The 57040-nt window shown below is 64.7% G+C and carries 51 protein-coding genes and 1 pseudogene (1 of these 52 cut by a window edge); 24 read left to right on the top strand and 28 right to left on the bottom strand.

Annotated features, from left to right (window positions below; translation table 11 throughout):
- Positions 1–487: the 5' portion of a Bug family tripartite tricarboxylate transporter substrate binding protein gene (locus Q3C01_RS30740; RefSeq protein ID WP_458149041.1), read on the bottom strand. Its footprint begins 479 nt before the window's first position; only the first 487 of its 966 coding nucleotides appear in the window; its start codon is at positions 485–487; its stop codon lies off the left edge, out of view.
- Between the two features lie 198 nt (positions 488–685).
- Between Q3C01_RS30740 and proB the strand changes: the two genes are divergently transcribed.
- From proB to Q3C01_RS30690, 10 genes are all read left to right on the top strand, one after another.
- Complete coding sequence (proB, locus tag Q3C01_RS30735) at positions 686–1807, top strand: glutamate 5-kinase (RefSeq protein WP_458149040.1); 1122 nt, start codon at positions 686–688, stop codon at positions 1805–1807.
- A gap of 223 nt (positions 1808–2030) precedes the next feature.
- The gene (locus Q3C01_RS30730; protein WP_458149039.1) at positions 2031–3326 is read left to right on the top strand and encodes a glutamate-5-semialdehyde dehydrogenase; all 1296 of its coding nucleotides are present in this window, start codon (positions 2031–2033) and stop codon (positions 3324–3326) included.
- A gap of 16 nt (positions 3327–3342) precedes the next feature.
- Positions 3343–3993 (top strand): nicotinate-nucleotide adenylyltransferase, encoded by a 651-nt coding sequence (locus Q3C01_RS30725; protein WP_458149038.1) that lies wholly within the window; start codon positions 3343–3345, stop codon positions 3991–3993.
- A gap of 194 nt (positions 3994–4187) precedes the next feature.
- A complete protein-coding gene (gene rsfS / locus Q3C01_RS30720) occupies positions 4188–4544 on the top strand; it encodes a ribosome silencing factor (RefSeq protein ID WP_458149037.1) in 357 nt (118 codons plus the stop codon).
- Positions 4545–4642: 98 nt separating this feature from the next.
- Positions 4643–5125, top strand: a complete 483-nt coding sequence (gene rlmH / locus Q3C01_RS30715) for a 23S rRNA (pseudouridine(1915)-N(3))-methyltransferase RlmH (RefSeq protein WP_458149036.1) — start codon at positions 4643–4645, stop codon at positions 5123–5125.
- A gap of 32 nt (positions 5126–5157) precedes the next feature.
- Positions 5158–6477 carry a murein hydrolase activator EnvC family protein gene (locus Q3C01_RS30710; RefSeq protein WP_458149035.1) on the top strand — a complete coding sequence of 440 codons (1320 nt, stop codon included), beginning with the start codon at positions 5158–5160 and terminating at the stop codon, positions 6475–6477.
- Positions 6474–7829, top strand: a complete 1356-nt coding sequence (locus Q3C01_RS30705) for a S41 family peptidase (protein WP_458149034.1) — start codon at positions 6474–6476, stop codon at positions 7827–7829. Before Q3C01_RS30710 ends, Q3C01_RS30705 begins: the two co-directional genes overlap by 4 nt.
- A 157-nt stretch (positions 7830–7986) precedes the next feature.
- Positions 7987–9198: a divergent polysaccharide deacetylase family protein gene (locus Q3C01_RS30700; protein WP_458149033.1), complete on the top strand. Its 1212-nt coding sequence runs from the start codon at positions 7987–7989 to the stop codon at positions 9196–9198.
- A gap of 71 nt (positions 9199–9269) precedes the next feature.
- Complete coding sequence (locus tag Q3C01_RS30695; protein WP_458149032.1) at positions 9270–9776, top strand: RNA pyrophosphohydrolase; 507 nt, start codon at positions 9270–9272, stop codon at positions 9774–9776.
- A 103-nt stretch (positions 9777–9879) separates the two neighbouring features.
- The gene (locus tag Q3C01_RS30690) at positions 9880–10380 is read left to right on the top strand and encodes an RNA pyrophosphohydrolase (RefSeq protein WP_458149031.1); all 501 of its coding nucleotides are present in this window, start codon (positions 9880–9882) and stop codon (positions 10378–10380) included.
- 190 nt (positions 10381–10570) lie between these two features.
- On the opposite strand, the gene Q3C01_RS30685 is transcribed toward Q3C01_RS30690, so the two are convergent.
- The 6 genes from Q3C01_RS30685 to Q3C01_RS30660 all read right to left on the bottom strand — a co-directional run bounded on the left by Q3C01_RS30685 (position 10571) and on the right by Q3C01_RS30660 (position 17421).
- Positions 10571–12202 (bottom strand): adenylate/guanylate cyclase domain-containing protein, encoded by a 1632-nt coding sequence (locus tag Q3C01_RS30685; RefSeq protein ID WP_458149030.1) that lies wholly within the window; start codon positions 12200–12202, stop codon positions 10571–10573.
- Positions 12203–12344: 142 nt separating this feature from the next.
- The gene (locus Q3C01_RS30680) at positions 12345–12752 is read right to left on the bottom strand and encodes a F0F1 ATP synthase subunit epsilon (protein ID WP_458149029.1); all 408 of its coding nucleotides are present in this window, start codon (positions 12750–12752) and stop codon (positions 12345–12347) included.
- Between the two features lie 89 nt (positions 12753–12841).
- Positions 12842–14284 carry a F0F1 ATP synthase subunit beta gene (gene atpD / locus Q3C01_RS30675; RefSeq protein WP_458149028.1) on the bottom strand — a complete coding sequence of 481 codons (1443 nt, stop codon included), beginning with the start codon at positions 14282–14284 and terminating at the stop codon, positions 12842–12844.
- Between the two features lie 34 nt (positions 14285–14318).
- Positions 14319–15194 carry a F0F1 ATP synthase subunit gamma gene (locus Q3C01_RS30670; protein WP_458149027.1) on the bottom strand — a complete coding sequence of 292 codons (876 nt, stop codon included), beginning with the start codon at positions 15192–15194 and terminating at the stop codon, positions 14319–14321.
- A 137-nt stretch (positions 15195–15331) separates the two neighbouring features.
- Positions 15332–16861, bottom strand: coding sequence for a F0F1 ATP synthase subunit alpha (atpA, locus tag Q3C01_RS30665; RefSeq protein ID WP_458149026.1), 1530 nt, complete (start codon positions 16859–16861; stop codon positions 15332–15334).
- Positions 16861–17421 carry a F0F1 ATP synthase subunit delta gene (locus Q3C01_RS30660; RefSeq protein WP_458149025.1) on the bottom strand — a complete coding sequence of 187 codons (561 nt, stop codon included), beginning with the start codon at positions 17419–17421 and terminating at the stop codon, positions 16861–16863. Before Q3C01_RS30660 ends, atpA begins: the two co-directional genes overlap by 1 nt.
- 646 nt (positions 17422–18067) lie before the next feature.
- On the opposite strand from Q3C01_RS30660, the gene Q3C01_RS30655 reads away from it, so the two are divergent.
- Positions 18068–18568 carry a septal ring lytic transglycosylase RlpA family protein gene (locus tag Q3C01_RS30655; protein ID WP_458149024.1) on the top strand — a complete coding sequence of 167 codons (501 nt, stop codon included), beginning with the start codon at positions 18068–18070 and terminating at the stop codon, positions 18566–18568.
- Between the two features lie 262 nt (positions 18569–18830).
- On the opposite strand, the gene Q3C01_RS30650 is transcribed toward Q3C01_RS30655, so the two are convergent.
- Positions 18831–21038: a primosomal protein N' gene (locus Q3C01_RS30650; protein WP_458149023.1), complete on the bottom strand. Its 2208-nt coding sequence runs from the start codon at positions 21036–21038 to the stop codon at positions 18831–18833.
- Between the two features lie 135 nt (positions 21039–21173).
- Between Q3C01_RS30650 and Q3C01_RS30645 the strand changes: the two genes are divergently transcribed.
- Positions 21174–22142, top strand: coding sequence for a tyrosine recombinase XerC (locus tag Q3C01_RS30645; protein ID WP_458149022.1), 969 nt, complete (start codon positions 21174–21176; stop codon positions 22140–22142).
- A gap of 83 nt (positions 22143–22225) precedes the next feature.
- Entirely contained in the window at positions 22226–22819 is a 594-nt protein-coding gene (locus Q3C01_RS30640) for a DUF4337 domain-containing protein (RefSeq protein WP_458149021.1), read from the top strand.
- A 187-nt stretch (positions 22820–23006) separates the two neighbouring features.
- Here Q3C01_RS30640 and Q3C01_RS30635 read toward each other — a convergent pair whose 3' ends face one another.
- The 12 genes from Q3C01_RS30635 to Q3C01_RS30580 form a co-directional block, all read right to left on the bottom strand.
- Positions 23007–23537 (bottom strand): hypothetical protein, encoded by a 531-nt coding sequence (locus Q3C01_RS30635; RefSeq protein WP_458149020.1) that lies wholly within the window; start codon positions 23535–23537, stop codon positions 23007–23009.
- Between the two features lie 33 nt (positions 23538–23570).
- Entirely contained in the window at positions 23571–24971 is a 1401-nt protein-coding gene (gene lpdA, locus Q3C01_RS30630) for a dihydrolipoyl dehydrogenase (protein ID WP_458149019.1), read from the bottom strand.
- A gap of 37 nt (positions 24972–25008) precedes the next feature.
- Complete coding sequence (locus Q3C01_RS30625) at positions 25009–25770, bottom strand: SDR family oxidoreductase (RefSeq protein WP_458149018.1); 762 nt, start codon at positions 25768–25770, stop codon at positions 25009–25011.
- Between the two features lie 55 nt (positions 25771–25825).
- Positions 25826–27061, bottom strand: a complete 1236-nt coding sequence (gene odhB, locus Q3C01_RS30620) for a 2-oxoglutarate dehydrogenase complex dihydrolipoyllysine-residue succinyltransferase (protein ID WP_458149017.1) — start codon at positions 27059–27061, stop codon at positions 25826–25828.
- 159 nt (positions 27062–27220) lie between these two features.
- Complete coding sequence (locus Q3C01_RS30615) at positions 27221–30178, bottom strand: 2-oxoglutarate dehydrogenase E1 component (protein ID WP_458149016.1); 2958 nt, start codon at positions 30176–30178, stop codon at positions 27221–27223.
- A 137-nt stretch (positions 30179–30315) separates the two neighbouring features.
- Positions 30316–31200, bottom strand: a complete 885-nt coding sequence (gene sucD / locus Q3C01_RS30610; RefSeq protein ID WP_092289970.1) for a succinate--CoA ligase subunit alpha — start codon at positions 31198–31200, stop codon at positions 30316–30318.
- A gap of 24 nt (positions 31201–31224) precedes the next feature.
- A complete protein-coding gene (locus Q3C01_RS30605; RefSeq protein WP_458149015.1) occupies positions 31225–31704 on the bottom strand; it encodes a DUF1579 family protein in 480 nt (159 codons plus the stop codon).
- A 3-nt stretch (positions 31705–31707) separates the two neighbouring features.
- Positions 31708–32904 carry an ADP-forming succinate--CoA ligase subunit beta gene (gene sucC, locus Q3C01_RS30600; RefSeq protein ID WP_458149014.1) on the bottom strand — a complete coding sequence of 399 codons (1197 nt, stop codon included), beginning with the start codon at positions 32902–32904 and terminating at the stop codon, positions 31708–31710.
- A gap of 197 nt (positions 32905–33101) precedes the next feature.
- Positions 33102–34070, bottom strand: a complete 969-nt coding sequence (gene mdh, locus Q3C01_RS30595; protein WP_458149013.1) for a malate dehydrogenase — start codon at positions 34068–34070, stop codon at positions 33102–33104.
- A gap of 252 nt (positions 34071–34322) precedes the next feature.
- Complete coding sequence (gene zapE / locus Q3C01_RS30590) at positions 34323–35510, bottom strand: cell division protein ZapE (protein WP_458149012.1); 1188 nt, start codon at positions 35508–35510, stop codon at positions 34323–34325.
- Between the two features lie 142 nt (positions 35511–35652).
- A complete protein-coding gene (thpR, locus tag Q3C01_RS30585) occupies positions 35653–36189 on the bottom strand; it encodes an RNA 2',3'-cyclic phosphodiesterase (RefSeq protein ID WP_458149011.1) in 537 nt (178 codons plus the stop codon).
- A gap of 173 nt (positions 36190–36362) precedes the next feature.
- A complete protein-coding gene (locus Q3C01_RS30580; RefSeq protein ID WP_458149060.1) occupies positions 36363–36998 on the bottom strand; it encodes an arylesterase in 636 nt (211 codons plus the stop codon).
- A gap of 55 nt (positions 36999–37053) precedes the next feature.
- Between Q3C01_RS30580 and Q3C01_RS30575 the strand changes: the two genes are divergently transcribed.
- The 4 genes from Q3C01_RS30575 to Q3C01_RS30560 all read left to right on the top strand — a co-directional run bounded on the left by Q3C01_RS30575 (position 37054) and on the right by Q3C01_RS30560 (position 42186).
- A complete protein-coding gene (locus tag Q3C01_RS30575) occupies positions 37054–37776 on the top strand; it encodes an ABC transporter ATP-binding protein (protein ID WP_458149010.1) in 723 nt (240 codons plus the stop codon).
- A complete protein-coding gene (locus Q3C01_RS30570) occupies positions 37773–40373 on the top strand; it encodes an ABC transporter permease (RefSeq protein WP_458149009.1) in 2601 nt (866 codons plus the stop codon). The genes Q3C01_RS30575 and Q3C01_RS30570 overlap by 4 nt, the downstream gene beginning before the upstream one ends.
- Positions 40374–40653: 280 nt before the next feature.
- The gene (locus Q3C01_RS30565; protein WP_458149008.1) at positions 40654–41445 is read left to right on the top strand and encodes a Bax inhibitor-1/YccA family protein; all 792 of its coding nucleotides are present in this window, start codon (positions 40654–40656) and stop codon (positions 41443–41445) included.
- Between the two features lie 210 nt (positions 41446–41655).
- On the top strand, positions 41656–42186 hold the full coding sequence (locus Q3C01_RS30560; RefSeq protein ID WP_458149007.1) for a GNAT family N-acetyltransferase: 531 nt from the start codon (positions 41656–41658) through the stop codon (positions 42184–42186).
- 112 nt (positions 42187–42298) lie between these two features.
- Here Q3C01_RS30560 and Q3C01_RS30555 read toward each other — a convergent pair whose 3' ends face one another.
- The 3 genes from Q3C01_RS30555 to acnA all read right to left on the bottom strand — a co-directional run bounded on the left by Q3C01_RS30555 (position 42299) and on the right by acnA (position 47019).
- On the bottom strand, positions 42299–42670 hold the full coding sequence (locus Q3C01_RS30555) for a DUF2794 domain-containing protein (protein WP_458149006.1): 372 nt from the start codon (positions 42668–42670) through the stop codon (positions 42299–42301).
- Positions 42671–43272: 602 nt separating this feature from the next.
- Positions 43273–44061 (bottom strand): DUF1223 domain-containing protein, encoded by a 789-nt coding sequence (locus tag Q3C01_RS30550; RefSeq protein WP_458149005.1) that lies wholly within the window; start codon positions 44059–44061, stop codon positions 43273–43275.
- A 237-nt stretch (positions 44062–44298) separates the two neighbouring features.
- Entirely contained in the window at positions 44299–47019 is a 2721-nt protein-coding gene (acnA, locus tag Q3C01_RS30545) for an aconitate hydratase AcnA (protein ID WP_458149004.1), read from the bottom strand.
- A gap of 269 nt (positions 47020–47288) precedes the next feature.
- On the opposite strand from acnA, the gene ccmA reads away from it, so the two are divergent.
- The 5 genes and pseudogenes from ccmA to Q3C01_RS30520 all read left to right on the top strand — a co-directional run.
- Entirely contained in the window at positions 47289–47891 is a 603-nt protein-coding gene (ccmA, locus tag Q3C01_RS30540; protein WP_458149003.1) for a heme ABC exporter ATP-binding protein CcmA, read from the top strand.
- A 304-nt stretch (positions 47892–48195) separates the two neighbouring features.
- Positions 48196–48864, top strand: a complete 669-nt coding sequence (gene ccmB, locus Q3C01_RS30535; RefSeq protein WP_458149002.1) for a heme exporter protein CcmB — start codon at positions 48196–48198, stop codon at positions 48862–48864.
- Between the two features lie 77 nt (positions 48865–48941).
- Complete coding sequence (locus tag Q3C01_RS30530; protein WP_458149001.1) at positions 48942–49727, top strand: heme ABC transporter permease; 786 nt, start codon at positions 48942–48944, stop codon at positions 49725–49727.
- 1 nt (position 49728) lies between these two features.
- The gene (ccmD, locus tag Q3C01_RS30525; RefSeq protein ID WP_458149000.1) at positions 49729–49908 is read left to right on the top strand and encodes a heme exporter protein CcmD; all 180 of its coding nucleotides are present in this window, start codon (positions 49729–49731) and stop codon (positions 49906–49908) included.
- Positions 49872–50300: pseudogene (locus Q3C01_RS30520) on the top strand (DsbE family thiol:disulfide interchange protein); the annotation flags it as partial. The gene ccmD and the pseudogene Q3C01_RS30520, both read left to right, overlap by 37 nt.
- A 175-nt stretch (positions 50301–50475) precedes the next feature.
- Here the strand turns inward: Q3C01_RS30520 and Q3C01_RS30515 are convergent.
- Entirely contained in the window at positions 50476–51078 is a 603-nt protein-coding gene (locus Q3C01_RS30515; RefSeq protein ID WP_458148999.1) for a septation protein A, read from the bottom strand.
- Position 51079: 1 nt separating this feature from the next.
- On the bottom strand, positions 51080–52024 hold the full coding sequence (gene ftsY / locus Q3C01_RS30510; protein WP_458148998.1) for a signal recognition particle-docking protein FtsY: 945 nt from the start codon (positions 52022–52024) through the stop codon (positions 51080–51082).
- 93 nt (positions 52025–52117) lie between these two features.
- Here ftsY and Q3C01_RS30505 point away from each other — a divergent pair, with 93 nt between their 5' ends.
- Both Q3C01_RS30505 and Q3C01_RS30500 read left to right on the top strand, forming a co-directional pair.
- Positions 52118–52783: an RluA family pseudouridine synthase gene (locus Q3C01_RS30505; RefSeq protein WP_458148997.1), complete on the top strand. Its 666-nt coding sequence runs from the start codon at positions 52118–52120 to the stop codon at positions 52781–52783.
- A gap of 277 nt (positions 52784–53060) precedes the next feature.
- A complete protein-coding gene (locus Q3C01_RS30500) occupies positions 53061–54170 on the top strand; it encodes a DUF2336 domain-containing protein (protein WP_458148996.1) in 1110 nt (369 codons plus the stop codon).
- A gap of 207 nt (positions 54171–54377) precedes the next feature.
- Here Q3C01_RS30500 and mtaB read toward each other — a convergent pair whose 3' ends face one another.
- The 3 genes from mtaB to Q3C01_RS30485 form a co-directional block, all read right to left on the bottom strand.
- Positions 54378–55631: a tRNA (N(6)-L-threonylcarbamoyladenosine(37)-C(2))-methylthiotransferase MtaB gene (mtaB, locus tag Q3C01_RS30495; RefSeq protein ID WP_458148995.1), complete on the bottom strand. Its 1254-nt coding sequence runs from the start codon at positions 55629–55631 to the stop codon at positions 54378–54380.
- Positions 55631–56503: a diaminopimelate epimerase gene (gene dapF / locus Q3C01_RS30490; protein WP_458148994.1), complete on the bottom strand. Its 873-nt coding sequence runs from the start codon at positions 56501–56503 to the stop codon at positions 55631–55633. The genes mtaB and dapF overlap by 1 nt, the downstream gene beginning before the upstream one ends.
- Positions 56504–56575: 72 nt before the next feature.
- Positions 56576–57040: hypothetical protein (locus Q3C01_RS30485; protein ID WP_458148993.1), on the bottom strand; the 465-nt coding region annotated here is incomplete at its 5' end.

Below are 57040 nucleotides of genomic sequence, written 5' to 3'. Positions count from 1 at the left end.
GCGGGATGGTGCCATTGCTGGGCACGCCGAACGTCGCCTTGTCCGGATTCGCCTTCAGCCAGGCGACGAACTCGCCGAAATTGCTGGCTGCGATCGCGGGTCCGATCACGACGGCGAACTCGAAGCGCGCCAGCAGCGACACCGGCATGAAGTCCTTTGCCGCATCGAAGGTCGGCGTCGTCTCCACCATCGGCAGCAGGTACATGGTGGGCCCCGTCGTCACCAGCACCATGCTGCCGTCGGGATTGGCACCCTTCACTGCCTTGATGCCGATCAGGCCATCACCGCCGGTGCGGTTCTCGACGACGATGGTTTTCTGCAACGCCGGCGCCATCTCCTGTGCGATCAGCCGGCACAGCGTGTCGCCGCCGGCGCCCGCCGCAAACGGGAAGATGATCTTGGTCAGCCCGGCCTGCGCCTGCGCTCCGCCCGCCCGCGCCAGCAGCGGCAACCCGAGACATCCGGCGATGAAGTCGCGGCGATCCATTGCGTGTCCTCCCTCGTATCCGGGCGCATTAGACAGGTGCCGCCGCGGCAGACAAGGCCGTTAACGCTGACTAGCCCCATTACCCGCAGCCCCGCCTTGCGCCGGCCATCGTCCTGCTGCAAAAGCAGGCCTCACCGGCGCCGCCTCTTTCGCTCCGCCGCTTCCCAAATGCAGAGCAGATCGTTCTAGAGCGCGCCCATGGCCAGCCCCGAACTCAGTCAATTCCGCCGCATCGTCGTCAAGGTCGGCTCAGCCCTGCTGGTCGATTCCGACGCCGGCGAAGTGCGCGCGCCCTGGCTCGCGGCGCTCGCGGCCGACCTCGCAAAGCTGCACCGCGAGGGGCGCGACGTCCTGATCGTCTCCTCCGGCTCGATCGCGCTCGGCCGCAGCCGGCTCAAGCTGCCGCGCGGCCCGCTGAAGCTCGAGGAGAGCCAGGCCGCAGCCGCCGTCGGCCAGATCGCGCTGGCGCGGATCTGGTCGGAGGTGCTAGGGGCCCACGGCATCGGCGCTGGACAGATTCTGGTGACGCTCCAGGACACCGAGGAGCGCCGCCGCTATCTCAACGCGCGCTCGACCATTGGCAAGCTCCTGGAGTGGCGCGCGATCCCGGTCATCAACGAGAACGATACGGTTGCAACCAACGAAATCCGCTATGGCGACAACGATCGTCTTGCCGCGCGCGTCGCCACCATGGCGAGCGCTGACCTGCTCGTGCTCTTGTCCGACATCGACGGGCTTTACGACGCGCCGCCGAAGAACAATCCGAACGCAAAGCTGATTCCGGTTGTCGATAGCATCTCCTCGGAGATCGAGGCCGTGGCAGGAGACGCCGAATCCGAATTGTCGCGCGGCGGCATGCGCACCAAGGTCGAGGCCGCGAAGATCGCGACCACCGGCGGCACGCATATGCTGATCGCCTCCGGCAAGATCGAGCATCCCTTGCAGGCGATCGCCGATGGTGGTCGCTGCACCTGGTTCCTCACGCCTGCCAATCCCGTGACCTCGCGAAAGCGCTGGATCGCGGGCTCGCTGGAGCCGAAAGGCACGCTGACCATCGACGCCGGCGCGGTCGCTGCGCTTCGCGCCGGCGCGAGCCTGTTGCCGGCGGGCGTGATCAAGGTCGAGGGCCAATTCGCCCGCGGCGATGCCGTGATCGTGCGCGGTCCCGATATGCGCGAGATCGGTCGTGGCCTGATCGCCTATGACGCCGACGAGGCCGAGCGGATCAAGGGTCGCTCCTCGCCGGACGTAATGGCCATCCTCGGCATCAGCGGGAGGTCCGAGATGATTCACCGCGACGATCTGGTGGTGGGCGGGTAGCCCCAAAGGCAGGCGAGCCGTCATGCCCGGGCTTGTCCCGGGCATCCACGTTCTTTCGGGCCGGCAAGAACGCGGGATGGCCGGGTCGAGCCCGGCCATGACGCCGCGGTTAGGCCATTGGCCCAGCCAACGCCTGTCATCGGGGTACCAGCCATACCCTCCCCGGCCTTCGCAAATGCGGGATTTCCGTGCTAGGACACCGCCTTAGCAGAAGGTTGAACTCATGGCCGCCCCCCTCAAAGCCCTCGACGGCACTGCCGATCTCCAGGCGCTGATGACCGATCTTGCCGCCCAAGCCCGCGCTGCGGCGCGTGTGTTGGCGCTGGCGCCGGCGGAGCAGAAGAACCGGGCGCTGGAGGCCATGGAGCGGGCGATCCGCAAGAACGCGGCGGCCATTCTCGCGGCCAATGCCGAGGACGTGGCCGAGGCCCGCAGCAGCGGCGACGCGACCGGCGCCTTCATCGACCGTCTCACGTTGACGCCCGCGCGCGTCGAGGCAATGGCCGAGGGCATCGCCATCGTGCGCGGCATTGCCGATCCCGTCGGCGTCGTCACCGAGAGCTGGCAACGGCCGAACGGCATGACCATCGAGCGCGTCCGCGTGCCGCTTGGCGTCGTCGGCGTGATCTTCGAGAGCCGGCCCAATGTCGCGGCCGACGCCGGCGTGCTGTGCCTGAAATCCGGCAATGCCGTGATCCTGCGCTGCGGCTCCGATAGTTTCCGCTCCTGCCGCGCGATCCATCAATGCCTGGTGCAGGGTCTTCGCGAGGCAGGGCTGCCTGAGGCTGCGATCACGCTGGTGCCGACACGCGACCGCGCGGCGGTCGGGATGATGCTTGCGGGCCTGAACGGCGCCGTCGACGTGATCGTGCCACGCGGGGGAAAGAGCCTGGTCGCGCGCGTCGAGGCGGAAGCGCGCGTGCCGGTGTTCGCGCATCTCGAAGGCGTCAACCACGTCTATGTCGATGCGAGCGCCGATCTCGAGATGGCGAAGTCGATCGTGCTCAATGCCAAGATGCGCCGCACTGGCGTCTGCGGCGCGGCCGAGACGCTGCTGGTCGATCGCGCAGGCGCCGCGAAGAGCCTGAAGCCACTCATCGAGTTGCTGATCGACGCCGGCTGTGAGGTACGCGGCGACGAGGTGGTGCAAGGTACCGATGCGCGCGTCAAAGCTGCCAGCGAGGACGACTGGGACACCGAATATCTCGACGCAATCATCGCGGCAAAAGTCGTCGACGGCGTCGACGGCGCGATCGCGCATATCCAGAATCACGGCTCGCACCACACCGATGCGATCGTGAGCAAGGATGAAGCCGCCGCGAAAAAATTCCTGAGCGAAGTCGATTCCGCGATCGTGCTGCACAACGCCTCGACGCAATTCGCCGATGGCGGCGAGTTCGGCTTCGGCGCCGAGATCGGAATCGCCACCGGCCGATTCCACGCGCGCGGACCGGTCGGTGCCGAGCAGCTCACGAGTTTCAAGTACCGCGTCCACGGCACCGGACAGACGCGGCCGTGACCTCGCAGGGCGGGCATTGAGCAACCATTTCGTCGTGCCGCGCTTCGTGGCGCAAGCGTTGCCGCCTTACACCGATGGCATGCGCATCGGGCTGCTCGGCGGCTCCTTCAATCCGCCGCATCACGCGCATCGCGCGATCAGCCGCTTCGCGCTCACGCGTCTCAAGCTTGATCGCGTTTGGTGGCTGGTGACGCCAGGCAATCCGCTGAAGGAGAACGGCGCCTTGCACGCACTGGGCGAGCGGATGAAGGCCGCGCGCGACGTTGCTGATGATCCGCGCATCGAGGTGAGCTGTCTCGAATCCGTCATCCGTACGCGCTACACTATCGACACGATCAACTTCTTGCGCCGCCGCGCAAGCGGCTTGCGATTTGTCTGGATCATGGGCGCCGACAACCTCGCGCAATTCCATCGATGGCAGGACTGGCAGCGCATCGCGGGCCAGGTGCCGATGGCGGTCATCGACCGCCCGCCGCAAAGCTTTCGCGCCCTCGCCTCGCCCGCTGCCCGAGCGCTAGCCCATTACCGCCTGCCCGAGAACGAGGCGGCGCGACTCGCGGACCGGCGGGCGCCGGCATGGGTCTTCCTCACCGGGCTGAAGCTCAGCCTGTCGTCCACCACCTTGCGGAACCCGGATGGGAGCTGGAAGGCGGCCGATGAGGCGTGAGGACGTGGTGCGGGAAACAGGCTCTGGCATATTGAAACCCTTAACCCCACATGATGTAGTGTAACCAGTGAGTGCCGGATTCGGCGTTCGCGATACAGTGAAAGGAATGGTCCCTGGCCACATCTGTATTGTCCAAGTCTGTTTTACCCAAGGTTGCTAAGCCTACGCGTAAAACATCGACCCAAGCTGCGGCCTTGAAGGCGCAACCCGACGCCGACAAGACGCTGAGCCTGATCCTCTCCCGCCTCGAGGATATGAAGGCGGAAGAGACGGTCACCATCGACCTTCGCGGCAAATCGGCGTACTCCGACTACATGATCGTCACCACGGGCCGGGCCAACCGGCACGTTGGCGCGATCGCGGAAAACGTCACGAAGAGCCTCAAGGAAACCGGCGTCAAGAACATCCATGTCGAGGGCCTGCCCAATTGCGACTGGGTGCTGATCGATTCCGGCGATGTGATCGTGCACGTGTTCAGACCCGAGGTCCGTGAGTTCTACAATCTCGAGAGATTGTACACGCAGGGCCCTGGGGCGGCGAAGGCGATCTAGAGGGCTCAAAGAGGCCGATTTCGAATCGGCTGACGCGCATGCTAGCGTCGTGCGCGCGCGTTGTGCGCGCGGGTTGAAAACGCGGCTCTTACGACGTCATGCGTGTTGCAGTCATTGCGGTTGGCCGACTGAAGCAGGGCCCCGAACGGGAGCTTGCCGATCGCTATTTCCAGCGGTTCGACGAGGTCGGCCGCAAGCTTGGTTTCCGCGAGCTCGCCATTCATGAAATTCCGGAAAGCCGCGCGCGCGATACCGCAGCGCGCATGGCCGAAGAGGCCGCGGCCATCAGTTCGCATATTCCCGACAAGTCGGTGATCGTGGCGCTCGACGAGCGCGGGCAAAATCTCGATTCGACCGTATTCGCACGGAATCTCAGCCGCTGGCGCGACGAGGGTAGCGCGCATACAATATTCGTCATCGGCGGGGCGGACGGACTTTCGCCCGAATTGCGCCGTAAGGCCAAGCTCGTGATCGCGTTCGGCGCGGCGACATGGCCGCACCAAATGGTCCGCGTCATGCTTCTGGAACAGCTTTATCGGGCCGCAACCATCCTGGCCGGCCATCCCTATCATCGCGCGTGATTCGCGCCTCAACGAGCACTTTTTCCGACGCGATGCAGGCTCAGCTTTTCAACCTGTTGCTGATCGCAGGCTTTGCCGGCAGCCAACTTGCACCGGCGGCAGCGCAGACTGCAACGCCTGCGTCGCAGACTGCCGAAGTCTCGGCCGATGCGATCAAGCAGCGCGAGCAGGAGCTCGAGGCGGCGCGGCAGCGGCAGAAGAGTGCCGAGGAAGCACAGGCCAAGCTGAAGGCCGAGATCGCCTCGCTCGGCCAGGACCGCACCCAGCTCAACCAGCAACTGATCGACACGGCCGCCAATGTACGCGCCGTCGAGACCAAGATCGGCGATGCCGAATCACGGCTGACCGCGCTCAACGGGCGCGAGCAGGAGATGCGCAATTCGCTCAATTCGCGGCGCGCCGACATCGTGGAGGTCTTGGCTGCGCTCCAGCGCGCCGGCCGACGGACGCCGCCCGCGCTTTTGGTGCGACCCGAGGACGCGCTGCAATCGTTGCGCACTGCGATGCTGCTCGGCGCCGTGGTTCCGGAACTGCGTGTCCGCGCCGAAAAGCTCGCAAGCGAGCTCGGCGAGCTCGTGGCCCTGCGCAAGACCATAGCAACCGAACGCGACCAGCTCGCCGCCGACCGCGACAAGGTCCGCAACGATCAGACGCGGCTTGCCGCCCTCGTCGACGAGCGGCAGCGCCAGCAGGCCTCGCGGGAAATGGACCTCGATGCCGAGAACGCGCGTGCCATCACGCTCTCCAGGCAGGTGGGCGACCTCCAGGGCCTGATTGCCAAGATGGAGCAGGACCTGCAAAGCGCCGCCAAGGCGGCCGAGGCTGCAAAGCAGGCCGAGGCGAAGGCGGCCGCCAACGCCAAGCCGGGGCCGGCCACCTTCAAGGACCGTTCCCGGACCAGCCCTGCGATCGCCTTCGCCTCGGCCAAGGGCCTACTGCCGCTGCCCGTCAACGGTACCAAGATCAGGGATTTTGGCGGTTCCGACGGCGTCGGCGGCGTGCAAAAGGGCATTTCTTTGGCAAGTCGGCCTGGCTCCCAGGTCACGACGCCGTGTGATGGCTGGGTGGTTTATTCCGGCCCCTTCCGCAGCTATGGACAACTCTTGATCCTTAACGCGGGGGGCGGGTATCATGTCCTGATCGCCGGGATGGAGCGCATTTCGGTAAACATCGGACAGTTCGTGCTCACGGGGGAGCCGGTCGCGATCATGGGGTCGACATCCCAAGTCGCCTCCATTCTCGCCACCAATGCGAGTCAACCCGTGCTCTATGTCGAGTTCCGTAAAGACGGCACTCCAATCGATCCAGGCCCATGGTGGGCCGCAAATGAAGGCGAGAAGGTTCGCGGATGATGCGCAAGACTTCAGTTATCCTCCTCAGCGCGGCCACCGGCGCGGCGCTGACGCTGTTCGTGACCCAGCCGCGCGCGGTGTTCATGGGTTCGAGCGCGCGCGCCGCGACCGCGGACACGTATCGCCAGCTCAATCTGTTCGGCGACGTGTTCGAGCGCGTGCGCTCCGACTATGTCGAGAAGCCCGACGACACCAAGCTGATCGAATCGGCGATCTCCGGCATGCTCTCGGGCCTCGATCCGCACTCCAGCTACATGGACGCCAAGAGCTTCCGTGATATGCAGGTGCAGACCCGCGGCGAATTCGGCGGCCTCGGCATCGAGGTCACCATGGAGGACGGCCTGATCAAGGTGGTCTCGCCGATCGACGACACCCCGGCCTCGCGCGCTGGTGTCATGGCCAACGACATCATCACCAATCTCGACGACGAGGCGGTGCAGGGCCTGACCCTGAACCAGGCGGTCGAGAAGATGCGCGGCCCCGTCAACACCAAGATCAAGCTCAAGATCATCCGCAAGGGCGTCGACAATCCAATCGACGTCACCCTGGTGCGCGACAACATCCGCGTCCGCTCGGTGCGCGCGCGCGTCGAGGCCGACGACATCGCCTATATCCGCATCACCACCTTCAACGAGCAGACCACCGAAGGCCTGAAGAAGGAGATCGCCAATCTCTCGACCCAGATCGGCGACAAGCTGAAGGGCTACATCATCGATCTCCGCAACAATCCTGGCGGCCTTCTCGAAGAAGCGGTCACCGTGTCCGATTCGTTCCTCGAGCGCGGCGAGATCGTGTCGACCCGCGGCCGCAACGCCGAGGAGACCCAGCGCCGCTCCGCCCATCCGGGCGACCTGACCAAGGGCAAGCCGGTGATCGTGCTGGTCAACGGCGGCTCGGCCTCGGCTTCGGAAATCGTCGCCGGCGCGCTGCAGGACCACAAGCGCGCGACCATTGTCGGCACGCGCTCCTTCGGCAAGGGCTCGGTGCAGACGATCATTCCGCTCGGCAGCGGCAACGGCGCGCTGCGACTGACCACGGCGCGCTACTACACGCCGTCGGGCAAGTCGATCCAGGCCAAGGGCATCGTGCCCGACATCGAAGTGCTCCAGGACGTGCCGGACGAGTTGAAGTCTCGCACCGATACCAAGGGCGAGGCTTCGTTGCGCGGCCACCTCAAGAACGATGGCGACGAGAAGACCGGCTCGCAGTCCTATGTTCCGCCGGATGCCAAGGACGACAAGGCGCTCAAGATGGCCGACGACCTTCTTCACGGCATCAAGAACAGCGCCTCTGCGGCGCCCGCGCCGGGTACCGACAAGGCCGCGGCTGACAAGCCCAAAGCGGCGAACTAAGGCGGCGAACCGACGCCACACAGCAACCTAGACGTTTCGAAAGGGCGGCTCCTGGAGCCGCCCTTTTTGCTGTGAAGCTTGCCCCCGGGAAACCCCCGGCCTGCCGCCGCTTGACCGCGTCGTGGTATCGTCATTGCCGAGTGATTCGGGATCGCGCATGACTGAAACGGCCGATGATCTGAGCGTCCCGCTCGGACAGGACAAGCCGCGCCGGAAACGTCGGCTGCGGCTGCCGTTCACGGGGCTGCACGTCCTCGCCGTCCTGCTTCTCCTGTTCCTCGCGACCTTTGCCGGCTTCGCCATCTTCCACAAGGACCCACTCGGCGGCGAGCCGATCACGCGCGTTGCCATCCGCGAGCAGAAGGCCGCCGAGGACAAGCCGGCGGTCGCCGCGCCCGAAAGTTCGGGCCATGAGACCAAGGCGGCGCCGAAGCAGGCGACGCCCGGCGACCAGAAGACCGTCACCATCATCGACGGCTCGAGCGGTGCGCGCCAGGACGTCGTGATCGGCAGCGGCAGCGAGGCTGCCGACAAGGGCGAGCCAGCCTCCGCCGCGCCCGCCATCATGTCCGGTGTCGACCAGCGGCTGCTCGAGAAATCGCGCTACGGCATGATCCCGATTGCGGCCGCCGACCTGAAGCCGTTCACTGTCTATGCGGCGGAAGCGGATCGCGCCAAGGCGGCCAAGATGCCCGTTGTCGCGATCGTCATCGGTGGGCTCGGCGTCGGTGCAGCCAAGACCGCTGATGCGATCATGAAGCTGCCGGGCGCGGTGACGCTGGCCTTCACGCCCTATGGCTCCGATCCCGGCAAGCTCGCCGAGCGCGCCCGCGCGCAGCGCCACGAGATCTTTCTCCAGATCCCGATGGAGCCCTACGACTTCCCCGACAATGATCCGGGTCCGCAGACCCTGCTGACCTCGCTGAGCACTGAGCAGAACATGGACAGGCTGTACTGGCATTTGAGCCGGATGCAGGGCTATGCCGGGCTCGCCAATTTCATGGGCGCGCGCTTCGTCGCCACTGACGCGGCGATGCAGCCGATCGTGCGCGAGGCGGCCAAGCGCGGGCTCGGCTTCTTCGACGACGGTTCCTCGCCGCGCAGCGTCGCGCCCCAGGCCGCAGCAAGCCAGGCCATGCCGTTCGGCAAGGGCGACATCGCGATCGACGCCGTGCCGACCGGCGCCGAGATCGACCGCGCCCTGAACAAGCTCGAATCAATTGCCCGCGAGCGCGGCGTCGCCATCGGCACCGCCTCCGCCCTTCCCGTCTCGATCGAGCGGATTGGTACCTGGATCAAGACGCTCCCCGAGCGCGGTGTCCTGCTAGTGCCATTGACAACCGCGATGTTGAAATCAAAATCCAGCTGAATCAACGGATTGGCACGGCAGGTCCCAGGGGGCCGAAAGGGTCGGCCACGAGTGGTGAGAGGTTTGGCGGAATGACGCGTTACGAGGATCTGCCCTACCGCACCTGCGTCGGGGTGATGCTGCTCAACAAGGACGGACTGGTCTTCATCGGGCGCCGCGCCGGCGGCATCGAGCATGTCGACGAGAGCCATGTCTGGCAGATGCCGCAAGGCGGCGTCGATCCCGGTGAGGATACCTGGGAGGCCGCCATGCGCGAACTTTACGAGGAGACCAGCGTGCGCTCGGTGGAACGGCTCGGCGAGGTTGCCGACTGGCTCACCTATGACATTCCGCGCACGGTCGCGGGCCGCGCCTGGAAGGGCCGTTACCGCGGCCAGCGCCAGAAATGGTACGCCATGCGCTTCACCGGGAAGGACAGCGAGATCGACGTCGCCCACCCCGGCGGCGGCGGTCACAAGGCGGAATTCGTCACCTGGCGCTGGGAGCCGATGAAGAATCTTTCCTCGCTGATCATTCCGTTCAAGCGCCCGGTCTATGATCGCGTGGTGCAGGAATTCTCTGCGTTGGCGCACGACTGATGCATGACCCGTCGTTCCGGGGCGATGCGACAGCATCGAACCCGGAACCTCGAGATTCCGGGCTCGCGCTTCGCGCCCCGGAATGACAGCGAGAAGCGAACCAGTGCCCGATCAAAAACCCTATCGTCCCAATGTCGGGATCGCGCTGTTCAATGCCGACGGCCTGGTGCTGATCGGCCACCGCTTCCGGGGTGACGGCCCCGAGATCATCCTGCCGGGGCTCGACTGGCAGATGCCGCAGGGCGGCGTCGACGACGGCGAGAATCTGCGCGATGCCGCGATGCGCGAGCTCTGGGAAGAGACCGGCGTGATCAACGCCGACTATCTCGGCGAGAGCGACTGGCTCGCTTACGAGTTTCCACCCTATGACGGACCGCAAACGCATCGCCTGGCGAAATTCCGCGGCCAGCGGCAAAAATGGTTCGCGCTGCGCTTCACGGGGCGTGACGAGGAGATCGATCCGCTGACGCCGCGCAACGGACAGCCCGCCGAGTTCGATGCCTGGCGCTGGGAGCGTCTCGACCGTGTCGCCGATCTCGTGGTGCCGTTCCGCCGCGAGGTCTATCGCGCGGTGGCACTGCAGTTTGCAAAGTACGCGCGCTGACCAGTGCGCATCGGCCGCTGACGAAGTTGTAGGACGACATTTCGGCCTGCCAATTCCTCATCCCGAGGAGCGCGCTGTCGCGCGCGTCTCGAGGGATGAATGGCCCCGCTGGTGGCCACCCCTTCGAGACGCCGCGCACGCGCGGCTCCTCAGGGTGAGGGTTAGACGTTTGCGTGTGCGGCTCGGCCAGCTAGTTCGGCCCCACCGTGAACGGGCCGATGGCGATGACGTGGCAATCGCTGTCGCGCTTGGCACAATCGGTGAGCGCCGTGTTGACGGCGCCCTGCTCGTCGGCGGACTTCAGTCCGAGGCCCGGACGTCCGGTGGTGCCGACAGCGACCGCGTTCCAGCCCATCGCATCGCCGAGCTTGCGCACGACGTCATCGCGCGCGTCGGCCGCGATCGACGCATTGCTCGCGGCGTGGAAGAATCCGGTGACCTTGAACAGGCTCGGAATCGGCACGACGAAATTATCGTCGACCGCGACGATCATGCAGGCGGCGCCGGCGATCGCGCCGCAGGATTCCAGCGCGCGCCGCATCGCCTCGTCGGGCGACGACGCGCCGATATTCATGAAATACTGAGTCCCGCCAGGGCCGAGCGCGAGCGCGCGCGACTTGGCCCCCGGGACGAACATGGTCTCGAGTCGTTGCTTGCCGGGATCGCGCAACAGCGGCACGTCCTTCGATGCGAAGGCGCGCTGGGTCGTCGCGTCGTTCCGCATGAAGGGCTGCGCGGGCATCGGCGGCTTGCCGTGCATATAGACCACGGTGTTGCCGACCGCATAGATCTCGCAGCGGCGCGGAGATTGTGCGGTATCGGCGTGCTTCTGGCACTGCTCGACGGCAGCATTTCGTGCAGCGTCCTCGCTCGGCTGATTGAACACCGCAGCGTTGAAGCCGGCAATGTTCAACGCGAACGCCTTGAAGTCTGCGGCCGCCGCGTATTCGTTGCTGAGATAGCCACGAACGCGGTCGCTGACGAAGGGGACGGAGTCTGCCGGAAACTTGGCTGCTGCGGTCGCGGTCGGGGTTGCCGTCGGGGTCGCAGTCGGCGCGCTTGCAGGCAGCGTTGCCGCCGGGCTTGCCGCAGGCGCGCTCGACAGGGCGGCCGAGGTTGCGCTTGGTGCCGGGCTCGAGGTCGCAACCGCCGTCGATGACTGCTCCAGCTTGGTGAAGTAGAGAAAGCCCGCGACGCCGATCGCGACGATCGAGACCACCGCGACCACCAGCGGCCACATCCAGTTCGGCGTCGACGTGGCCTTCGCACCCGGCTTCTTGACCTGCGGTGTCGAATAGCTTCCGTCCTCGCGGCGCATCGCGACCATGTAGGCATGCACGGGGGTCGGAATGTTCTTGACCTCCTGCGCCCCGATGTCTGCGAACTGCACCGAGAGCTTGTTGGCGACCTGCTCGTGCACGGCGCGCGAAACGCAGATGCCGCCGACCTCGGCAAGCCCTTCGAGCCGCGCGGCGATGTTGACGCCATCGCCCAACAGATCACCGTCACGCTCGACGACGTCGCCGATGGTGATGCCGATGCGGAACGACATCTGCCGGCTCGGCGGATAGGCCATGTTGCGGGTCCGCAGGGACTCCTGGATGTCGATCGCACAGCGCACCGCATCCACTGCGCTCGGAAATTCCGCGAGCACGGCATCGCCGGCGGTATTGAAGATCCGGCCGCCGGCTTTTGCGATGAAATCGTCGACGACCGCCCGATAGGACGCAAGACGCCGCAGCGTCTCCTCTTCGTCTTCCGCGACCAGCCTGGAATAGCCGGCAATATCGGCTGCAAAGATCGCCGCGATCTTGCGTTTCATCTGCACCAGCCCTGGAACTCCAAATGCGGCGGCAGAATGCCGTTATCCAGGACGCGGTGCAATAACGTTTCAGCGCCCGCCACGAGAGTGACGAGCGCTGAATTTGTTAGGGTTTTTCGACGAAGAGGCGATGCACGCCAGATCAGTGCATCGCCGTCGTGTTGAGCTGCTGCTGGATGCTCTTGAAGCGATCAAGCCGCGTAATCGCGAGATCGAGTTCGTAGCCCTCCTTCTCGGAGAGCTTTTCCTGCATCTGCGCAATCGTATCGGCAAATTGCGCCTGATCGAGCTCTTCGATCGATGTCGCGACGTCGGCGAGGACTGTCAGGCGGTTGTCTGAGACTTCGGCGAGACCGCCGGTCACGATGACCTTCTGCTTCTGGCCGCCGGCGATGATCGTCAGGATGCCCGGCCGCACCGCGGCCACGACGGGAGCGTGTCCGGCGAGCACGCCGAAATCACCTTCCCAACCGGGAATGTCGACCTGATCGACCTCGCCAGAGAAGGCGAGCTTTTCGGGAGAGACGAGATCGAAATGGAAGGTGGCCATGTAGGAAACCTGCGGATGGTGGGTAGCGAATGGCGAGTGGCAAAGAAGGGAGCGGCTATTCGCCACTCCCTATTCGCAACTTCGTCAGCTCAGGCCGCCTCGGCAGCCAGCTTCTTGCCCTTCTCGACCGCCTCTTCGATGGTGCCGACCATGTAGAAGGCGGCTTCCGGGAGGTGATCGTACTTGCCTTCGCAGAGGCCGCGGAAGCCCTTGATGGTGTCCGCGAGGTCGACGAACTTGCCGGGCGAGCCGGTGAAGACTTCGGCGACGTGGAACGGCTGCGACAGGAAGCGCTCGATCTTGCGGGCGCGGGCCACCGTCAGCTTGTCCTCTTCCGAGAGCTCGTCCATGCCGAGAATGGCAATGATGTCCTGGAGCGACTTGTAGCGCTGCAGCACCTGCTGGACCTGGCGAGCGGTGTCGTAGTGCTCCTGACCGACAACGAGCGGCGAGAGCATGCGCGAGGTCGAGTCGAGCGGGTCCACCGCGGGATAGATGCCCTTTTCCGAGATCGCGCGCGACAGCACGGTGGTGGCGTCAAGATGCGCGAACGAGGTCGCGGGCGCCGGATCGGTCAAGTCGTCGGCCGGCACGTAAATGGCCTGCACCGAGGTGATCGAGCCCTTCTGCGTGGTGGTGATGCGCTCCTGCAGCGCGCCCATGTCGGTGGCGAGCGTCGGCTGATAACCCACCGCCGAAGGAATACGGCCGAGCAGCGCCGACACTTCCGAACCGGCTTGCGTGAATCGGAAGATGTTGTCGACGAAGAACAGCACGTCCTGGCCCTGGTCGCGGAAGTGCTCAGCGACGGTCAGACCGGTCAGGCCGACGCGGGCACGCGCGCCCGGCGGCTCGTTCATCTGGCCGAACACCAGCGCGCACTTCGACTTCACGCTCGGATCCGGATTGTGCGGATCGGCGTTGACTTTGGACTCGATGAACTCGTGATAGAGGTCGTTGCCCTCGCGGGTGCGCTCACCCACGCCGGCGAACACCGAGTAACCGCCGTGCGCCTTCGCGACGTTGTTGATCAGCTCCTGAATCAGCACGGTCTTGCCGACGCCGGCGCCGCCGAACAGGCCGATCTTGCCGCCCTTCGCGTAGGGCGCGAGAAGATCGACGACCTTGATGCCGGTGACGAGAATTTCGGCTTCCGTCGACTGCTCGGTGTAGGTCGGCGCTTCCTGGTGGATCGCGCGGATGCCCTCGGCCTTGATGGGACCGGCTTCATCGATCGGCTCGCCGATGACGTTCATGATGCGGCCCAGCGTGCCGTCACCAACAGGAACCGAGATCGGCTGACCGGTGTCGGTCACTTCCTGGCCGCGCACCAGACCTTCGGTGGCGTCCATCGCGATCGTGCGGACGGTCGACTCGCCGAGATGCTGGGCGACTTCGAGGACCAAGCGGTTGTTGCCGTTCTTGGTCTCGAGCGAATTGAGAATGGCCGGCAGGTGGCCTTCGAACTGCACGTCGACGACGGCGCCCATGACCTGGGTAACGCGACCGACCTGGGTGGCTGCTGTAGCCATTGACTGTCTCCTTCGATCCGAATTTCGCTTCCGGTCAGACTGCTTCTGCGCCGGAGATGATTTCGATGAGTTCCTTGGTGATCTGCGCCTGACGCGTGCGGTTGTAGACCAGCGTCTGCTTGCGGATCATTTCGCCGGCGTTGCGGGTGGCGTTGTCCATCGCCGACATCTGCGCGCCGTAGAACGAAGCGTTGTTCTCGAGCAGCGCGCGGAAGACCTGCACCGCAAGATTGCGCGGCAACAGGCGGGTGAGGATCTCGTCCTCTTCCGGCTCGTATTCGTAGGACGTCGTTGTCGCGCCGGCGGCGGACTCCTCGACGACCAGCGGGATCACTTGCTGGGCGGTCGGGATCTGCGCGATCACCGACTTGAATTGCGAGTAGAACAGCGTGCAGACGTCGAACTCGCCGGCCTCGAAGCGCGCCAGCACCTTCTTTGCGATATGCTCGGCGTTGACGAAGCCGAGCTGGCGCACAGAGCGAAGGTCCAGATGCTCGACGATCTGCTTGTCGAACAGGCGGCGGAGCTGCTCATAGCCCTTGCGGCCGACGCAGAAGAATTTGACTTCCTTGCCCTCGTTCTGGAGGGCCAACGCGCGCTCGCGCGCCAGACGCACGATCGAGGAGTTGAACGCACCGGAGAGGCCGCGCTCGCCGGTGCAGACCAGGAGCAGGTGGACCTGATCCTTGCCGGTGCCGGTGAGCAGCGCAGGCGCGCCGGGCGAGGCCGCCGCGGCGCTGGCGATATTGGCGATCACGGCAGACATCTTGTCTGCATAGGGACGCGCCGCTTCGGCGGCAGACTGGGCGCGGCGCAGCTTCGACGCCGCCACCATCTGCATGGCCTTGGTGATCTTCTGCGTCGCCTTGGTGGAGGCGATGCGGACCCGCATGTCTTTAAGTGAAGCCATTCTCAGTTCACCCCCGCGGTTCGACCCTTACGATCAAGCCGCTAGCCTATCTCAGTCGTCATGCCCGGGCTTGTCCCGGGCATCCACGTCTTCGCCTTTCCACGCGGTAAGGCGTGGATGGCCGGGACGGCTTTTTGTTAAGCCAAGCTCTTCGCGAAGCCTTCGACCACGGCCTTCAGCTTGGCAGCGGTGTCGTCCGAAAGATCGCGGCTGTCGCGGATCGCATTGAGGATCTCGACGTTCTTGCCGCGCAGCAGCGACAGCAGACCATCCTCGAACGCCTTGATCTTGTTGAGCGGCAGCGGATCGAGATAGCCGTTGGTGCCGGCCCAGATCACGCAGACCTGCTCTTCCATCTTCAGCGGCGAGAACTGCGGCTGCTTCAGCAGCTCGGTCAGACGCGAGCCGCGGTTGAGCAGGCGCTGGGTCGAGGCGTCGAGATCGGAGCCGAACTGCGCGAACGCCGCCATTTCGCGGTACTGCGCGAGCTCACCCTTGATCTTGCCGGCGACCTTCTTGGTAGCCTTGGTCTGCGCGGACGAACCGACGCGCGACACCGACAGACCGACGTTCACCGCGGGACGGATGCCCTGGAAGAACAGGTCGGTTTCCAGGAAGATCTGGCCGTCGGTGATCGAGATGACGTTGGTCGGGATGTAGGCCGACACGTCGTTGGCCTGGGTTTCGATGACCGGCAGCGCCGTCAGCGAGCCCGAGCCCTGGTCCTTGTTGAGCTTCGCCGCGCGCTCGAGCAGACGGGAGTGCAGGTAGAACACGTCGCCCGGATAGGCTTCGCGGCCCGGCGGGCGGCGCAGCAGCAGCGACATCTGGCGGTAGGCGACGGCCTGCTTGGACAAGTCGTCATAGATGATGACCGCGTGCATGCCGTTGTCGCGGAAGTACTCGCCCATGGTGCAGCCGGTGAAGGGGGCGATGTACTGCATCGGCGCCGGATCCGAGGCGGTGGCGGCGACGACGATCGAATATTCCAGCGCGCCCTGCTCTTCCAGCACCTTCACGAACTGGGCAACGGTCGAACGCTTCTGGCCGATCGCGACGTAGACGCAATACAGCTTGATGTTCTCGTCGGGCTGCGCGTTGAGCGGCTTCTGGTTCAGGATGGTGTCGAGCGCGATCGCGGTCTTGCCGGTCTGGCGGTCGCCGATGATCAGCTCGCGCTGACCGCGGCCGATCGGGATCAGGGCGTCGATCGCCTTGAGGCCGGTCGCCATCGGCTCGTTCACCGACTTGCGCGGAATGATGCCGGGCGCCTTGACGTCGACGCGCATGCGCTTGTCGGCCTGGATCGGACCCTTGCCGTCGATGGGGTTGCCGAGTGCGTCGACGACGCGGCCGAGCAGGCCCTTGCCGACCGGCGCGTCCACGATGGCGCGGGTGCGCTTGACGGTCTGGCCTTCCTTGATCTCGCGGTCGGCGCCGAAGATGACCACGCCGACGTTGTCGGTTTCGAGGTTCAGCGCCATGCCGCGGGTGCCGTTCTCGAACTCGACCATTTCGCCGGCCTGGACGTTGTCCAGACCATAGACGCGGGCGATGCCGTCGCCGACGGACAGCACCTGTCCGACTTCGGAGACTTCAGCTTCCTGGCCGAAATTCTTGATCTGGTCCTTGAGGATCGCGGAAATTTCCGCGGCGCGGATGTCCATCAGCCTGCCTCTTTCATCGCGTGCTTGATCGAATTGAGTTTGGTGCGAAGCGAGCTATCGATCATGCGGCTGCCAAGCTTGACGACGAGGCCACCGATGATCGAGGGATCGACTTTCACGTTGAGCGCGACGTCCTTGCCGGTCACCGACTTGAGGGCGACCTTGAGGGCGTCGAGATTCTTGTCCGAGAGCGGCTCCGCGACGGTCACGTCGGCAGAGGCCTCGCCTTTATACTTGGCGACCAGCGCGCCGTAGGCGCGGATGACGTCGGCCACCGCGAACAGCCGGCGGTTGGCGGTCAGCACCTTGAGGAAATTGGCGGAAATGCCGGTGATGCCGGCCTTGTCCAGCACCGCGGACAGCGCCTTGGACTGGGTATCCGCCGAGAACACCGGGCTGCGGACGAGGCGCTTCAGATCGGCGCTGTCGCTGAGCATGGTGCCGAACCGGTCGAGATCGGCTTTGACCGCATCGACCACATTCTGGTCGCGGGCCAGTTCAAACAAGGCCGTTGCATAACGGCCGGACACACCTGAAACGGACGTATCTTCTGCAGCCACAGACGCGCTCTTTATAGCTGTCAAATTCGCAAGGGAAAAACCGTCGCCACGAAGCGGCGCCTAGCGATCCAAGCCCTTGGAATTCAAGCGGGACTTCGATTTCCGACCGACACAGGGAAGTGCCGGGCTCGTTAAAATCGCGGCTTTGCTAACATAGCAGGCGCGCAGGTGCAACATGACGCCAAATTAAAGGCTGCGGCTCTCCGTCCCTGATGTGGTCACAGGTGCTGCGAGGCCAACGGGCTGCGCCGCAATTTTTGACGACGCCCAGAAGCGCCGACCGATCGGGCCGACAGGAATTCGTTCCTGCCTTTTTCGCATACCGGCCATGAACACAGCTCGCAGAGGCGTGAGGTCGGCAGCCGCCGCTTCACTTGGTCAATTACTTATCAAATTCTCAACACGTCGGCCGATAACTTGGCTCTACAGTATTCGTAAGTATTCCATTGGTTAATAAATCGTTAAAGCCGGGGACAACAAAATATCCGAGAAAAATCCGATCAGATAACAAGATGTCTCAGCCCGACACATGACGAAATTACTGCCCAATTCATGCCGCATTGCAACGTAAAACGCGCAATCGCTCACAACCTGATGGGGGCTCCACTAGCCACATATGTGGCAATACTAGCGTAGGGACCAATAAATGTTGTCATTGAAACCGCTGGGGTTCGCCCGGCCGCAGACGGCGATCGCTTTCGTCGCTGCCACTCTCGTCATCGGTGGAACTGCCACCGAAGCTTCCGCCAAATCCCGGCACCACCATTTCCGGCACCATCACCACCACGAGGCCAGCACCAGCGATTCGAATGCAGGCTCCTGGATGAACGCCAACGCCTCCGTGACGCCCTCCTCGGGTTCCGGCCACAGCTTCTCCGGCATGGCCTCCTATTACGGCAACGAGTCCGGCAGCCGCACCGCGTCGGGCGCACGCTTCAACCAGAACGCCATGACCGCGGCGCACCGTTCGCTGCCGTTCGGCACCAAGCTGCGCGTCACCCATGGCGGCCAGAGCGTCATCGTCACCATCAATGACCGTGGCCCGTTCGTTCGCGGCCGTGTCCTCGATCTCTCCACCGGCGCTGCCCGCGCCATCGGCCTGACCGGCGCCGGCGTCGGCCGCGTGACCGCCGAGGTCGTCTCCTGACGCGTCGTTCGACGCGCATCTCATAACGAGCCCGGCAGCTTCATCGTCCGCAACGGACCTTGTGAGATTTGCTGCGTTCGAAACAAGCCCGCCGTCTTGGGGGACGGCGGGCCTTTTCGTGTGCTCCGTCCCCGCCGTCGTTCCGGGGCGCGACGAAGTCGCGAGCCCGGAATCTATCGGCCACATTGACCGCTGTGAAATGGATTCCGGGTTCACGCTTCGCGTGCCCCGGAATGACGGCCTGAAAGTGCGGCGGCCGCCGCTACAAAAAGCTCTGCGGGTCGACGTCGGTCTCGAGCTTGAGATTGCCTTTGGGCTTCGGCGCCACGGCAAGCCAGATGCGCAAATAGTCCGAGAGATCGAAGCCGCGCGCTGATTTCACCAGGATCCGGAAACGATAACGGCCCTTGATCACGGCGAGCGGCGCTTCGGCGGGGCCCAGCACCTTCACGCGCTCGTCGCGCGGCGCCAGCGCAACGAGCCGGCGCGCAAAGCCCTCCGCACTCGGTCGATCGCCAGCGGAAATGATCAGGCCGGCGAGCCGCCCGAACGGCGGGTAGAGCGTGCGTTCACGCAGATCGATCTCGCTGTCGTAGAAGGCTTCGCGATCGCAGGCGATCAGCGCCTTCATCACGGGATGCTCCGGCTGATGCGTCTGCAAATACCCGACGCCGCGGCCCTGCTCGCGGCCGGCGCGGCCGATCACCTGGTTGAGCAACTGCCAGGTGCGCTCGGCGGCGCGCGGATCGCCGTTGGAAAGGCCGAGATCCGCATCGACGACGCCGACCAGATTGAGCCGCGGAAAGTTGTGACCCTTGGCGACGAGCTGAGTGCCGATGATGATGTCGACGCGGCCCTCGGCAATGTCATTCAGCTCCGAGCGCATGGTCTCGATCGATGTGATGAGATCGCTCGACAGCACCATGGTGCGCGCTTGCGGAAACAGCGCAGCCGCCTCCTCCTGCAACCGCTCGACGCCGGGCCCGACCGCGACCAGCGATTCCTCCGCCGCGCAATGCGGGCAGACGTTCGGCCGCGGCATCGAGAAACCACAGTGATGGCAGACCAGCCGCTGGCGGAACCTGTGATCGACCAGCCAGGCATCGCAGATGGTGCAGGCAAAGCGATGACCGCAGGCGCGGCAAAGCGTCAGCGGCGCATAACCGCGGCGATTGAGGAACAGCAGCGCCTGCTCGCGCCGCTCGATCGCGGTCTTGATCTCGCCGGCGAGCCGCGGCGAGATGAAGCGGCCGCGCGCCGGCTGCTCGCGGCGCAGGTCGATCGCCTCGATATGCGGCATGTGCTGGCCGCCGAAGCGCGAAGGCAGCGCGATGCGCTGATAGCGTCCCTTGCGCGCATTGACCTCTGATTCGACCGACGGCGTGGCAGAGGCCAGCACGATCGGAATCTTTGCGATATGCGCCCGCACCACTGCCATGTCGCGGGCGTGATAATGCACGCCGTCATCCTGCTTGTAGGCCTGGTCGTGCTCTTCATCGACGACGATGAGGCCGAGATTGGCGTAGGGCAGGAACAGCGCGGAGCGCGCGCCGACCACGACCGGCGCGATCCCTTCCGAGATCGCTGCCCAATTGCGCGCGCGGGTGCGCGGGGTCAGCTCCGAATGCCATTCCAGCGGCCGCACCCCAAAACGTTGCGCGAAGCGATCGAGGAACTGGCCGGTGAGCGCGATCTCCGGCATCAGGATCAACGACTGCTTGCCGCGGCGGATGGTCTCGGCGACCGCCTCGAAATAGACCTCGGTCTTGCCCGAGCCGGTGACACCGTCGAGCAGGGCGACATGAAAGGTGCCGTTGGCCGCAAGCGCCCGCATCGCGTCGACCGCCGCGCGCTGGAGGTGCGTGAACTCCGGCTGGCCGTAGGCTGGATCGGGCGCCGGCGGTGGTGGCGGCGGCGGCAACGGCTCGACCGTCAAGGTGCCTTCGTCAATGAGGCCATCGATCACCCCGGCCGAGACGCCCGCCTCCTTCACGACATCGGACTTGCCGTGCAGCAGACGATCCGACAGCACCTCGATCACCCGCCGCCGCGCCGGCGTCAGGCGCCTTGGCGGATCGCCGACCAGCCGCACGCCGGCGCGCGTCCGCTCGGGGCCGAGGTTCTCGCCCATGCGCAGGCACATGCGCAAAACCATGCCGCGCGGACCGAGCGTGTAGTTGGCGACCCAATCCACGAGCGCGCGCAGCTCGCCCTTCAGCGACGGGACCTCGAGCTTCTCGCTGACGTCCTTGAGGCGATTGTGCAGGCGCGGATCCGGATTGGCGTTCTCCGCCCACACCACCGCCAGCACCTCGCGCGGGCCAAGCGGCACGCCGACGAGATCGCCCGCCTTCAATTCCATGCCGCGCGGCACGCGGTAGGAATAGGTCTGGTCGAGCGCGACCGGCACCAGCACGTCGACCATGCGGGTCGAAATGGCCTGGGGAGCGTTGCGCGGCGAGTGATCCATGACCAGTCTTTGACGGAGAATCGGAACCTTGGGACGTTCAGGCTAGCGCCGCCGAGCGGCCTTAGCGAACGATAAACGGGTGGGATGCGATATACTGTGCGGAATCACCACGTCCAGAGCTCAAGTCAGGGCTTCATGAGCAGAGCGGCCGCCGCCCCGAAAATCGAGCTCGCCAGCGCCGATGACAGCATCGCGCAGGAGATGATGCGCTGGCTGTCGCATCTCGGCGCCGAGCGGCGGCTGTCGCCGAAGACGCTGGAGGCCTATGCCCGCGACCTCAGGCAGTGCCTGGATTTCCTCTGCACCCATTGGGGCGAGCGCGTGACGGTGAAGCGCTTCGCTGCGCTCGAGGCCAGTGACATCAGAGCCTTCATGGCGATGCGCCGCGCCGACGACGTCGCAGGCCGCTCGCTGATGCGCGCGCTCGCGGGCCTTCGCTCGTTCGGCCGCTTCCTGGAGCGCGAAGGCAAGGGCAAGGTCGGCGCGCTCTCGGCGATCCGCGCGCCGAAGGTGGCCAAGAGCCTGCCGAAGCCGCTCCCGATGGCATCTGCCAAACGCCTCACCGACGCCGACGAACGCGCCGGCGAAGAGCGCGAAACCTGGATCCTCGTGCGCGACGCCGCCGTGATGGCTCTGCTCTACGGCTCGGGCCTGCGCATCTCGGAAGCCCTTGGACTGAAGCGGCGCGACGTGCCGCGCCCCGGCGAAGGCGATGTGCTCGTCGTCACCGGCAAGGGCAACAAGACGCGCATGGTGCCGGTGCTGCAAAATGTGCTGGCCCTGATCGCCGAATATGTCGCGATGTGCCCGCATTCGCTTCCCGCCGAAGGACCGATCTTCGTCGGCGCGCGCGGCGGTCCATTGAGCCCGCGCATCATCCAGCTCGCGATGGAGCGGCTGCGCGGCGCGCTCGGCCTGCCCGACAGCGCGACGCCGCACGCGCTTCGGCATTCCTTCGCCACGCATCTGTTGTCGCGCGGCGGCGATTTGCGCGCGATCCAGGAGCTGCTTGGCCACTCCTCGCTTTCCACCACGCAGGTCTACACCGGCATCGATTCCGAGCGGCTGCTCGAAGTCTATGCCAGCGCGCACCCGCGGCGCTGACACACCGACGTCACAACTTGCTTGCCTCTTGCGCGCGCCGCGCAGTTCGGTCAATCGTGGGGAACCGAGGCAGGAGAAATATTATGAGCGCACACGAAAGCATGGAGCACGCGGAGCATGCCGAGCACGCATCCAGCGAGAACAAGAAGATCGCCCTTCTGATCGCGGTGCTGGCGCTGTTCCTTGCGATCTCCGAGACGCTCGGCAAAGGTGCGCAGACCGAGGCGATCAGCAAGAATGTCGAGGCCGCCAATCTCTGGGCGTTCTTCCAGGCCAAGAGCGTTCGCCGTACCGTGGTGCAGACCGCGGCCGAGCAGGGCAAGCTCACGCTGGGCTCAGCCGCAGACGACGCCACCAAGGCGGCCGTCCAGAAGCAGATCGAGGACTGGCAGAAGACAGCGGCGCGTTATCGCTCCGAGCCGGAGACCGGTGAAGGCACCGAGCAGCTTGCGGAGAAGGCCAAGCACGCCGAGCACGAGCGTGACGAGGCGACCGCAAAGTATCACCACTTCGAGCTGGCCTCGGCCGCCTTCCAGATTGGAATCGTGCTGGCGTCCGCCACCATCATCACCGGCATCGTTGCGCTCGCCTATGTCGGCGGCATCCTGACGCTCGCCGGCATGGTGATGACCGGGCTCGGCCTGTGGTGGCCGCATCTGTTGCATCTGCACGGGTAGCAGGACGCCGGAGACGGCGCAGCAATCAGTCACCATACATACCGCTGTCATGCCCCGGCTTGACCGGGGCATCCAGTACGCCGCGGCTTCTCCGCTCATGCGTCGCTGTCTCTGGAATACTGGATTGCCCGCTCCAGTGCGCAAGTGCGCACAAGGCGGGCAATGACACCGAATATGTGGCGGAGAGCTACCGCGCCTCGTGCACACTCTTGCGGAAGCGCTGGATCAGGCGGAGCGCCCGTGAGGACCAGCCTTCGCCGTTACCAGTGAGGGCATTCTTGATGCGCAGCTTGATCGGCTCGACCAGCGCCGTCGATTTGGCGCGGATCATCATCACGAAGTCATAGAGCCGCTCGAACCACGCCATCTCCAGCAGCTTGTCGCGCGTCACGTCGAACACGAAGGCGGTGACGCCGACGCCGAGCAGTTTGGCGAACAGGATCGTGAACACCGCGCTCATCCAATATTCGTGGGTGAGCAACCACAGCCCGACCAGCTTGAGCGGAAACAGCGGGATGATCGGCACGATGAAGACGATCAGCGTCATCGCCGGCGACAGCGCATCGACGCGTTCGGTCAGCCATTGCTTGAACTGCGCGAGCGGGATCGCGGCGACGACACGCGCCACGATCGGCTCGAGATGGTCCCACAGCCAGGCTTCGATCAAAAAGATGATCGCCAGCAGGACCCAGACCGGTTGAAGAAGGCGGCGCAGCATGTGTTTCCCGCCCGATTCGGCTCGGCGCGTCGCCTACATATGGATGGCCCGCTTGCCGACTGCAAGCGCGGCTTCCTTGACGGCCTCGGAGCGGGTCGGATGCGCATGGCAGGTGCGGGCGAGATCTTCCGCGCTGCCCCCAAACTCCATCAGCACACACGCCTCGTGGATCATTTCGCCAGCCTCACGGCCGACGATGTGCACGCCAAGCACACGATCCGTCTTCGCATCTGCGAGAATCTTCACAAAACCGTCGGTGGTCTGGTTGACCTTGGAGCGGCCGTTGGCGGTAAAGGGAAACTTCCCGACCGTGTAGGCCACGCCCGCCTGCTTCAGCTCTTCCTCGGTCTTGCCGACGGAGGACACTTCCGGCGTGGTATACACGACACCTGGGATCACGTCGTAATTCACGTGGCCGGCCTGGCCGGCGAGAATTTCCGCAACCGCGACGCCTTCGTCTTCCGCCTTGTGCGCAAGCATCGGGCCGGCGACGACATCGCCGATGGCGTAGACGCCCTTCAGGGTGGTCGCGAAGTGAGCATCGATCTGGACGCGGCCGCGGTTATCAAGCGCAACGCCGGCCTCCTTCAGCCCCAGGCCATCAGTGTAGGGCACGCGGCCGATGCAGACCAGCACGACATCAGCCTCGATGGTCTCAGCCGCACCGCCCGCGGCCGGCTCGATCTTCGCAAGCAGTGCCTTGCCGTTCGTTTCGACGCCGGTGACCTTCGAGCCCAGCTTGAACGCGAATCCCTGCTTTTCCAGGATGCGTTGAAATTGTCGTGCGACTTCACCGTCCATGCCCGGCAGGATGCGATCGAGGAATTCGACGACCATGACTTCGGACCCGAGCCTGCGCCACACCGAGCCAAGCTCGAGCCCGATCACGCCGGCTCCGATGACCAGCAACCTGCCCGGCACCTTCTCCAGCGACAGCGCGCCGGTCGACGACACGATGCGCTTCTCGTCGATCTCGATGCCCTTGAGCCGCGCGATGTCCGAGCCGGTGGCGATCACGATGTTCTTGGTATCGACGACTTGCGACTTGCCGTCCGCGGACACCTCGACCTTGCCGGTGCCGAGGATCTTGCCGTTGCCCTTGAGCACGTCGATCTTGTTCTTCTTCATCAGGAACTCGACGCCCTTGACGTTGCCGTCGATGCCCTGCTGCTTGAAGTTCATCATCGCCGGAAGCTCGAGCTTCGGCGCCGAGACCGAGACGCCCATCTTGGCGAAGGAGTGCGCGGCTTCCTCGAACATCTCGGAAGCATGCAGCAGCGCCTTCGACGGCATGCAGCCGACATTGAGGCAGGTGCCGCCAAGCGTTGAATTCTTCTCCACCACGGCGACTTTCATGCCGAGCTGCGCTGCGCGCACCGCGCAGACATAACCGCCCGGTCCGGTGCCGATGACGACGAGATCGTAGGTAGCCATGAGAGGAAGTCCCGTAGGTTAAGCGTGAAAGGATGTGTCAGCGTCCGCCGGACACATCGAGAATGGCTGAGGTGACGTAAGAGGCATCGTCCGACATCAGCCAGACGATGGCATTGGCGATTTCCTCGGCGGTGCCGACGCGCTTCATCGGAACCGAATGGGCCAGACGATGGGCGCGATCGGGCTCGCCGCCGGCGGCGTGGATTTCGGTGTCGATCAGGCCCGGGCGGATGCCCGCGACGCGAATGCCTTCGCTGGCGACCTCGTAGCCGAGGCCGACGGTGAAGGAATCGATCGCGCCCTTGGAGGCGGCATAGTCGACATAGGTGTTGGGCGAGCCGAGCTTGGCGGCGACCGACGACAGATTGACGATGACGCCGCCCTTGCCACCGTGCTTGGTCGACATCCGCTTCACCGCCTCGCGTGCGCAGAGGATGGAGCCGGTGACGTTGACGGCCATCACGCGCTGGATGCGCTCAGCCGACATCTCGTCGACGCGCACGCCGCTCTTGCCGACAATACCGCCATTGTTGACGAGCGCGCCGAGCGTGCCAAACTGGTCGGCGGCCTTGAACAGCGCGAGGACATCTTGCTCCTCGGCGACATCGCATTTCACCGCGATCGCCTTGCCGTTCCTGGCTTCGATCGCGGCGACGACTTCATCGGCAGCCTTCTTGTTGCTGGCATAGCCGACGACCACGCGAAAACCGCGCGCCGCCGCTGCAAGCGCAGTGGCGCGGCCGATGCCACGGCTGCCGCCGGTGATGATCGCAACCTTGTCCGTCACGTTCGCCTCCATCCTTGCCCACAGGCCGTCGCCCGTGCAGGCGACGGCACTTTCAAGACTTTGGGTGTCAGAGGTCCAGGACCAGCCGCGCCGGATCTTCCAGGCTCTCCTTGACGCGAACCAGGAAGGTCACGGCTTCCTTGCCGTCGATCACGCGGTGATCGTAGGACAGCGCCAGATACATCATCGGGCGGACCTCGACCTTGCCGCCGATCACCATCGGCCGCTCCTGGATCTTGTGCATGCCGAGGATGCCGGACTGCGGCGCGTTCAGGATCGGCGTCGACATCAGCGAGCCGTAGATTCCGCCATTGGTGATGGTGAAGGTGCCGCCCTGCATCTCCTCGATCTTGAGCTGGCCGTCACGCGCACGGCGGCCGAAATCGGCGATGCCCTTTTCGATATCCGCGATCGACTTCTGATCGCAATCGCGAACCACGGGAACGACAAGTCCCTTGTCGGTGCCGACGGCGACGCCGATGTGATAGTAGTTCTTGTAGATCAGGTCGGTGCCGTCGATCTCGGCGTTGACCGCCGGGATGTCCTTCAGCGCCTGCACGACCGCCTTGGTGAAGAAGCCCATGAAGCCGAGCTTGGAGCCGTGCTTCTTCTCGAACACATCCTTGTAGTGCGCGCGCAGCGCCATGACGTTGGTCATGTCGACCTCGTTGAAGGTCGTCAGCATTGCAGCGGTGTTCTGCACGTCCTTGAGGCGCCGCGCGATGGTCTGGCGCAGACGGGTCATCTTGACGCGCTCCTCGCGCGCGGCGTCGTCGGCCGGCGACGGGGCACGCACCTGCACGGCCGCGGCCGGCTGGTTGACCGGGGTCGGCGCGGAAGCGGCGCGCTCGATCGCGGCAAGCATGTCGCCCTTGGTGACGCGGCCGTCCTTGCCCGAGCCCGGAACGGTCGAGGCATCGATGCCGGTCTCGGCCGAGAGCTTTCGCACCGATGGGGCGAGCGGCGCATCGGCGGGCGCGGCCTTAGGCGCTGCAGGCGCGGGCGCCGCAGCTGGCGCGGCGGCAGCGGCAGGCTTGGCGGGAGCGGCGGCCGGCTTGGCAGCACCGGCGCCATCGGTGATCTGTCCAAGCAGCGCGCCGACCGCAACCGTCGCACCGTCAGCGGCAATGATCTCGCTGAGCGTGCCGGCCGAGGGCGCCGGCACTTCGATGGTGACCTTGTCGGTCTCGAGCTCCACCAGGGGCTCGTCGACGGCGACGGGATCGCCGGCCTTCTTGAACCAGCGGCCGATGGTGGCCTCGGTGACGGATTCGCCGAGCGTCGGCACACGAATTTCAGTCATGGTCTTTTCCCTAAGATCGCTTGTGCGGTCATGAATTTCATACGTCATTGCCCGCGCAGGCGGGCAATCCAGTACGCCGTGACCTTCGTGATCAGAAGGAACGCCGCGGAGTACTGGATGCCCCGCCTTCGCGGGGCATGACGACGTCTTAAAAACCTATCAGCTCAGTGCTTCGTCCAGGAACGCCTTGAGCTGCGCCTGGTGCTTCGACATCAAGCCCGTCGCCGTCGCGGCGGAGGCGGCGCGGCCAACATAGCGCGGACGCCGGCTTACGCCGTTCACCTGGTTGAGCACCCATTCGAGATACGGCTCGATGAAGTGCCACGCACCCATGTTGCGCGGCTCCTCCTGGCACCAGATCACTTCGGCCTTCTTGAAACGCGAGAGCTCCGCGACCAGCGCCTTCAGCGGCACCGGATAGAGCTGCTCGACGCGCATCAAATAGATGTCGTCGATGCCACGCTTCTCGCGCTCCTCGTAGAGGTCGTAATAGACCTTGCCCGAGCACAGCACGAGCCGGCGGATCTTCTCGTCGGGCACCAGCTTGGTGGCCTCGTTCGGCAGCATCTGGGCGTCATCATAGAGGATGCGGTGGAACGTCGTGCCCTTGGCGAGTTCGTCGAGCCGCGACACCGCACGCTTGTGCCGCAGCAGCGACTTCGGCGTCATCAGGATCAGGGGCTTGCGGATCTCGCGATGCAGCTGGCGGCGCAGCACGTGGAAGTAGTTCGCCGGCGTGGTCGGATAGACCACCTGCATGTTGTCTTCAGCGCACATCTGCAGGTAGCGCTCGAGGCGCGCCGAGGAGTGCTCCGGCCCCTGCCCCTCATAGCCATGCGGCAGGAGGCAGACGAGACCCGACATGCGCAGCCATTTGCGCTCGCCCGAGGAGATGAACTGGTCGAACAGCACCTGCGCGCCGTTGGCGAAGTCGCCGAACTGCGCCTCCCACAGCGCCAGCGCATTCGGCTCGGCCAGCGAGTAGCCGTATTCGAAGCCGAGCACGGCCTCTTCCGAGAGCAGCGAGTTGATGACCTCGTAATGTCCCTGCTCAACGCCGAGATGGTTGAACGGCGTGTAGCGGCTCTCGTCCTCCTGGTCGATCAGCACCGAATGGCGCTGCGAGAAGGTGCCGCGCTCGCAGTCCTGGCCGGACAGGCGGACATGACGACCTTCCTCCAGCAGCGAGCAGAACGCCAGCGCCTCGCCGGTCGCCCAGTCAATGCCCACGCCGTTGTCGATCGCCTTGGCGCGGTTGTCGAGGAAGCGCTGGATGGTGCGGTGAACGCGGAAGCCGTCGGGCACCTTGGTGATCTTGCGGCCGACGTCCTTGAGGACGGCGATCTCGACGCCGGTGACGCCGCGGCGGGCGTCCTCTTCCTGGTCGGCGATCTTGAAGCCGGCCCATTTGCCGTCGAGCCAGTCGGCCTTGTTCGGCTTGTAGCTGGTGCCGGCCTCGAACTCGGCATCGAGCCGCGCGCGCCAGTCGGCCTTCAGCTTGTCGACCTCGCCTTCGGTGACCACGCCCTCGGCGATCAGGCGCTTGGCGTAGAGCGTCAGCGTCGACGGATGTGCCGCGATGCGCTTGTACATCACCGGTTGGGTGAATGCCGGCTCGTCGCCCTCATTGTGGCCGTAGCGGCGATAGCACCACATGTCGATGACCACCGGCTTGTGGAACTTCTGCCGGAACTCGATCGCGACCTTGGCGGCGAATACCACGGCCTCCGGATCGTCGCCGTTGACGTGGAAGATCGGCGCATCGATCATCTTCGCCACATCAGACGGATAGGGCGAGGAGCGCGAGTAGCGCGGATAGGTGGTGAAGCCGATCTGGTTGTTGACGATGAAATGCAGCGAGCCACCGGTGCGGTAGCCCTTCAGGTCCGAGAGGCTGAAGCATTCCGCGACCACGCCCTGGCCGGCGAACGCCGCGTCGCCATGCATCAGGAGCGGTAGCACCGAGATGCGCATGTCCGGTGGGTCGCCATGCTGATCCTGCTTGGCGCGGACCTTGCCGAGCACCACTGGATCAACGATCTCCAGATGCGAGGGGTTCGCGGTCAGCGACAGGTGGATGCGGTTACTGTCGAACTCGCGATCCGAGGAGGCGCCGAGGTGATATTTGACGTCGCCCGAGCCTTCGACCGCGTCGGGGTTGGCCGAGCCACCCTTGAATTCATGGAACAGCGCGCGGTGCGCCTTGCCCATCACCTGGGTCAGCACGTTGAGGCGGCCGCGATGCGGCATGCCCACCACGATTTCCTTCACGCCGAGATTGCCGCCGCGCTTGATGATTTGCTCGAGCGCGGGGATCAACGCCTCGCCGCCGTCGAGGCCGAAACGCTTGGTGCCGGTGAACTTGGTGTCGCAGAACTTCTCGAAGCCTTCCGCTTCGACCAGCTTCGTCAGGATGGCGCGGCGGCCTTCAGGGGTGAAGGAGATCTCCTTGTCCGGACCTTCGATGCGCTCCTGGATCCAGGCCTTCTGCGCCGCGTTGCTGATGTGCATGAATTCGACGCCGAGCGTCTGGCAGTAGGTGCGCTCGCAGATCGCGACGATCTCGCGCAAATTGCCGTATTCGAGACCAAGCACGTGATCGAGGAAGATCCTGCGGTCGAAGTCGGCCTCGCTGAAGCCGTAGGTGCGTGGATCGAGCTCCTCGCGGTTGCGCGGCGCCTCGATGCCGAGCGGGTCGAGCTTGGCGTGGAAATGACCGCGCATGCGGTAGGCGCGGATCAGCATCAAGGCACGCACCGAATCGCGCGTGGCCTGGAGCACGTCGGCCGAGGAGAGATCGGCTCCCTTGGCCTGCGCCTTGGCGGCGATCTTGGTGCCGACCGCCTTCTCGACCTGGGCCCAGTTGCCGTCGAGCGCCGAGGTCAGCTCGTCCTGGGGTGTCACCGGCCAGTTGTCCCGGGCCCAGGACGGCCCCTCCGCGTTCTTGCGAACGTCGGCCGGCTGATCCTTCAGGCTCTGGAAGAACTCCTGCCACTCGGCGTCGACCGAGGAGGGGTCCTTCTCATAGCGGGCGTAGATTTCGTCGATGTAGGTGGCGTTGGTGCCCTGCAAAAAGGATGAGAGGGCAAAGGCTGCGTTCGCGTCCTGGCGAGACATTCTTGACTTCCTGGCGATTTCGGTTCGCGCAAATGAAAACGGCGCCGACACCGATCCTCCGGCAGCGGATCGGCGTGTCAGGCACCGTTTACCCTATCTGTTGCGAACTTTCGCCCGGAAAAGTACCAAGAACTGAACTAGCCTTTCAACTTTTCGGCAAGGGTATGACCGAGCCGCGCCGGGGACGGAGAAACGGTGATACCGGCCGATTTCATCGCTTCCGTCTTGGAACCGGCATCGCCCTTGCCGCCCGAGATGATCGCGCCGGCATGGCCCATGCGGCGGCCGGGAGGAGCGGTAACGCCAGCAATGAAGCCGACCATCGGCTTCTTGCGACCACGCTTGGCCTCGTCCTTGAGGAACTGGGCGGCGTCCTCCTCGGCGGAACCGCCGATCTCGCCGATCATGATGATCGACTCGGTCTTGGGGTCGGCCAGCAGCATTTCCAGCACGTCGATGAATTCGGTGCCCTTGACAGGGTCGCCGCCGATGCCGACCGCGGTGGTCTGACCGAGGCCTTCCTGCGAGGTCTGGAACACGGCTTCATAGGTCAGCGTGCCGGAGCGGGAGACGATGCCGACGCTGCCGGTCTTGAAGATGTTGGCGGGCATGATGCCGATCTTGCATTCGCCGGCGGTCATGACGCCCGGGCAGTTCGGCCCGATCAGGCGCGACTTGGAGCCGGCCAGCGAGCGCTTCACGCGCACCATGTCGATGACCGGAATGCCTTCGGTGATGCAGACGATCAGCGGGATCTCGGCATCGATGGCTTCGCAGATCGCGTCCGCTGCGCCCGGCGGCGGCACGTAGATCACCGACGCATCCGCACCGGTCTTTTCACGCGCCTCGCGCACGGTGTCGAACACCGGCAGGCCCAGATGCGTCGCGCCGCCTTTGCCCGGCGAGGTGCCGCCGACCATCTTGGTGCCGTAGGCAATCGCGGCCTCGGAGTGGAAGGTGCCGTTCTTGCCGGTAAAGCCCTGGCAGATGACCTTGGTGTTCTTGTCGATCAGGATGGACATGAGGTCTGCTTTCGCGAACTAACTTTAGTGGATGCGACGATAGACGCCGGTGAGCACGTCGGCCCAGCCTTCCGCGTCCGGCGAGAACTGGATCTTCAACGAATAGGAATTGTCGTCGATGATCTCGTAGACGTGGCGCGCATTGCCGCGCAGCGAGCCGCGCACCAGCGTCAGGGTCTTGCCGACCCAACCGCCCGAGGCGGGCGAGGGCGGCGTGTAGCCGAGCGAGTCGTACCAGAACAATTTGTAGGTCCGGTCGTCGCGGTCGTAGGTGAAGATGCCGTGGGTGGCGAAGATCTCCTTGCCGTCGCGCATCTGGACAGCGTCCTGGATCAGATAGAAGCCGTTGAGATCCATGCGCGCCACGATGCGCGAGGTCGCCGGCCCACCGGCATTCCAGCGCGACGGGTAGACCATCTCCTCGCCATTCCATTCACCGGCGAACGCGGCAAGACGCGCGTGTTCCGGCAGCGGAGATGATTGGGCGAGATGGTCCTGGGGCATGGCCTAGCCTCCCTTGACGGCCTTCACGATCTTCTGCGCGGCGTCATCGAGATTGTCGGCCGGCACGACGTTCAGGCCAGATTCACGGATGATCTTCTTGCCGAGCTCGACATTGGTGCCTTCGAGGCGGACCACCAGCGGGACGCTGAGGCCGACTTCGCGCACCGCGGCGGTGACGCCTTCGGCGATCACGTCACACTTCATGATACCACCGAAGATGTTGACCAGAATGCCCTTCACGTTCGGGTCGGCGGTGATGATCTTGAAGGCGGCGGCAACCTTTTCCTTGCTCGCGCTGCCGCCGACGTCGAGGAAGTTGGCCGGCGCCATGCCGTAGAGCTTGATGATGTCCATGGTCGCCATGGCAAGGCCGGCTCCGTTGACCATGCAGCCGATATTGCCGTCGAGCGTGACGTAGTTGAGATCGTATTTCGAGGCCTCGATCTCCTTGGCGTCCTCTTCGGTCTCGTCGCGCAGCGCCACCACTTCGGGATGACGGAACAGCGCGTTGTCGTCGAACGAGACCTTGGCGTCGAGCACGCGGAGCTGGCCCTGCTTGGTTACGACCAGTGGGTTGATCTCCAGCATCGACATGTCCTTGGCGACGAACGCGGCAAAGAGCTGCGCGGTGAGCTTTTCGGCCTGCTTGGCGAGATCGCCGGACAGGTTCAGCGCCTTGGCAACGGTGCGGCCGTGATGGCCCATGATGCCGGTCGCCGGATCGACCGAGAAGGTAACGATCTTCTCAGGCGTGTTGTGCGCAACGTCCTCGATGTTGACGCCGCCTTCGGTCGACACCACGAAGGAGACGCGCGAGGTCTCGCGGTCGACCAGGATCGAAAGATAGAACTCCTTGTCGATGTCGGAGCCGTCCTCGATGTAGAGGCGGTTGACCTGCTTGCCGGCAGGTCCCGTCTGCACCGTCACGAGCGTGGCGCCGAGCATCTGCCTGGCGAATTCGGCAACTTCAGTGGCCGATTTGGCAATGCGGACGCCGCCCTTCTCGCCGGCTGAGGCTTCCTTGAACTTGCCCTTGCCGCGGCCACCGGCATGGATCTGGCTCTTCACCACCCAGACCGGGCCCGGGAGAGCCTTTGCCGCCGCTTCTGCATCAGCCGCTTTCAGGACCGGAACGCCCTTGGAGATCGGCACGCCGAACTCGTTCAAAAGCGCCTTGGCCTGGTACTCGTGGATATTCATCTGGTCGCTCCCTGAACCCGCGCGTGGTGACCTCGGGGGTTCACCTCTAATTCTCTCTGGCATACCATATACCAGAACAACTGCAACCCGAAATCTTTTGGACTCTGGACTGCCGGACCCGAAAACCCTCCCGACGGGGGCTCCGGACATGAAAGCGCCGAGGATCGGGTCCGATCCTCGGCGAGATTTCTTTCCGATCAGCGGCCCAGAAGGTCGGGCGCGATCTTCTTGCAGGCGTCGATCAGGCCGGACACCGCACCGACCGACTTGTCGAAGGCCTCGCGGTCCTTGCCGGCGAGCTCGATCTCGACGACACGCTCGACGCCCTTGGAGCCGATCACGACGGGCACGCCGACATACATGTCCTTCACGGCGTATTCGCCATTGAGGTACGCGGCGCAGGGCAGCACGCGCTTCTTGTCCTTCAGATAGCTCTCGGCCATCGCGATCGCGGACGCCGCCGGCGCATAGAAGGCCGAGCCGGTCTTCAGCAGGTTGACGATCTCGGCGCCGCCATTGCGGGTACGATCGACGATCTCGTCGAGACGCGCCTGCGAGGTCCAGCCCATCTTGACGAGGTCGGGCAGCGGAATGCCGGCGACGGTCGAATACTTCACCAGCGGCACCATGGTGTCGCCGTGGCCGCCGAGCACGAAGGCGGTGACGTCTTCGACGGAGACGTTGAACTCATCGGCCAGGAAGTAGCGGAAGCGCGCCGAATCCAGCACGCCGGCCATGCCGACGACCTTCTTGTGCGGCAGCCCCGAGGCCTTCTGGAGCGCCCAGACCATGGCGTCGAGCGGGTTGGTGATGCAGATGACGAAGGCGTCGGGGGCGTACTTCTTGATGCCGGCACCGACCTGCTCCATGACCTTGAGGTTGATGGAGAGAAGGTCGTCACGGCTCATGCCGGGCTTGCGCGGCACGCCGGCGGTGACGATGCAGACTTTTGCGTTGTCGAGCGCCTCGTAGGAGTTCGCGCCGGTGTAATGCGCGTCAAAACCGTCGACCGGCGAAGACTGCGCGATGTCGAGCGCCTTGCCCTGCGGCACGCCCTCGGCGATGTCGAACATCACCACGTCGCCGAGTTCTTTCAGGCCGATGAGATGAGCCAACGTTCCGCCGATCTGACCGGAGCCAATCAAAGCAATCTTGTCGCGCGCCATGTGAACCTGTCCTTTAGACACGTAAGGAGGGGAAAACTGAGACGGGTGGTTATCCCTTTCGCCTCCCCCGTTCAAGTCGCCGAGTGCTCAATTGTCGGGCTTGCCGAGAATTGGGGCGCGCAACGATAACGCTGTCATTCCGGGGCGCCCGCGCCATCGCGCGGGCGAACCCGGAATCTCGAAGTTGTGGCGCGCGGGATTCCGGGTTCGCGCTGACGCGCGCCCTGGAATGACGGTGTTGGAAAATAGGACTTAAGTCTCCACCAGGCCCTTGGTAGAGCCGCTGGCGGTGGAATCCTTACGGCCGTGCGGCTGCGCCAGATAGGATTCCGAGCTCATCTCGATCAGGCGCGAGGACGTGCGCTTGAACTCGTTCGCCTCGTTGCCTTCGTTGGCCAGATACAGCGACACCGGATTGGCCTTGGCCGAGGCCATCAGCTTCACGGCATTGTCATAGAGCGTGTCGATCAGCGTGATGAAGCGCTTGGCGGCGTTGCGCTCGGCGAAGTCCATCACTGGAATATGGTCGACCAGGATGGTGTGATAGTCGTGCGCGAGCCGCAGGTAGTCGGATGCGCCGAGCGGCTTCTCGCAGAGATCGGCGAACGAGAACCGGGCCACGCCGTGCGCCGAGCACGGCACGTGCAGGATGCGACCCTTGATCGAAATGTCGCGCGACTTGCATTTGGCATGGCCGGTCATCTTCGCCCAGGCGCGGTCGAGCGCGGCATCGGCGTCGGCATCGGCCGGCACGAGCCACATCTTCACGCCCTGAAGTTTTTCCAGCCGGAAGTCGGTGCGCGCATCGAGCCGCAGCACGTCCATGTGATCGTTGATCTGCGCGATGAACGGAAGGAACAGCGCGCGATTGAGCCCGCCCTTGTAGAGATCGTCGGGCGCGACGTTCGACGTCGCGACCACCACCGTGCCGAGCTCGAACAGTTTTGCGAACAGCCTGCCCAGGATCATCGCATCCGCGATGTCGGTGACGTGGAACTCGTCGAAGCAGAGCAGCCAGCTCTCCTCGAAGATCGCATGCGCAGTCAGCGCGATGACATCGCCGTCGGCGATCTCGCCGCGCGCGATGTTCTGGCGATAGCCGTAGATCCGCTCATGCACCTCGGCCATGAATTCGTGGAAATGCGCGCGGCGCTTGTGCGCGACGGAGGAGTGCTGAAAGAACAGATCCATCAGCATGGTCTTGCCGCGCCCGACCTCGCCATGGATGTAGAGCCCGCGCGGCGCATCGTCCTTCTCGCCGCCGCCGAACAGTCGGCCGAGCAGCCCCTGCTTGCGCGAGGGCTTGTAGTTTTGAAGCCGCTGATCCAGCGCCGCGTAGGCCTCCGCGACCTCGGCCTGGGCCGCATCGGGCTCGATCGCGCCGGAGGAGACCAGCGCCTGGTATTCGCTTCGGAACGATGAATTGGGGGTCGAGAGCATCGCCCCTTACCGCCAGAGACCGGCCGAAAATGCAAGCCGAGAATTGGTGCCAGGGGGTATGCGCTGGTGGGGTCACGGCGCCGTTAAGGCGCCGTATTCTGGAATGCCAGCGTCGACGAAGGCTTCCGGCGGCGTCGACCGCCTACGCGCACAGGTCGTAGGAATCCTCGACGACGTACGGTCCGCCGCCGGTGGATGCGCGTGAGGAGAACAGCACGAAACGTTCGGCCGTGAACACCTTGCTCGGAAAGTAACCGCGCAGCGAGAGATAATCGGCGACGTCCTGGTCCGAGGCGTCGTGCAGCCGCGCCAGCGTGACGTGCGGAATGAACTTGCGCCCTTCCGGATCGAGGCCGATGCGCTGCATCATCCGCTCGAGCTCGGCCTGCAATTCCATCAGCGGCTTGCTCGGCGCGATGGTTGCGACCACCGCGCGCGGCTTGCGGCCGCCGAAGCTCGTGAGCCCCTGCACCTTCACCTCGAACGGCTTGCGGTCGACGCGAAACAGCAGCGAGGCGATCTCGTTGGCGGAGGGGCCGTCGATATCGCCGATGAAGCGCAGCGTGACGTGATAATTTTCGGGATCGATCCAGCGGGCGCCGGGAAGGCCGCCCCGCAAGTTGGAAAGTGTCTGACCGACCTCGGCCGGAATTTCCAGACCAGTAAACAAGCGTGGCATCGTTGAGCACTCCCGATGCTTGGACATGCGCCTTGAAAAAGGCCCATGTCCAAATTAGAGCCGGTGACGAATCACCGGTAACCTGATTCCTATCGCAGTTATGTGACTCTGCGAAGCGTAGCGCTGGCTACTCCGGGAAAACCCTGGGAATTAGGGTTAGTATTGCCTGCTTTTCAACGCCGTTGCCCGCCTATCGTGCCAAGGAATGCCTCGACGGTGGGCATCATGTTCTTGACGATGATGTCGACACCCGCAGCGGTGGGATGAATGCCGTCGGCCTGGTTGAGCTTGGCGTCGGCCGCGACACCGTCGAGGAAGAACGGATACAGCGGCACGTCGAATTTTTTCGCCAGATCCGGATAAATCGAATTGAAGCGCGCGGCATAGTCGGCCCCGTAATTCGGCGGCGCCAGCATGCCGCACAGCATCACGGCGACGCCGCGCGCCTTCAGCCGCGCCACGATGTCGCTGAGCGCGGCGCGCGTGACGTCGGGGTCGAGCCCGCGCAGCGCATCGTTGGCCCCGAGCTCGACGATGACCCCCTCGGTTCCCTCCGGCACCGACCAGTCGAGCCGGTCGCGGCCGCCGGACGAGGTGTCGCCGGACACCCCGGCATTGATCATGTCGACGGCTATACCTTTGTCCTTCAAGGCTTTTTGGAGCCTCATGGGAAATGCGTCCTGACCTTGAAGGCCGAGGCCGGCGCTCAGGGAATCGCCGAGCACGACGAGCTTGACCGGCGATTTGGTCTGCGCGCTGGCGCCGGCAATCCCCGTCATCAAAGCGACCATCAACACGGCTATGTGCATGAACAATCCGTAACGCCTCTCGACCGCGTGCGCGGACTTGCCATATGACCGGACCATGGACAGTCGCATCGAATCCTCTTCGCTGGCCGGCACGTCGCCGGACACCATCTCCATCACCAACGTCAATCTCTCACTGGGCACGGGCGCGGCACGCGTTCACATTCTCAAGGATATCAGCCTTCGGGTCGGCCGTAGTGAAGCGATCGGCCTGATCGGCCCGTCAGGTTCGGGCAAATCCACGCTGCTGATGGTGATGGCGGGGTTGGAGCGTCCTGATAGCGGAGAGGTGGTGGTCAGCGGCACGCCTTTCAATGCCCTCGACGAGGACGCGCTCGCCCGCTTCCGCGGCCGCGAGGTCGGCATCGTCTTCCAATCCTTTCATCTGATCCCGACCATGACGGCGCTTGAGAATGTCGCGGTGCCGCTCGAGCTCGCCGGCAATCCGGATGCGGCCAAGCGCGCCGCGCAGGAGCTGCAATCGGTCGGGCTCGGCGATCGCCTGCATCACTATCCCTCGCAACTCTCGGGCGGCGAGCAGCAGCGTGTCGCGCTCGCCCGCGCGCTGGCGCCGGACCCCGCGATCCTGGTCGCCGACGAGCCCACCGGCAATCTCGACGAAGCGACGGGAAAGCAGATCGTCGATCTCATCTTCGGCAAGCATGCCGAACGCGGCATGACGCTGGTGCTGGTGACCCATGATTCCTCGCTCGCACATCGCTGCGACCGCGTGATCCGCCTGCGCTCCGGGCGCATCGATACGCAGTATTCCCAGCCATGAGCATCGCCGCTGAACCGTTCGCGCCAAAACCGGTCGCGCCAAAACCGTTCGCGCGAAGTGGCGCGGCCGCGCTGTCGCTGCGCTATGCGCTGCGCGAACTGCGCGGAGGCCTGCGCGGCTTTTACGTCTTCATCGCCTGCATCGCGCTCGGCGTCATGGCGATTGCCGGTGTCGGCTCGGTCGCGGCGAGTCTCAGCGAGGGCCTCGCGCGCGAGGGCCGCACGCTGCTCGGCGGCGACGTCTCGTTCGTGCTGTTCCAGCGCGAGGCAAAGCCCGAGGAGATCGCTTTCCTGCGTTCGCGCGGCACGGTGTCGGTGGCCGCGACCTTGCGTGGCATGGCGCGCGCGGCCGACGGCAAGCTCGCGCTGGTCGAGATGAAGGCGGTCGACGACAATTATCCGATGCTCGGCCAGTTGACGCTGACGCCGCCTCTGCCGCTGTCCGATCTTCTAGTGGAGCGCGATGGCGCGTTCGGTGCCGCCGCAGATCCGACGCTGCTGGCGCGGCTTTCCCTCAAGAACGGCGACCGCGTCACCATCGGCAACGCGACCTTCCAGATCCGCAGCGCGGTCGAGGCCGAGCCCGACAAGCTCGCCGGCGGCATCGGCTTTGGCCCGCGCTTCCTGATCAGCGAGGAAGCCTTGCGCGCCACCGGCCTGATCCAGCCGGGCAGCCTGGTGCGCTGGGTCTATCGCGTCAAACTGCCTGACAGCGCCAACAGCGAGCGCGCGACCGAGGCCTTCATCAGCGACGCCCGCAACGCGGCGCCGCAGGCCGGCTGGGAGATCCGCAGCCGCTCCAATGCATCGCCGCAGCTCGAGCGCAATATCAGCCGCTTCACCCAGTTCCTGACGCTGGTCGGCCTCGCCGCACTTTTGGTCGGAGGTGTCGGCGTCGCCAATGCCGTGAAGAGCCATATCGACCGCCGGCTCGAGGTCATCGCAGCGTTCAAGGCCGTCGGCGCCACCGGACGCGACGTGTTCGGGATTTATTTCGCGCAGGTCATCCTGCTCGCCGGGATCGGCTCGGTGATCGGGCTCGCCCTCGGCGCAGCGCTCCCCTTCGCCATCGTCGGCCTGTTCGGAAAGCTGTTGCCGCTGCCGGTGATTCCGGCCGTGCATGCCGACGAGCTGGCGCTCTCCCTCGTCTATGGCTTGCTCACCGCGCTCGCCTTCGGCCTGTGGCCGCTCGGGCGCGTCCATGACGTACCAGTGGCCGCGCTGTTTCGCGACACGATCAGCGCCGAATGGCACCGGCCGCGCTGGCGCTATCTCGCCTTCATGGTCGTGGTGGTCGCACTTCTCGTCGCGGTCGTGATCGGGCTGTCCTTCGACAAGCGCATCGCCACGGTATTCGTGCTCTCGTCCGTCGTGGTGTTTGCGGTGCTGCGCGGCATTGCCGGTCTCCTGATGACGATCGCGCGGCGATTGCCGCGCACGCGGCTGCCGATGCTGCGGCTTGCGATCGCCAACATCCACCGTCCGGGCGCGCTGACGCCGTCCGTGGTGCTGTCGCTGGGGCTGGGGCTCGCCGTGCTGGTCACCATCACCCAGATCGACGGCAATCTGCGCCGGCAGTTTCTCGCGGCGCTGCCGGACCGGGCGCCATCCTTCTACTTCATCGACATCCCGAGCGCTCAAGCCGAGCAGTTCGACGGCTATCTGCGCCAGATCGCACCGGGGGCAAGAGTTGAGGACGTGCCGATGCTGCGCGGTCGCATCGTCGCCGCGCGCGGCGTCAAGGCCGAGGAGCTGAAGCCCGCGACCGATGCCGAATGGGTGCTGCAAAGCGACCGCGGCCTGACCTACACCAGCGAGCTGCCGAAGGGCTCCAAGGTGGTCGAGGGCGAATGGTGGAACGCCGACTATTCCGGCCCCCCGCTGGTCTCGATGGAGAAGAAAATCGCCGACGGGCTCGGGCTCAAGCTCGGCGACGAGGTCGTCGTCAACGTGCTCGGCCGCGACATTCCCGCAAAAATCTCCAACCTGCGCAACATCGATTGGCAGGGGCTCGGCATCAATTTCGTTCTGGTGTTCTCGCCCAATGCCTTCAAGGGCGCGCCGCATACCCACATCGCGACGCTGACCGAACAGGGCGGCGATGCGGCCGGCGACGGCAGGATCATCAAGCAGGTCGCCGACGCCTATCCGATGGTGACGAGCGTGCGGGTCCGCGAGGTCATGGAGACGATCGGTTCGGTCGTCACCAATCTCACGCTCGCGATCCGCGGCGCCAGCGCGGTGACGTTGATTTCCGCCATTCTCGTGCTGGGTGGCGCGCTCGCCGCCGGGCATCGCCACCGGGTTTATGACGCCGTCATCCTGAAGACGCTGGGTGCAACGCGACTGCGGCTGCTCGGCGCCTATGCGCTCGAATATCTCCTGATCGGGCTTGCCACCGCAGTGTTCGGCGTCATCGCCGGCAGCATCGCGGCCTGGATGATCGTGACCCGGCTGATGACGCTGAGCTTCGTCTGGCAGGCCGGCAGCGCGGCCGGCGTGGTCGCCTCCGCGCTCGTCGTCACGGTAGGGCTCGGGCTTGCCGGCACGCTGCTGGCGTTGAACCAAAAGCCCGCCACGGTGTTGCGGAATTTGTGACAAATTGAAGCGGGCGGCGGCGCGGTACCCCAATCCCCGGATTTTCAGGGTTAACCACGTCCACACGTCAGACTTGCGCCTCAGACCTGCGCCCATGGCGACATTCAGCCGCGCGTGAACGCTTGCAGCGAATGTGCTAGTTTCCCACATATCGAGTGGGTCCGGATCCCCGATTGTTAGCCAAAATTAATGTCGGCAGGCATCGGTATCCGGGATAGAATTTTGACGACCCGGCGGCATCAACCCTTGTGCCGGCCGGCCAACCAACGGGAATTCGACCATGTCGGACCTAGACCGCAACTATGCTTCTCCTTTCGGCAGGGCCGCCGGGCGTGTCGACGCCGCGACAGTCGATGCCGGCCTGCGCGCATACATGCTGCGCATCTACAATTACATGAGCATCGGCCTGGCCATCACCGGCCTTGCCGCACTCGGTGTCTACATGGCGGCCGTGACCAATGACCCGTCGGGCGCCGCCGCCAAGATCGGCAATGCGTTCCTGACGCCGTTCGGCTACGCGATGTTCGTGAGCCCGCTGAAATGGCTGTTCATCCTGGCACCGCTTGCCATGGTGTTCGTGATCTCGGCCGGCATCAACCGCCTGGCCCCCTCGACCGCCCAGATCCTGTTCTGGGTGTTCTCGGCGCTGATGGGCATCTCGTTGTCCTCGATCTTCCTGGTGTTCACGCACACCTCGATCGTACGGGTGTTCTTCATCACCGCCGCCACCTTCGGCGCGCTGAGCCTCTACGGCTACACCACCAAGCGTGACATGACCGGGATGGGATCGTTCCTGTTCATGGGCCTGATCGGCATCATCATCGCAAGCCTCGTCAACCTGTTCCTGGCGAGCTCGGCGCTGCAGTTCATCGTGTCGGTGGCCGGCGTGCTGGTGTTCGCGGGCCTCACCGCCTGGGACACCCAGAGGCTGAAGAACGACTACATCTACGGCTACGCCTCGGCCGGCGGTGACATTGCCGAACGCGCGGCGATTACCGGTGCGCTGTCGCTGTATTTGAACTTCATCAACCTGTTCACGCTGCTGCTGCAGCTCCTCGGCCAGCGCGACTAGGCGATCAGCCTGAGGGAACGACAAGAGCCCCGGCCGCAAGGCCGGGTTTTTTGTTTGGCAGTCTCTCCGTCATGCCCGGGCTTGTCCCGGGCATCCACGAGCTTTCCGACCGCGAGCAAGAAAGGCCGTGGATGGCCGGGACAAGCCCGGCCATGACGTATGCGGAAACACTCGTTGCCCGTAGCGGGGCCGCTGCTATCCTCGCCTCCCATGTCTGCACTTGAAATCAGGCCCACAACCGAGGCCGACCTTCCCGCCATCACCGCCATTTACGAGCACGCCGTCCGCAAGGGCACGGCGACCTTCGAGCTCGAACCGCCCGACCTTGCCGAGATGACGCGCCGCTACAAGGCGCTGACGGACGGCGGCTACCCCTATTTCGTCGCCATGCTCGATGGCCGCATCGCCGGCTACGCCTATGCCAGCGCCTACCGGCCGCGGCCCGCCTATCGCTTCACGGTCGAGAACTCGATCTATCTCGAGCCCTCGTTCCATCGCCGCGGCATCGGCTCGGCGCTGTTGCATCGGCTGATCGTCGAATGCGAGGCGCGCGGCTTCCGCCAGATGATCGCCGTGATCGGCGATTCCGCCAATGCCGGCTCGATCGGCGTGCACACCCGCGCCGGCTTCAAGATGATCGGCACGCATCCCAGTGTCGGCCTGAAGTTCGGCCGCTGGCTGGATACGGTGATGATGCAGCGCGACCTCGGCGAGGGCGCAACGAGCGTGCCGACGAAGTAGGGAACTCTCGTAGGGTGGGCAAAGGCGCTTGCGCCGTGCCCACCATCCATCCACGGAAACAGAAGCGGTGGGCACGCTTCGCTTTGCCCACCCTACGGCACTGAGCTAGTGGTTAAACCACCGCGAGCTTGCGGTCGATCGCCAGCAGCACGCGCTCGAGCTCATGGCCGCGACGCAGGATCAGACCGGTCGCCGAGATCACGCTGTACATGCCCTGCTTGCGGGCGAGCCGTGGGTCTTTCTCGATGCGATAGAGCGGCACTTCGGAGGCGCGGCGATAGACCGAGAACACGGCGCGGTCTTTCAGGAAGTCGATGGCATAGTCACGCCACTCGCCGTCGGCCACCATGCGGCCGTAGAGGTTGAGGATGCGATGCAATTCGAGCCGGTTGAACGTGACCCGGCCAGGCTGGGAACTCGCAGCGGCGCCTCGCGCCACTGCGCGCTGCTCGCTCGGATCGGCATCCTCCGACATCAGACTCATGGAGCGCCTCCTGTCGCTTCAAATGCATGACCGGCGGCCGCAAAAACCGTCCCGGCACCCCGGATCATGACAGTTGTATGATTGCGCCAACCGCGGCCGGCCGCAAGGGGCACCTACCCGCACGGCTCCAGATCGCATTGCAAATACACCTTCCGGCTGTGGAGCTCGGTCGCGGCATACCGTCACGCGATCGTTAGCAATAATCTTAGTCTCGCCGCTTTTCCGCCCAGCGCCTGCCGCCCTGCACTGCGAAAAGATTCGTGTGCGTTGGCCCGGTCCTTTCGGTTCCGGATTCCTCAGCCCCCAGCCCCCCGGGGTCGTCGGGATCGGGCCTGTTCGCACGAAGGAGGACCAACGCGAGTTGGTCCTTTTTTGTTTGTGTGGGGATGTTTCTGCCGACGCACTTCTCCCCGCCGAAGATTCGCTAAGGAGCCTGCGCAGCTAGCGTCTCGAAGGATCGAGCCCGAGTTGCCCGAGCGTGGGCCTGCAGGTTCTCGCCGCGATGCTAAGCATCGTCCGCTAGACGGCGCTGCGCGCCTCCTCACCATGAGGATCGAGAGCGGATACGTATCTGGTAGGGATGAGAGACTTTGATCCAGCGATCAATGCAGCGACGTGTACGCTGCGCCCAGCATCGGGCCCGGCTTCTCGCGGCTGCCATCCTGGACATAGACGACCGCGCCATCGACGCCGTCACGCGTGAGGTTCTCCAGCGGCACGGTCCAGCTTTCCGGAGCGCCGTTCCAGTCACCGACCTTCAGCAGGTTGCGCACCACGTTGTGGTAAGTGATCTGCTGCCCGCGATTTTCGCCGCGGCCGATCGAGATCGGCACCGCCTTGGTGATCGAGCAGATCCAGACCTCGCCATGCGAGACCGCTGCCTCCTTGCTCGCCGCCACTGAGACGTTGAGCTGCTTGCCTGCGAGCGACATCGACACCGGCACGCTCATCACCGTGTCGGCCTTGCTGGTCTTTGCGATCGCGCTTTCGATGCCGGCGCGGTCGCTACCGATGACATGCGCCGAGCCGTTGACCACCACCTGGGGCGTGTAGACCTCGCGGTCGCCGCGCATCCGCGAATAGGCGCGCTGCCGCGCCGAGAACCGTGAATCCGCCAGCGTGTCCTTCCAGCCGAGATAATCCCAGTAGTCGATCGGCATGCTCAGCGCGATGATCGAGGGATCGTTGGAAAGCTCGCCGATGATCTTGTCGGCGGGCGGACAGGACGAGCAGCCCTGCGAGGTGAAGAGCTCGACGACCGCGCGGGGATCGGCGTGGGCGGGACGGATGACCGCGATGATTGCGCAGACACCAAGTGCACTTGACCAGATCGCACCTGACCAGATCGCACCGGACCATCGCGAAATCAGATTAGAGGCCATCATTGTCATGTTGAACGCCGCACACCTTGGCTGATGTCGAGGGGAAAACTTATCGCCGATTGGTCACCGTAGTCTTACGGACAAATCCTGCGCGTGCAGTGCGCTCCGCATCATCCGAGACGAAGATCTTTCGCCGGACGAGCCCATCTGGAACATACCGCAAACGAACAAAGGCGGCCTTTGATAGGCCGCCTTCGCTTAACGTTCTACTCACTTCGCAGTGAGCCATCGTTCACAAGTCCGCGCTTACGCCGCGAGTTTGCGCAGCACATAGTGCAGGATACCGCCGTTGCGATAGTAGTCGAGCTCGTCCAGCGTATCGATGCGGCAGAGCAGCGAAACGCGCTGCAGCGAGCCGTCGGCCGAGACGATCTCGGCGGTCAGCTTCTGGCGCGGCTTGAGGTCGCCGACGAGGCCGCGCAGCGTGACCTTCTCGTCGCCCTTCAGACCAAGCGACTGCCAGGAAGTGCCTTCCTCGAAGGTCAGCGGCAGCACGCCCATGCCGACCAGGTTGGAACGATGGATACGCTCGAAGCTCTGGCAGACCACGGCGCGAACACCGAGCAGACGCGTGCCCTTCGCCGCCCAGTCGCGCGAGGAGCCGTTGCCGTACTCGGCGCCGGCGAACACGACCAGCGGCACGTTCTCCTGCTGATACCTCATCGCGGCGTCATAGATCGACATCTGCTCGCCGTCGGGCCAGTGCTTGGTGAGACCGCCTTCCGGAATGTTGCCGTCGGCGCCCTTGAGCATGAAGTTCTTGATGCGAATGTTGGCGAAGGTGCCGCGCATCATCACTTCATGATTGCCGCGCCGCGTGCCGTACTGGTTGAAGTCGGCGGGGCGCACCTGGTGTTCGCTGAGATACTTGCCGGCCGGAGAGGTCAGCTTGATCGAGCCTGCCGGGGAGATGTGGTCGGTGGTGATCTTGTCGCCGAACATGGCGAGGATGCGCGCCTCGACGATATCGGTGACCGGCTCCGGCTCCTTCTTCATGCCTTCGAAGTAGGGCGGGTTCTGGACATAGGTCGAGCTCATGTTCCAGCGATAGGTCTCGCTCTCGACCGTCTTGATCTTGCGCCAGTTGGTGTCGCCCTTGAACACGTCGGCATACTTCTTCTTGAAGATCGACGCGGTCACGAATTTCTTCATGAAGGCGTTGATCTCCTTCGTCGTCGGCCAGATGTCCTTGAGGTACACCGGCTTGCCGTCCTTGCCTTCGCCGAGCGGCTCGGTGGCGAGGTTCTTCGTCACGCTGCCCGCGAGCGCGTGGGCGACGACCAGCGGCGGCGAGGCGAGATAGTTCGCCTGCACGTCCGGCGAGACGCGGCCTTCGAAGTTGCGGTTGCCGGAGAGCACGGCGGCCGCGACGATGCCGTTGTCGTTGATCGACTTCGAGATCTCTTCCGGCAGCGGACCGGAATTGCCGATACAGGTGGTGCAGCCGAAGCCGACCAGGTTGAAGCCGACCTTGTCGAGATCGGCCTGCAGGCCCGAGTTGGCGAGATATTCGGCGACGACCTGGCTGCCCGGCGCGAGCGAGGTCTTCACCCAGGGTTTTGCCTTCAGGCCCTTCTTGGCCGCATTGCGTGCCAGCAGACCCGCGCCGATCAGCACGCTCGGATTTGAGGTGTTGGTGCAGGAGGTGATCGCCGCGATCACGACGTCGCCATGACCGAGCTCGAAGTTCTTGCCCTCGACCGCATAGCGCTTCTCGGCGTCATCGCCCTTCTTGTACTCGTTGGCCATCGCCAGCGAGAAGCCTTCCGACACGGAGGGCAGCGCGATGCGGCCTTCGGGACGCTTCGGTCCGGCCATTGAGGGGACGACGTCGCCGAGATCGAGCGTCAGCGTCTCCGTGAACACCGGATCCGCCGACTTGGCGGTCCGGAACAGGCCCTGCGCCTTGGCATAGGCCTGCACCAGCGCAACGCGCGGTGCCGCGCGGCCCGAGGTCTTGAGGTAATCGATCGCGGCGGCATCGACCGGGAAGAAGCCGCAGGTCGCGCCGTATTCGGGCGCCATGTTGCCGATCGTGGCCTTGTCCGCGACCGAGAGGTTATCGAGACCGGGACCGAAGAATTCGACGAACTTGCCGACGACGCCGAGCTTGCGCAGCATCTGCGTGACCGTCAGCACGAGATCGGTCGCGGTGACGCCTTCCTTCAGCGAGCCTTTCAGCTTGAAGCCGACCACGTTCGGCAGCAGCATCGACAGCGGCTGGCCGAGCATGCAGGCTTCCGCCTCGATGCCGCCGACGCCCCAGCCGAGCACGGCGAGGCCGTTGACCATGGTGGTGTGGGAATCGGTGCCGACCAGCGAATCGGGATAGGCGACCTCGAACGTGCCGGTCTTCTTGCCGACCGTCATCTTCTCCTTCTTGGTCCAGACGGTCTGGGCCAGATATTCGAGATTGACCTGGTGGCAGATGCCGGTGCCGGGCGGGACGACGGAGAAATTCGAGAACGCCTTCTGGCCCCACTTCAGGAACTCGTAACGCTCCTGATTCTGCTTGTATTCCTCGGTGACGTTCTTGGCGAAAGCCTTGTTGTCGCCGAAGAAGTTCACGATGACCGAATGGTCGATGACGAGATCGACCGGCACCAGCGGATTGATCTTCTCGGCATCGCCGCCGAGCTTCTGCATCGCGTTGCGCATCGCGGCGAGGTCGACCACGGCCGGAACGCCGGTGAAGTCTTGCATCAAGACGCGCGCCGGGCGGAAGGCGATCTCATGCTCCAGCGACTTCTTGCGCAGCCATTTGGATACCGCGACGATGTCCTCTTTCTTGACCGAACGGCCATCCTCGTTACGCAGCAGGTTCTCAAGCAGGACCTTCATCGAATAGGGGAGCTTCGAAATCCCCTTCAGACCATTCTTCTCGGCAGTCGGCAGGCTGTAATAGACATAGGTCTTGGCGCCGACCTTGAGGGTCTTTTTGCATTTGAAGCTGTCGAGCGAGGTCATGTAGGAAATCCCAATTGTTAGTTATACCCGGCACAGGGTACTTTAACACCGTCAGCAAATCCGGCTGGGTCGCTTGCAGGAGCGAGTGGAGTGCTGCATCAAGTTCCGGGCTTATAGAAGCTTTCTAACCGCACCGCCACAAGGACGATCGTGCCGCGGCAATCCGGGAGCCACAAATTCTGATGCGCTACCCCAAGATTTTCTGAAGGTGGGCTCTTCTTGAAGATGTCGGTGGGGGCCCGCTCGAGAGCGTGGATGTAAGAGGCGACATGCAGCTCTCAGGGCGTGGCATCAGATGCGTGCGGGGTGGCCGCGAGGTGTTTGCCGACCTCGATTTTGTGGTCGCCTCTGGCGAGGCGCTCGCGGTCGTGGGACGCAACGGCTCCGGCAAGACCTCGCTGCTGCGGCTGATCGCGGGGCTGCTGGTTCCGGCCGGGGGCAAGATCGAGCTCTCCGGCGGCGATGCCGAGCTGAGCTTGGCCGAGCAATGCCACTATCTGGGCCACCGCGACGCGCTGAAGCCGGCGCTTAGCGTGGCGGAAAACCTCTCATTCTGGGCCGATTTTCTGGGCGGCGAGCGCTTCGACGGGGCCGAGAGCCTGTCAACCGTCGGCCTCGACCACGCCACCCATCTGCCGGCCGCTTTCCTCTCCGCCGGCCAGCGCCGCCGCCTGTCGCTCGCCCGCCTGCTGACGGTCCGCCGCCCGGTCTGGCTGCTGGACGAACCGACCACCGCGCTCGACGTCGCTGGCCAGGACATGTTCTGCGGGTTGATGCGACAGCACCTCGAGCGCGGGGGAATGATCATCGCCGCCACCCACATGCCGCTGGGGATCGGCTCGCAGGAGCTGCGGATCGGGGGTGCGGCGTGAGATACGACCAGCCTCAGCTTTCCTGCTCGCGCTCCGACTGCTTCCTGTCTTCTTCGAGGCCGGGCTCCACTCTCTCCGTTGCCTCCCCCCTTGCGGGGGACGGTCAGGGAGGGGGGTGCCGCACGGCAGGGCGTTTCGGTTCTGGTGTTGGGGAGGCAGGGACCCTGCTGCTGGCGGTCCGCTCTCAACAAGCATCCCTCCCGGGGCTACCCCCCTCCCCCGCCTTCCCCCACAAGGGGGGAGGGAGCGCACCGGCCGGGGGGCTGGAGCGAGATGCCCATCGGCACACAATCGGGGACACCCCATGACCGCCCTCTCCGCCCTGATTCGTCGCGACGTCCGGATTGCGCTGCGCGTTGGCGGCGGGGCGCTCATCGGGGTGCTGTTTTTCCTGACCGTCGTGGTGCTGATGCCGTTTGCGGTGGGGCCGGATCTGGCGCTGTTGTCGCGGCTGGGGCCGGCAATCCTGTGGCTGGGCGCGCTGCTGGCGAGCCTGCTCACCCTCGACCGTCTCTTCATGGCCGACCATGAGGATGGCTCGCTCGACCTGATCACGATGAGCCGGACGCCACTGGAACTCGCCTGCGCCGCCAAGGCGCTGGCGCATTGGCTGGCCGCCGGCCTGCCGCTGATCGTCGCAACCCCCGTGCTGGGGCTGCTGCTCAATCTCGACATGGTTGCAACCGGCGCGGTGGCCCTGACGCTGCTGGCGGGAACACCGGCGCTGACCTTCACCGGCATGATCGGCGCTGCGCTGGCGGTGACGCTACATCGCGGCGGTCTGTTGATGGCCGTTCTCGTGCTGCCGCTGTCGATTCCGGTGCTGATCTTCGGGGTCGCGGCCTCGCAGGCGGCGATCGTCGGACCAATGTCATTCGGCGCGCCATTTTCGATCCTGTGCGCGCTGTCGCTCGTCAGCCTGGTCATCGGCCCCTTTGCGGCCGCCGCAAGCCTCCGGCACGGACTCGACTGATCTTGACCCCGATCAACTTTCGCTTCGCACTTTCGTGCTGATTGCCTGCGGCCCCTCGCCATGATTATCAGGTGACCATGACACTGATCGACCTTGCCAACCCCTCGCGGTTCCTTGCGCTGACGGCGCGCGTGCTGCCGTGGCTTGCGGGGGCGACCCTGATTCTGCTCGCGCTGGGCCTCTATCAATCGGCGCTGGCGCCCGACGACTATCAGCAGGGTGCCACCGTGAAAATCATGTTCATCCACGTGCCAAATGCCTGGCTGTCGATGTTCGTCTGGGGCGTGATGAGCGTGGCATCGCTCGGCACGCTGGTGTGGCGGCATCCGCTCGCCGACGTCGCCGCGAAAGCGGCCGCGCCCATCGGCGCCGCCTTCACCTTCCTCGCGTTGCTGACCGGCTCGCTATGGGGCCGGCCGATGTGGGGCACCTATTGGGAATGGGACGCCCGGCTGACCTCGGTGCTGATCCTGTTCCTGATGTATCTCGGCCTGATGGCGCTGTGGCGCGCAGTGGACGATCCCTCGCGCGCGGCGCGTGCCGCAGCGGTGCTGACGCTGGTCGGCGCGATCAACCTGCCGATCATCAAGTTCTCGGTCGACTGGTGGAACACGCTACACCAGCCAGCCTCGGTGATGCGCATGGGCGGTTCGACGCTCGACAAATCGTTCCTGATTCCGCTGCTCGTGATGGCGGTCGCGTTCACGCTTTTATTCGTCACGCTGCATCTGGCGGCAATGCGCAACGAGATATTGCGCCGCCGCGTCCGCTCCCTGCAAATGATGCAGGCGAGCCGCATAGCGTTTTCGAGCGAGTTGAGCGCCAGTTCGCGTGAAGAAAAAAAAGAAGCTGGGGCCGCATAACATGTCGCTCGGCCCGTACGCGTCCTTCATCGTGACGTCCTATCTCGCGGTAGCCATCGTGGTGGCGATCCTGATCGGCTGGATCATGATCGATTATCGCAACCAGGCAGCGCGTCTGCGTGAGCTGGACAGAAGCGGCGTCACCCGCCGCTCGGGCCGCAGCGCGACGGAGCTGCGATGAGCGAGCACTCGGATGTGTATAAGAGACAGTTCATGGGCAAGGTCAGCCTGGTCAACGTCTGGGCATCCTGGTGCGTGCCCTGTCACGACGAGGCGCCGCTCTTGACAGAGCTAGCCAAGGACAAGCGCTTCCAGCTCGTCGGCATCAACTACAAGGATACGCCCGACAATGCGCGGCGCTTCCTCGGCCGCTACGGCAATCCATTCGGCGTCGTCGGCACTGATACCAACGGCCGCGCCTCGATCGAATGGGGCGTCTACGGCGTGCCCGAGACCTTCGTCGTCGGACGCGAAGGCAAGATCGTCTACAAGCTGGTCGGACCGATCACGCCGGAGAATCTGCAAACGGTGCTGCTGCCGCAGATCGAGAAGGCGTTGAAGGTGGGAAGCTGACGCGTCATCGGTGCCAGCCCGCATACCGCCGTCATGCCCCGGCTTGACCGGGACATCCAGTACGCCGCGGCTTATCGCTTCATCACGGACGTCTCGGAGTACTGGATCGCCGATCAAGTCGGGCGATGACAGTCGAGTGTACGGCGTGCGCTTCAATCCACGTCGTGGAGAGACATCACCCCTTCCGCACATCTCCTGCTTCGGCCTCGCTCGCTTCCAGCGACACCGGTGCGATGTGATAGCGCTTGGTCAGCGGCATCTGCGCGATGGCAAAGATCATCGTCAGCGGCGTCACGCCGAAAACCTTGAAGTTGACCCAGAAGTCCGTGGTCTGGGTGCGCCAGACGATTTCGTTGAGTACCGCCATGCCGGCGAAGAACAGCGCCCAGCGGAAGGTCAGGATGCGCCAGCCCTGTGGCGTCAGGTTGAACATCTGATCGAACATGATGGCGATGAAGGAGCGACCGAACAGCAGCCCGCCGCCGAGCACCGCTGCGAACAGGCCGTAGATGATGGTCGGCTTGACCTTGATGAAGGTCTCGTCGTGCAGCACCAGCGTCAGCGTGCCGAACACCAGCACGATCGCGCCGGTGACCAGCGCCATGATCGGCACGTGGCGCGTCACCATATAGGAGGCGATTATCGCCGCGACGATCGCGACCATGAAGGCGCCGGTCGCGGCGAACAGATTGAACCTCGAATTCACGAAGAAAAACACGAGCAGCGGGCCGAGCTCGGTTGCCAGCTTGAACAGCGGATGCGGCTGGGACTTGTCCATTTCAACTCTCAATTCCGGCGATCGCGCGGGCGAAATCGCGCGCGGTGAACGGCGCGAGATCGTCGACGCCTTCGCCGACGCCGATGAAATGCACCGGCAGTTTGAATTTCTCGGCAAGCGCCACCAGAATGCCGCCGCGCGCGGTGCCGTCGAGCTTCGTCATCACCAGGCCCGTAACACCGGCCGTGCGGTGGAATGCCTCGACCTGTGACAGCGCGTTCTGGCCTACGGTGGCATCCAGGACCAGCAGCACTGCATGCGGCGCCGAGGCATCGACCTTGCGGATCACGCGCACGACCTTTTCGAGCTCGTTCATCAGCTCGGACTTGTTCTGCAAGCGGCCTGCGGTATCGATCAGGAGCACGTCGATCGCCTGCTCCTTCGCGGCCGTCAGCGCATTGAAGGCGAGGCTTGCCGAATCCGAGCCTTGCGCGCCCGATATGACCGGCGTCCTGGTGCGCTCGCCCCAGACCTTGAGCTGCTCGATTGCGGCTGCGCGAAACGTGTCGCCGGCCGCCAGCATCACCTTGCGGCCTTCGGAGGCGAATTTCGCGGACAGCTTGCCGATGGTCGTGGTCTTACCGGAGCCGTTGACGCCGACCACGAGGATGACGAAGGGCTTTTTCGCTGCATCGATCTCGAGCGCCCTGGCGACCGGAACCAGCACCTTCTCGACCTCGGTGGCGACGACGTCCTTCACCTCGTCCGCCGAGATCGCCTTGTCATAGCGCCCCGCACCGACCGCGTCCGCGATGCGCACCGAAACCTCGGTGCCGAGGTCGGCGCGCAGCAGCACGTCCTCGATGTCGTCGAGCATGACGCGGTCGAGCTTGCGCTTGGTGACGAGGTCGGCGACCGCGGTCCCGAGCGAGGCCGACGTGCGCTTCAGCCCGTTGGACAGGCGGCGCCACCAGCTCAGTTTGGGGGTGTCAGTGGTATCGTTCATGGTGGCGTGTTAGCCGTTCCGGCTCCTAAACGAAAGTCTTCAACGAAAGTCCTGATATTGCTCGATGTTCCCGAACTGACATCAGACGAAATCATGGCGCGCGTGCTTCACCGCGACGGGTTGATGCTGGTGATCGACAAGCCGGCCGGCCTTCCCGTGCATCGCGGCCCGAAGGGCGGAGCGAACCTGGAAGCCTCGTTCGATGCGCTGCGATTCGGCCTGCCACGACCGCCGGTGCTCGCCCACCGGCTGGACAAGGACACTTCCGGCTGCCTCGTGCTTGGGCGCCATCGCAAGGCGACCGCTTCGCTCGGCCTGCTGTTCAAGCACGGCAAGATCGGCAAGACCTATTGGGCCGTGGTCGAGGGCGGGCCGGCCGAGGACGAAGGCACCATTGACCTGCCGCTCGGCCGCCTCAATGCCGAGCGCGGCTGGTGGCAGAAGCCGGACCCGGAAGGCCAGAAGGCGATCACCAACTGGAAGGTGATGGGCCGGGGCGAGGGCCTGACCTGGGTCGCCATGGAACCGGTTACCGGCCGCACCCATCAATTGCGGGTGCATTGCGCGGCGCAGGGCTGGCCGATCGTCGGCGACAACATCTACGGCAATGGCCCGCGCTTCGGCGAGCCACGGCTGCATCTGCATTCGCGCGAAATCGTGGTCCCGATCTCCCGCAACAAGGAGCCAGTGCGCGTGGTCGCACCGGCGCCGCCGCACATACAGGACCGGCTCAGGACCTGCGGCTGGAACGGGGAATAGCGCCGCTGTCGTTCACCTCTCCCGCTTGCGGGAGAGGTCGCGCCAAAGGCGCGGGTGAGGGCTTTCTCCTCTTGGGGGTTCTCGGTTGCGGAAACACCCTTCCCCAGCCCTCTCCCGCAAGCGGGAGAGGGAGCGTTAGTTCCTCCGCGGCGGCCTCTCGCTGAAGCACCGCGCCGCCACCTTCTCGATGGTTTACGAAACGTTCAGTGCTCGCCTCTAATGATAACGGTTGCTTAGAACAAGCTTCTTCGAACCGGCTCAGGACGAGCAACGCTTCATGCCGCAGGCCCAGCCATCGATCATCGCCGAAGTCGAGGGTGCGATTCGCGCCGGCTCGGACGAGAAGCGCCTGGAAACGGCGCGGCGCGTCACCGACCTGTTCCTGTCCTCCGCCGGCAGCTTCAATGACGAGCAGATCGCACTGTTCGACGACGTGCTCGGGCGGCTGATCAAGACCATCGAGCTGCGCTCGATCGCCGACATGGGCGCGCGCGTCGCGCTCGCCGAGATCAGCGCGCAGCTTGCACCGATCGCGCAAGCGCCGCCATCGGTAATCCGCCGCCTTGCCGGCAATGACGAGATCAGGATCGCCGGCCCGGTGCTTCAGGAATCGGCGCGCCTCGACGAGGCCGAATTGCTCAACATTGCGGCCACCAAGGGCGAGCAGCATCTGCTCGCGGTCGCCGGACGCTGGTGGCTGAAGGAAATCGTCACCGACGCGCTGCTGGCGCGCCGCTATCCGAGCGTCAGCCGGCGGCTTGCCGCCAATCCCGGTGCCCGGCTGTCCGCGAGCGGCTTTGCCGTCATCGTCGGACAGGCCGAACAGGACCCCGAACTGACCGTGAGCGTGGGCGTGCGCGTCGATCTGCCCTCGGACCTGCGCCGAGAGCTGCTGCGCTCGGCGACGGACGCGGTTCGCACGCGCCTGTTGTCGCGCGCCCCGCCGCATCTGTTCGAGGAGATCCAGAACGCAATCGCAAGCGTCGCCACCGGCGTCGATCGCGAGATGTCGGGGATCCGTGATTTCGTTGGCGCCAAGCGCGCTGTCGCAAAGCTCAAGGAAACCGGCCAGCTCAACGAGGCAACGCTGCGCGGCTTTGCCCTGCAGCGGCGCTATGAGGAAACCGTCGCTGCGCTCGCAGCATTGTCCGAGTCCACCGTCGAGGTCATCCGGCCCCTGATGCAGAGCCTGCGCGATGACGGCCTGCTGGTGCCCTGCCGCGCGGCGCTGCTGAGCTGGGAAACGACCAGCGCCGTGCTGGAAAGCCGCTACGCCACCGGCACGATGAAGCCCGCCGACCTCGCCAAGGCCAAAGGCCATTTCGCGAGGATGACGCCGGAAAACGCAAGGCGCACGCTCAGGTTCTGGCAGGTGCGGGCGTCGTAAGCGAACAAGGGGCGCGCGCTATCGCCAAACTCACGGTGTCATCACCCGAAAGCGGGTGATCCAGTATTCCAGCGACAGTGGTGGGATACGGAGGAACTGCGGCGTACTGGGTCGCCCGGTCCCGTCTCCGCCAAGGCTTCGACGAGGCTCGCGAACTCAGGCCCGCCGAAGCTTCAGCGAAGGCGGCAAGCCGGGGGACGACAGCGATCATGTGGTGAGCCGCTCGCCATCCTCACCGCCAATCCTGAGCGGCACGACGCTTCCCACCTCTGCCCGCGCGACCACTACCGGCAGATAATGCTCCGTGCGGCCCTGGCCGTCGCTTTCGATCAGCACCTCGCGGGTCGCGCCGACCTCAGCCTGTAGCCGGCGCTGCAATGCCGCTTCGCCGGCCGCACGCAGGCGTTTCGCGCGATCCTTGATGGCCACGCCCGCGACCTGCGGCATCCGCGCGGCCGGGGTGCCGGGGCGCGGCGAATAGGGGAAGACGTGCAGGAAGGTAAGACCGCATTCCTCGACGAGATCGCGCGAGCGCGCAAACATCTCTTCCGTCTCGGTCGGAAAGCCCGCGATGATGTCGGCGCCGAGCGCGATGTCGGGCCGCAGGCGGCGCACCTGCTCGCAGAATGCAATTGCGTCCGAGCGCGAATGCCGCCGCTTCATCCGCTTCAAAATCATGTCGTCGCCGGATTGCAGCGACAGATGCAGATGCGGCATCAGCCGCGCATCGTCGGCGATGGCGTCGAGCAGGTCGCTATCTGCCTCGATCGAATCGATCGATGAGATGCGCAGGCGCTTCAGCTCCGGCACATGCCGCAAGATCTGCTTCGTCAACATGCCGAGCTTTGGCGCGCCCGGCAGGTCGGCGCCGTAGCTCGTGAGGTCGACGCCGGTCAGCACGATCTCGGCATGGCCGCGCTCGGCTAGCGCGCGCACCTGCTCGACCACCGCGCCCATCGGCACCGAGCGCGAATTGCCGCGGCCGAACGGGATGATGCAGAAGGTGCAGCGATGATCGCAGCCGTTCTGCACCTGCACGAAGACCCGCGGCAGACCGCTCGCAAAGCCGTCGATCAGATGCGGCGCCATAGCCTTCACCGCCATGATGTCGCTGACCGCGATCTTGTCATTCGCGCCGATATCGAACGCGGCACGCGCCTCGCGCCAGGCCATGGCGTGCATCTTGTCGTCATTGCCGACGACGCGATCGACCTCGGCCATATCAGCGAACATCTCGCTTTGCGTCTGCGCCGCGCAGCCGGTAACGACGATGCGCGCACTGGGCCGCTCGCGCTTCAATTTGCGGATCGACTGCCGCGCCTGCGCCACCGCCTCATTGGTGACCGCACAGCTATTGATGACGATGGTGTCCGAGAGCCCCGCCCCCTCCGCCTCGCGGCGGATCACCTCGGCCTCGAAGGCGTTGAGGCGGCAGCCGAAGGTCAGGACCTCGACGCCCATCAGGCGACCGAGGCGAACAGCGCCGGATCGAAATTGCCTTCATATTCGAAGGTCGCCGTGCCCGTCATCAGCACGTGATCGTCGCGCTCGCGCCATTCGATGCCGAGCTTGCCGCCGGGCAGCGTGATCTCGACGCTGCGGTTGGCGCGCTTCAACCGCGCCGCGGCCACTGCCGTCGCGCAAGCCGCCGACCCGCAAGCCTTGGTGAGGCCCGCACCGCGCTCCCAGGTGCGGATCGTGATGTGATCGCGATCGACGATGTGGGCGAGCGTGATGTTGGCGCGCTCGGGGAAGATCGGATGGTTTTCGAGCAGCGGACCAAAACGTCCGAGGTCATAGGCGTTGACGTCGTCGACCCAGAAGACCGCGTGCGGGTTGCCCATGCTCACCGCGGACGGCGAATGCAGGATCGGCTTGTCGATCGGCCCGATCTGCAACTCGATGTAACGGGTGTCGCGAAACTCCTCCGCCAGCGGAATGTCCTGCCAGCCGAATTTCGGTGCGCCCATATCGACGGTATAGAGATCGGGGGTAGATCCCTGCCAGCAGTTCAAAAGCCCCGCGGCGGTCTCGAACGTCGCGGCGGTCTGCCCGGTCTTTTCAAAAATACGCCGCACCACGCAGCGCATGCCATTACCGCAGGCGCCGGCCTCCGAGCCGTCATTGTTGTAGATGCGAATGAAGGCCTCGGTGCCGTCGAGCCGCGGCTTCTGGAGCACCATGAGCTGGTCGTAGGGCACGCCCTTCGCGGAGGCGACCGCGCGCGCGTCATCCGGCGTGACCGAGGCGGCCGAATCCCGCATGTCGACAACGACGATCTCGTTGCCGATGCCGTTCATCTTGGCAAATGCGTGATTGGCGAGCGCGCTCATGAAATGTCCTGAATTTCGCCTGCCTTATATGGCGATCATGGCACGGTTGGCCAGTCATTTGCAGCGTGTGCCCTATGACGCATCTGTCATGGGACGAATTTGGGCCATGCGTGTTAGATAGGCGCGTTCGCGCGAACCGGGACGCGCACTTGGTACAAGAAATGCGGGCAAGAGCTTACTTGCCTTGGGGAGACACGTAATGACGAGCTTTTTCCGTCCGTTTTTGGCCGCGGTGATCCCGGCAGCCGCCATTACCCTCTGCCTCTCCGGCGCGTTCGCGCAATCGCCGACCCCGGCACCGGCAGCCTCCGTGAACCCCACGCCGGCTCCGTCGGCCTCGCCCTCCCCGGCCGCCAGCGCATCGCCCTCACCTGCGACGTCCCCATCGCCGGCTCCGGCGGCCAGCGCCTCCCCCTCGGCCCGGACTCGAGTCGCCATGCGGCGATAGCCCTCCATGTACCTGCGTACCCCAGCGAGACGGACTTCCCTGTCGTCGCTCAACGGCAGCTCCGAGATCGCAGCCGCTGCGTATTCGTG

The organism is Bradyrhizobium sp. UFLA05-109 (assembly GCF_054185165.1).
The sequence above is the reverse complement of the archived record's forward strand: the minus strand, read 5'-3'. Positions and strand labels throughout refer to the sequence as shown.

Bases quoted from the DNA above. Each gene is read 5' to 3' on its own strand.
- proB (WP_458149040.1), top strand. From the start codon at position 686: ATGGCCAGCCCCGAACTCAGTCAATTCCGCCGCATCGTCGTCAAGGTC.
- Q3C01_RS30730 (WP_458149039.1), top strand. From the start codon at position 2,031: ATGGCCGCCCCCCTCAAAGCCCTCGACGGCACTGCCGATCTCCAGGCG.
- rlmH (WP_458149036.1), top strand. From the start codon at position 4,643: ATGCGTGTTGCAGTCATTGCGGTTGGCCGACTGAAGCAGGGCCCCGAA.
- Q3C01_RS30710 (WP_458149035.1), top strand. From the start codon at position 5,158: ATGCAGGCTCAGCTTTTCAACCTGTTGCTGATCGCAGGCTTTGCCGGC.
- Q3C01_RS30705 (WP_458149034.1), top strand. From the start codon at position 6,474: ATGATGCGCAAGACTTCAGTTATCCTCCTCAGCGCGGCCACCGGCGCG.
- Q3C01_RS30700 (WP_458149033.1), top strand. From the start codon at position 7,987: ATGACTGAAACGGCCGATGATCTGAGCGTCCCGCTCGGACAGGACAAG.
- Q3C01_RS30695 (WP_458149032.1), top strand. From the start codon at position 9,270: ATGACGCGTTACGAGGATCTGCCCTACCGCACCTGCGTCGGGGTGATG.
- Q3C01_RS30685 (WP_458149030.1), bottom strand. From the start codon at position 12,202: ATGAAACGCAAGATCGCGGCGATCTTTGCAGCCGATATTGCCGGCTAT.
- Q3C01_RS30680 (WP_458149029.1), bottom strand. From the start codon at position 12,752: ATGGCCACCTTCCATTTCGATCTCGTCTCTCCCGAAAAGCTCGCCTTC.
- atpD (WP_458149028.1), bottom strand. From the start codon at position 14,284: ATGGCTACAGCAGCCACCCAGGTCGGTCGCGTTACCCAGGTCATGGGC.
- Q3C01_RS30670 (WP_458149027.1), bottom strand. From the start codon at position 15,194: ATGGCTTCACTTAAAGACATGCGGGTCCGCATCGCCTCCACCAAGGCG.
- atpA (WP_458149026.1), bottom strand. From the start codon at position 16,861: ATGGACATCCGCGCCGCGGAAATTTCCGCGATCCTCAAGGACCAGATC.
- Q3C01_RS30655 (WP_458149024.1), top strand. From the start codon at position 18,068: ATGTTGTCATTGAAACCGCTGGGGTTCGCCCGGCCGCAGACGGCGATC.
- Q3C01_RS30650 (WP_458149023.1), bottom strand. From the start codon at position 21,038: ATGGATCACTCGCCGCGCAACGCTCCCCAGGCCATTTCGACCCGCATG.
- Q3C01_RS30645 (WP_458149022.1), top strand. From the start codon at position 21,174: ATGAGCAGAGCGGCCGCCGCCCCGAAAATCGAGCTCGCCAGCGCCGAT.
- Q3C01_RS30640 (WP_458149021.1), top strand. From the start codon at position 22,226: ATGAGCGCACACGAAAGCATGGAGCACGCGGAGCATGCCGAGCACGCA.
- Q3C01_RS30635 (WP_458149020.1), bottom strand. From the start codon at position 23,537: ATGCTGCGCCGCCTTCTTCAACCGGTCTGGGTCCTGCTGGCGATCATC.
- lpdA (WP_458149019.1), bottom strand. From the start codon at position 24,971: ATGGCTACCTACGATCTCGTCGTCATCGGCACCGGACCGGGCGGTTAT.
- Q3C01_RS30625 (WP_458149018.1), bottom strand. From the start codon at position 25,770: ATGGAGGCGAACGTGACGGACAAGGTTGCGATCATCACCGGCGGCAGC.
- odhB (WP_458149017.1), bottom strand. From the start codon at position 27,061: ATGACTGAAATTCGTGTGCCGACGCTCGGCGAATCCGTCACCGAGGCC.
- Q3C01_RS30615 (WP_458149016.1), bottom strand. From the start codon at position 30,178: ATGTCTCGCCAGGACGCGAACGCAGCCTTTGCCCTCTCATCCTTTTTG.
- sucD (WP_092289970.1), bottom strand. From the start codon at position 31,200: ATGTCCATCCTGATCGACAAGAACACCAAGGTCATCTGCCAGGGCTTT.
- Q3C01_RS30605 (WP_458149015.1), bottom strand. From the start codon at position 31,704: ATGCCCCAGGACCATCTCGCCCAATCATCTCCGCTGCCGGAACACGCG.
- sucC (WP_458149014.1), bottom strand. From the start codon at position 32,904: ATGAATATCCACGAGTACCAGGCCAAGGCGCTTTTGAACGAGTTCGGC.
- mdh (WP_458149013.1), bottom strand. From the start codon at position 34,070: ATGGCGCGCGACAAGATTGCTTTGATTGGCTCCGGTCAGATCGGCGGA.
- zapE (WP_458149012.1), bottom strand. From the start codon at position 35,510: ATGCTCTCGACCCCCAATTCATCGTTCCGAAGCGAATACCAGGCGCTG.
- thpR (WP_458149011.1), bottom strand. From the start codon at position 36,189: ATGCCACGCTTGTTTACTGGTCTGGAAATTCCGGCCGAGGTCGGTCAG.
- Q3C01_RS30580 (WP_458149060.1), bottom strand. From the start codon at position 36,998: ATGCACATAGCCGTGTTGATGGTCGCTTTGATGACGGGGATTGCCGGC.
- Q3C01_RS30575 (WP_458149010.1), top strand. From the start codon at position 37,054: ATGGACAGTCGCATCGAATCCTCTTCGCTGGCCGGCACGTCGCCGGAC.
- Q3C01_RS30570 (WP_458149009.1), top strand. From the start codon at position 37,773: ATGAGCATCGCCGCTGAACCGTTCGCGCCAAAACCGGTCGCGCCAAAA.
- Q3C01_RS30565 (WP_458149008.1), top strand. From the start codon at position 40,654: ATGTCGGACCTAGACCGCAACTATGCTTCTCCTTTCGGCAGGGCCGCC.
- Q3C01_RS30560 (WP_458149007.1), top strand. From the start codon at position 41,656: ATGTCTGCACTTGAAATCAGGCCCACAACCGAGGCCGACCTTCCCGCC.
- Q3C01_RS30555 (WP_458149006.1), bottom strand. From the start codon at position 42,670: ATGAGTCTGATGTCGGAGGATGCCGATCCGAGCGAGCAGCGCGCAGTG.
- Q3C01_RS30550 (WP_458149005.1), bottom strand. From the start codon at position 44,061: ATGACAATGATGGCCTCTAATCTGATTTCGCGATGGTCCGGTGCGATC.
- acnA (WP_458149004.1), bottom strand. From the start codon at position 47,019: ATGACCTCGCTCGACAGCTTCAAATGCAAAAAGACCCTCAAGGTCGGC.
- ccmA (WP_458149003.1), top strand. From the start codon at position 47,289: ATGCAGCTCTCAGGGCGTGGCATCAGATGCGTGCGGGGTGGCCGCGAG.
- ccmB (WP_458149002.1), top strand. From the start codon at position 48,196: ATGACCGCCCTCTCCGCCCTGATTCGTCGCGACGTCCGGATTGCGCTG.
- Q3C01_RS30530 (WP_458149001.1), top strand. From the start codon at position 48,942: ATGACACTGATCGACCTTGCCAACCCCTCGCGGTTCCTTGCGCTGACG.
- ccmD (WP_458149000.1), top strand. From the start codon at position 49,729: ATGTCGCTCGGCCCGTACGCGTCCTTCATCGTGACGTCCTATCTCGCG.
- Q3C01_RS30515 (WP_458148999.1), bottom strand. From the start codon at position 51,078: ATGGACAAGTCCCAGCCGCATCCGCTGTTCAAGCTGGCAACCGAGCTC.
- ftsY (WP_458148998.1), bottom strand. From the start codon at position 52,024: ATGAACGATACCACTGACACCCCCAAACTGAGCTGGTGGCGCCGCCTG.
- Q3C01_RS30505 (WP_458148997.1), top strand. From the start codon at position 52,118: ATGGCGCGCGTGCTTCACCGCGACGGGTTGATGCTGGTGATCGACAAG.
- Q3C01_RS30500 (WP_458148996.1), top strand. From the start codon at position 53,061: ATGCCGCAGGCCCAGCCATCGATCATCGCCGAAGTCGAGGGTGCGATT.
- mtaB (WP_458148995.1), bottom strand. From the start codon at position 55,631: ATGGGCGTCGAGGTCCTGACCTTCGGCTGCCGCCTCAACGCCTTCGAG.
- dapF (WP_458148994.1), bottom strand. From the start codon at position 56,503: ATGAGCGCGCTCGCCAATCACGCATTTGCCAAGATGAACGGCATCGGC.